The organism is Paenibacillus tengchongensis (assembly GCF_008973665.1).
Taxonomy (GTDB): domain Bacteria; phylum Bacillota; class Bacilli; order Paenibacillales; family Paenibacillaceae; genus Paenibacillus_AQ; species Paenibacillus_AQ tengchongensis.
Map to the genome: position 1 here is coordinate 230,687 of NZ_WACP01000010.1, position 46,628 is coordinate 277,314.

General features: G+C 56.7%; 42 protein-coding genes and 1 pseudogene (1 of these 43 cut by a window edge). 8 read left to right on the forward strand and 35 right to left on the reverse strand.

Annotated elements, in window-relative coordinates; all coding sequences use genetic code 11:
• Nucleotides 1-491, forward strand: partial view of a stalk domain-containing protein gene (locus tag F1381_RS17850; protein WP_187355424.1) — the final stretch only. Its footprint begins 1,156 nt before the window's first position; the window shows 491 of its 1,647 coding nt (coding positions 1,157-1,647); its start codon lies off the left edge, out of view; it ends in the stop codon at nucleotides 489-491.
• A 185-nt stretch (nucleotides 492-676) separates the two neighbouring features.
• Here F1381_RS17850 and nspC read toward each other — a convergent pair whose 3' ends face one another.
• The 8 genes from nspC to F1381_RS17890 form a co-directional block, all read right to left on the reverse strand.
• A complete protein-coding gene (gene nspC, locus F1381_RS17855) occupies nucleotides 677-1,813 on the reverse strand; it encodes a carboxynorspermidine decarboxylase (RefSeq protein ID WP_151736240.1) in 1,137 nt (378 codons plus the stop codon).
• 18 nt (nucleotides 1,814-1,831) lie between these two features.
• Nucleotides 1,832-3,031 carry a saccharopine dehydrogenase family protein gene (locus tag F1381_RS17860; protein ID WP_151736189.1) on the reverse strand — a complete coding sequence of 400 codons (1,200 nt, stop codon included), beginning with the start codon at nucleotides 3,029-3,031 and terminating at the stop codon, nucleotides 1,832-1,834.
• 665 nt (nucleotides 3,032-3,696) lie between these two features.
• Nucleotides 3,697-4,443: an alpha/beta hydrolase gene (locus F1381_RS17865; RefSeq protein WP_151736190.1), complete on the reverse strand. Its 747-nt coding sequence runs from the start codon at nucleotides 4,441-4,443 to the stop codon at nucleotides 3,697-3,699.
• Between the two features lie 47 nt (nucleotides 4,444-4,490).
• Nucleotides 4,491-5,534 carry a FecCD family ABC transporter permease gene (locus F1381_RS17870; RefSeq protein ID WP_151736191.1) on the reverse strand — a complete coding sequence of 348 codons (1,044 nt, stop codon included), beginning with the start codon at nucleotides 5,532-5,534 and terminating at the stop codon, nucleotides 4,491-4,493.
• Nucleotides 5,531-6,538, reverse strand: a complete 1,008-nt coding sequence (locus F1381_RS17875; protein WP_151736192.1) for a FecCD family ABC transporter permease — start codon at nucleotides 6,536-6,538, stop codon at nucleotides 5,531-5,533. The genes F1381_RS17870 and F1381_RS17875 overlap by 4 nt, the downstream gene beginning before the upstream one ends.
• 156 nt (nucleotides 6,539-6,694) lie before the next feature.
• Nucleotides 6,695-8,338: a helix-turn-helix domain-containing protein gene (locus F1381_RS17880; protein ID WP_246188087.1), complete on the reverse strand. Its 1,644-nt coding sequence runs from the start codon at nucleotides 8,336-8,338 to the stop codon at nucleotides 6,695-6,697.
• A 544-nt stretch (nucleotides 8,339-8,882) separates the two neighbouring features.
• Nucleotides 8,883-11,354: an MMPL family transporter gene (locus tag F1381_RS17885; protein ID WP_151736193.1), complete on the reverse strand. Its 2,472-nt coding sequence runs from the start codon at nucleotides 11,352-11,354 to the stop codon at nucleotides 8,883-8,885.
• A 45-nt stretch (nucleotides 11,355-11,399) separates the two neighbouring features.
• Nucleotides 11,400-12,020, reverse strand: a complete 621-nt coding sequence (locus tag F1381_RS17890; RefSeq protein ID WP_246188088.1) for a TetR family transcriptional regulator — start codon at nucleotides 12,018-12,020, stop codon at nucleotides 11,400-11,402.
• 86 nt (nucleotides 12,021-12,106) lie between these two features.
• Between F1381_RS17890 and F1381_RS28590 the strand changes: the two genes are divergently transcribed.
• Entirely contained in the window at nucleotides 12,107-12,334 is a 228-nt protein-coding gene (locus F1381_RS28590) for a hypothetical protein (protein WP_222850455.1), read from the forward strand.
• Nucleotides 12,335-13,145: 811 nt separating this feature from the next.
• Here F1381_RS28590 and F1381_RS17895 read toward each other — a convergent pair.
• Complete coding sequence (locus F1381_RS17895; protein ID WP_151736194.1) at nucleotides 13,146-13,727, reverse strand: ATP-dependent Clp protease proteolytic subunit; 582 nt, start codon at nucleotides 13,725-13,727, stop codon at nucleotides 13,146-13,148.
• A 341-nt stretch (nucleotides 13,728-14,068) separates the two neighbouring features.
• On the opposite strand from F1381_RS17895, the gene F1381_RS17900 reads away from it, so the two are divergent.
• Together F1381_RS17900 and F1381_RS17905 are read left to right on the forward strand one after the other, a co-directional pair.
• The gene (locus F1381_RS17900) at nucleotides 14,069-14,878 is read left to right on the forward strand and encodes an RNA polymerase sigma factor (RefSeq protein WP_187355425.1); all 810 of its coding nucleotides are present in this window, start codon (nucleotides 14,069-14,071) and stop codon (nucleotides 14,876-14,878) included.
• A 69-nt stretch (nucleotides 14,879-14,947) separates the two neighbouring features.
• Nucleotides 14,948-15,838 carry an NAD(P)H-binding protein gene (locus F1381_RS17905; RefSeq protein WP_151736196.1) on the forward strand — a complete coding sequence of 297 codons (891 nt, stop codon included), beginning with the start codon at nucleotides 14,948-14,950 and terminating at the stop codon, nucleotides 15,836-15,838.
• Here the strand turns inward: F1381_RS17905 and F1381_RS17910 are convergent.
• Both F1381_RS17910 and F1381_RS17915 read right to left on the reverse strand, forming a co-directional pair.
• Complete coding sequence (locus F1381_RS17910; RefSeq protein ID WP_222850456.1) at nucleotides 15,821-17,602, reverse strand: methyl-accepting chemotaxis protein; 1,782 nt, start codon at nucleotides 17,600-17,602, stop codon at nucleotides 15,821-15,823. The genes F1381_RS17905 and F1381_RS17910 overlap by 18 nt on opposite strands.
• A gap of 259 nt (nucleotides 17,603-17,861) precedes the next feature.
• A pseudogene (locus F1381_RS17915) lies at nucleotides 17,862-18,134 on the reverse strand (VOC family protein); the annotation flags it as partial.
• 202 nt (nucleotides 18,135-18,336) lie between these two features.
• On the opposite strand from F1381_RS17915, the gene F1381_RS17920 reads away from it, so the two are divergent.
• On the forward strand, nucleotides 18,337-19,350 hold the full coding sequence (locus F1381_RS17920; protein WP_246188089.1) for a zinc dependent phospholipase C family protein: 1,014 nt from the start codon (nucleotides 18,337-18,339) through the stop codon (nucleotides 19,348-19,350).
• A 213-nt stretch (nucleotides 19,351-19,563) separates the two neighbouring features.
• Nucleotides 19,564-20,733 (forward strand): glycosyltransferase family 4 protein, encoded by a 1,170-nt coding sequence (locus F1381_RS17925; RefSeq protein WP_151736199.1) that lies wholly within the window; start codon nucleotides 19,564-19,566, stop codon nucleotides 20,731-20,733.
• Nucleotides 20,734-20,878: 145 nt separating this feature from the next.
• Here F1381_RS17925 and F1381_RS17930 read toward each other — a convergent pair whose 3' ends face one another.
• From F1381_RS17930 to F1381_RS17975, 10 genes are all read right to left on the reverse strand, one after another.
• Nucleotides 20,879-22,252, reverse strand: coding sequence for an ABC transporter substrate-binding protein (locus F1381_RS17930; RefSeq protein WP_425495281.1), 1,374 nt, complete (start codon nucleotides 22,250-22,252; stop codon nucleotides 20,879-20,881).
• A gap of 142 nt (nucleotides 22,253-22,394) precedes the next feature.
• The gene (locus F1381_RS17935) at nucleotides 22,395-23,219 is read right to left on the reverse strand and encodes a carbohydrate ABC transporter permease (RefSeq protein ID WP_151736201.1); all 825 of its coding nucleotides are present in this window, start codon (nucleotides 23,217-23,219) and stop codon (nucleotides 22,395-22,397) included.
• The gene (locus F1381_RS17940) at nucleotides 23,216-24,178 is read right to left on the reverse strand and encodes a carbohydrate ABC transporter permease (RefSeq protein WP_151736202.1); all 963 of its coding nucleotides are present in this window, start codon (nucleotides 24,176-24,178) and stop codon (nucleotides 23,216-23,218) included. The genes F1381_RS17935 and F1381_RS17940 overlap by 4 nt, the downstream gene beginning before the upstream one ends.
• A 193-nt stretch (nucleotides 24,179-24,371) precedes the next feature.
• A complete protein-coding gene (locus F1381_RS17945) occupies nucleotides 24,372-24,551 on the reverse strand; it encodes a hypothetical protein (protein ID WP_187355426.1) in 180 nt (59 codons plus the stop codon).
• 104 nt (nucleotides 24,552-24,655) lie between these two features.
• Entirely contained in the window at nucleotides 24,656-26,491 is a 1,836-nt protein-coding gene (locus F1381_RS17950) for a UbiD family decarboxylase (RefSeq protein WP_151736203.1), read from the reverse strand.
• Nucleotides 26,492-26,808: 317 nt separating this feature from the next.
• On the reverse strand, nucleotides 26,809-28,230 hold the full coding sequence (locus F1381_RS17955) for an FAD/NAD(P)-binding protein (protein ID WP_151736204.1): 1,422 nt from the start codon (nucleotides 28,228-28,230) through the stop codon (nucleotides 26,809-26,811).
• A gap of 236 nt (nucleotides 28,231-28,466) precedes the next feature.
• A complete protein-coding gene (locus tag F1381_RS17960; protein WP_151736205.1) occupies nucleotides 28,467-28,841 on the reverse strand; it encodes a hypothetical protein in 375 nt (124 codons plus the stop codon).
• Between the two features lie 73 nt (nucleotides 28,842-28,914).
• Nucleotides 28,915-29,163: a hypothetical protein gene (locus F1381_RS17965; RefSeq protein WP_151736206.1), complete on the reverse strand. Its 249-nt coding sequence runs from the start codon at nucleotides 29,161-29,163 to the stop codon at nucleotides 28,915-28,917.
• A gap of 130 nt (nucleotides 29,164-29,293) precedes the next feature.
• Nucleotides 29,294-30,025, reverse strand: coding sequence for an alpha/beta fold hydrolase (locus F1381_RS17970; RefSeq protein WP_151736207.1), 732 nt, complete (start codon nucleotides 30,023-30,025; stop codon nucleotides 29,294-29,296).
• A gap of 105 nt (nucleotides 30,026-30,130) precedes the next feature.
• Entirely contained in the window at nucleotides 30,131-30,526 is a 396-nt protein-coding gene (locus F1381_RS17975) for a hypothetical protein (protein ID WP_151736208.1), read from the reverse strand.
• A gap of 165 nt (nucleotides 30,527-30,691) precedes the next feature.
• On the opposite strand from F1381_RS17975, the gene F1381_RS17980 reads away from it, so the two are divergent.
• Nucleotides 30,692-31,948 (forward strand): S8 family peptidase, encoded by a 1,257-nt coding sequence (locus tag F1381_RS17980; protein WP_187355427.1) that lies wholly within the window; start codon nucleotides 30,692-30,694, stop codon nucleotides 31,946-31,948.
• A 61-nt stretch (nucleotides 31,949-32,009) separates the two neighbouring features.
• Here the strand turns inward: F1381_RS17980 and F1381_RS17985 are convergent, their stop codons facing one another.
• From F1381_RS17985 to F1381_RS18005, 5 genes are all read right to left on the reverse strand, one after another.
• Nucleotides 32,010-32,459, reverse strand: coding sequence for a GNAT family N-acetyltransferase (locus F1381_RS17985; protein WP_151736210.1), 450 nt, complete (start codon nucleotides 32,457-32,459; stop codon nucleotides 32,010-32,012).
• 157 nt (nucleotides 32,460-32,616) lie between these two features.
• The gene (locus tag F1381_RS17990) at nucleotides 32,617-33,402 is read right to left on the reverse strand and encodes a nucleotidyltransferase domain-containing protein (protein ID WP_151736211.1); all 786 of its coding nucleotides are present in this window, start codon (nucleotides 33,400-33,402) and stop codon (nucleotides 32,617-32,619) included.
• 277 nt (nucleotides 33,403-33,679) lie between these two features.
• On the reverse strand, nucleotides 33,680-34,618 hold the full coding sequence (locus F1381_RS17995; RefSeq protein ID WP_187355428.1) for an aminoglycoside phosphotransferase family protein: 939 nt from the start codon (nucleotides 34,616-34,618) through the stop codon (nucleotides 33,680-33,682).
• A 107-nt stretch (nucleotides 34,619-34,725) separates the two neighbouring features.
• Nucleotides 34,726-37,599 (reverse strand): excinuclease ABC subunit UvrA, encoded by a 2,874-nt coding sequence (gene uvrA, locus F1381_RS18000; protein WP_151736213.1) that lies wholly within the window; start codon nucleotides 37,597-37,599, stop codon nucleotides 34,726-34,728.
• A 21-nt stretch (nucleotides 37,600-37,620) separates the two neighbouring features.
• Nucleotides 37,621-38,526, reverse strand: a complete 906-nt coding sequence (locus F1381_RS18005) for a nucleotidyltransferase domain-containing protein (RefSeq protein ID WP_151736214.1) — start codon at nucleotides 38,524-38,526, stop codon at nucleotides 37,621-37,623.
• A 118-nt stretch (nucleotides 38,527-38,644) separates the two neighbouring features.
• Between F1381_RS18005 and F1381_RS18010 the strand changes: the two genes are divergently transcribed.
• A complete protein-coding gene (locus F1381_RS18010) occupies nucleotides 38,645-39,538 on the forward strand; it encodes an AraC family transcriptional regulator (protein ID WP_151736215.1) in 894 nt (297 codons plus the stop codon).
• A gap of 89 nt (nucleotides 39,539-39,627) precedes the next feature.
• Here the strand turns inward: F1381_RS18010 and F1381_RS18015 are convergent, their stop codons facing one another.
• The 9 genes from F1381_RS18015 to F1381_RS18055 form a co-directional block, all read right to left on the reverse strand.
• Entirely contained in the window at nucleotides 39,628-40,518 is an 891-nt protein-coding gene (locus F1381_RS18015; protein WP_187355429.1) for a diguanylate cyclase domain-containing protein, read from the reverse strand.
• Nucleotides 40,519-40,612: 94 nt separating this feature from the next.
• The gene (locus tag F1381_RS18020; RefSeq protein WP_151736217.1) at nucleotides 40,613-41,380 is read right to left on the reverse strand and encodes a MerR family transcriptional regulator; all 768 of its coding nucleotides are present in this window, start codon (nucleotides 41,378-41,380) and stop codon (nucleotides 40,613-40,615) included.
• Between the two features lie 500 nt (nucleotides 41,381-41,880).
• Nucleotides 41,881-42,144 (reverse strand): CD3324 family protein, encoded by a 264-nt coding sequence (locus F1381_RS18025; protein WP_151736218.1) that lies wholly within the window; start codon nucleotides 42,142-42,144, stop codon nucleotides 41,881-41,883.
• A gap of 299 nt (nucleotides 42,145-42,443) precedes the next feature.
• On the reverse strand, nucleotides 42,444-42,893 hold the full coding sequence (locus F1381_RS18030; protein ID WP_151736219.1) for a DUF1801 domain-containing protein: 450 nt from the start codon (nucleotides 42,891-42,893) through the stop codon (nucleotides 42,444-42,446).
• A gap of 62 nt (nucleotides 42,894-42,955) precedes the next feature.
• Nucleotides 42,956-43,747 (reverse strand): helix-turn-helix transcriptional regulator, encoded by a 792-nt coding sequence (locus F1381_RS18035; RefSeq protein WP_151736220.1) that lies wholly within the window; start codon nucleotides 43,745-43,747, stop codon nucleotides 42,956-42,958.
• 180 nt (nucleotides 43,748-43,927) lie between these two features.
• A complete protein-coding gene (locus tag F1381_RS18040) occupies nucleotides 43,928-44,320 on the reverse strand; it encodes an iron chaperone (RefSeq protein ID WP_151736221.1) in 393 nt (130 codons plus the stop codon).
• Nucleotides 44,321-44,477: 157 nt separating this feature from the next.
• Complete coding sequence (locus F1381_RS18045) at nucleotides 44,478-45,191, reverse strand: glycosyltransferase family 2 protein (protein ID WP_151736222.1); 714 nt, start codon at nucleotides 45,189-45,191, stop codon at nucleotides 44,478-44,480.
• Nucleotides 45,192-45,354: 163 nt separating this feature from the next.
• Nucleotides 45,355-46,029, reverse strand: coding sequence for a hypothetical protein (locus F1381_RS18050; protein WP_151736223.1), 675 nt, complete (start codon nucleotides 46,027-46,029; stop codon nucleotides 45,355-45,357).
• Nucleotides 46,030-46,454: 425 nt separating this feature from the next.
• On the reverse strand, nucleotides 46,455-46,628 hold a 174-nt coding region (locus F1381_RS18055), incomplete at its 5' end, for a transposase (RefSeq protein ID WP_187355430.1).

A 46,628-nucleotide genomic window follows, 5' to 3' on the forward strand; every position in this document is an offset into this window, starting at 1 on the left:
CGGATGTCAGACATATGATTATGCAGAAGGGGGACGGCAGCCTCTGGGGCTGGGGCGTCAACAAGAACGCCGAGCTGGGGTACGGAGACTATGAGTTTATGCACGCTACACCGGTGCCGGTACAGAAGCCGATCGCCGTCTCGCTGAACGGGGAGAATGTGCCGCTCACGAGCGGGGTTATCACCCGCGGCGGGCAGAACTTCGTACCGCTGCGCTCCTTCTTTGACAAGCTGGGCGCCGAGATCGGCTTCGACGGCACCACAAAGCTGGCCACCGTCAAGCGCACCGATACAAGCCTGCCGGCGCTGTCGATCAGCGTGAACGCCAAGACGGGCGAGACCAGGCTGAACGGCCAGGCCGTGAAGCTGGAGAACACGCCGTTCACCGTGAATGGTGTGCTATACCTGCCGCTGCGCTTCATCAGCGAGAAGCTTGGGGCGACCGTGCAGTGGCTGCCGCAGGAGGAGCGGATCGCGGTCACGATGAAGTAGTCTCGCTGAAATAACCCCATATCTTCACCAGCGGCCCTGTTCTTCGGCCATTACGAAGGACAAGGTACACTTATCACTTTCCAGACGCGCCCACCCTGGGTACAGCTGGCCCAGGGCCTGCCAGGCACAGCAAAGCCCCGCCATCCCATCAGGGGATAGCGGGGCTTCTCTATCAGCTCCGGCTGTTAAGACAGCCGGCCGCTGAAGTCATTGTATTCGAACTCGCGGATGACCTTCAGGCCCTCTTCTTCGTTGTAGGAAGCGATGGCTGGCAGGTTCACGCCGTTGAACATATGATTCTTGACCATGGAGTAATGCGCCATGTCCAGGAAGATCAGCTTATCGCCGTATTTCAGCGGCTCCGGGAAGGAGTAATCGCCGATGATATCTCCGGCGAGGCAGGTCATGCCGCCGAGCCGGTAGGTGTGGGCGAATTCGCCGGGCTGGCCGGAGCCGATGATGTTCGGGCGGTAAGGCATCGCCAGTACGTCCGGCATATGGCATTCGGCCGACGTATCGAGGATGGCGATGTCCATGCCGTTATGCATGGTATCGAGCACCGTCGCTACCAGGTAACCGGTGTTGAGCGCTACCGCTTCGCCCGGCTCCAGGTAAATCTCGACGTTGTACGTTTCCTTCATATGAATAATGCAGGCAATCAGCTTCTCCAGGTCATAGTCGGCACGGGTAATATGATGGCCGCCGCCGAAGTTGAGCCATTTCATACCATGCAGGTACTGGCCGAATTTCTCTTCCACAACCTTCAGCGTACGCTCCAGCGTATCCGAGTTCTGCTCACACATCGTATGGAAGTGCAGACCTTCGATGCCTTCCAGTTCATCCGGACGGAAGTTCGGCAGTGTCACGCCCATACGCGAGAAGTTGTAGCACGGATCGTACAGCGGCACTTCAATCTCGGAATATTCCGGATTGACGCGGATGCCGCAGCTGATGGGCTTGCCGGCATTCTGCACCCGGTCCTTGAACCGGTTCCACTGGTCAAACGAGTTAAACACAATATGGTCCGTGTAGCCAAGCAGCTCGTCGAATTCACGGTCCATGTAGGCCGGCGCATAGACATGCACCTCTTTGCCCATTTCCTCAAAGCCGAGACGCGCTTCGAACAGGGAGCTGGAAGTTACGCCATGCAGGTATTGTCCGACCAGCGGATACAAGGCGTGCATGGAGAACCCTTTTTGCGCGAGCAGAATCTTCGCCCCGCTCTTCTCCTGAACGTAGTTCAGCGTCTCCAGGTTCTTCTTCAGCAGCCGTTCGTCCACCAGATAGGCGGGCGAAGGCAGCTTGCTGATGTCGATATCGATGCCGTTCATGGGCAGGCCCTAGTCGAGCAGCGTTGGCGAGAAATCTTCTTGCCAAGGCAGTCCGTGTTTGTTGAGTGCATCCATGAATGGGTCCGGATCGAATTCTTCGACGTTGTATACGCCCGGCTTCTTCCAGATGCCTTTGATAATCAGCATAGCGCCGATCATTGCAGGAACGCCTGTGGTATAGGAGATGGCCTGGGAGCCGACTTCTCTATAGCATTCCTCATGATCGCATACATTGTAGACATAATAAGTCTTAGGCTGGCCGTCCTTCGTGCCCTGAATGATGCAGCCGATGTTCGTCTTGCCTTTGGTTCTAGGTCCAAGGGAAGCCGGGTCAGGCAGAATCGCCTTCAGGAACTGCAAAGGAATAATCTCCTTGCCTTCGTACATAATCGGCTCGATCGAAGTCATGCCGACATTCTCCAGCACCTTCAGGTGAGTCAGGTAGTTCTGCGAGAAGGTCATCCAGAAGCGGATTTTCTTTACGCCTTTAATATTCTTGGCCAGGGATTCCAGCTCTTCATGATACAGCAGGTAAATGTCCTTCGGACCGATCTCCGGGAGATCGTAGACCTTCTTCTCGGACAGCGGCGCAGTCTCAACCCATTCACCGTTCTCGAAGTAGCGTCCGTTGGCGGTAATTTCGCGGATATTAATCTCAGGATTGAAGTTGGTTGCGAACGGGTAACCATGATCACCGGCGTTGGCGTCAACAATGTCAATCGTGTGGATTTCGTCAAAATAATGCTTCTGCGCATAAGCGGTGAACACACCGGTCACACCTGGGTCAAACCCGCTGCCGAGCAGCGCAGTGATTCCGGCCTTCTCGAATCTTTCCTTGTAAGCCCACTGCCAGGAATATTCAAACTTCGCCGTATCCTGCGGTTCGTAGTTGGCGGTATCCACGTAGTGCACTCCCGTTGCCAGGCAAGCGTCCATAATGGTCAGGTCCTGATATGGGAGAGCGACATTAATCACGACATCCGGCTGGAAGCTCTTGATCAGTTCAATTACCTCGTCCGTATTATCCGCATCGAGCTGAGCAGTAGAAATCTTCGTTTGGCCGCCGGCCAATTTATCTTTCAGAGCCTCGCATTTCGCCAAGGTGCGGCTTGCAATGCAAATCTCTTCAAATACATCCGGGTTCTGGCAGCACTTGTGCACAACAACACTAGCTACACCGCCAGCGCCAATAATTAACGCTTTTCCCAAAATTGATAACCCCCTAAGTTAAGAAATCCGTCGTACAGAACGGGGTCCAGGCAAGACATGCCAATTCCGCCCTGCAAAAATCAACAAGGCTGATTATACAGCCTGCTTCGCAATAAATCAATAAAAACCGACAAAAATTGCTGACGAGACTGTAAAATCTGCAATTTTTCCGCTTCATACTCTTGAACCCACGGAAATGCACTGGAATGCTCCGTTTTCCTCCGCTTTCTCCGAATAGTTTCCGGCGGCTGAGCAGACGGGCAGCAGAAGATTCCGCATTTTTGGACAACTAGACAATTGTAACACAAGCGAAACCGGCTTCCTACTAAATTATTTCACAGAGCACACGGCTGCAAGGCGTTTGCCCGTCTTTCGCCTGAAAGGCTCTGCTACCACCCTTTACCCGTTCAGGCAGATCTCAATCGTTCTCATGTGATTAGGTTGTCCCGTTTCCCCGGCAATCATCAGCTGGAGCACACGCTTTTTTATACATGATGGCTTGCCGGTCTATAGCTTTAGTAAGCAGGGAGGGTGCGGCCGATAGATGAGTGTAAAAGTATAGGTATTTTCTTCCTCCAATTTCAGTTGGAAGTCCAATTCCAGCAATATAAATCAGAAAAAGCCTCCGGCTGCCAAAAACGGCGCCAAAGGCCCTCGATCGTTCGTTATGATGTCGCCTGTCCGAACAGCCACAGCAGCGCCCGCGGAAAATGCAGGCTGAAGAACACCGTATCATGCGTGCCTTCCGGATGGGTCTCAAACAGCAGCTTATCGTCTCCAAACCCTTGCTCCAGCAGCAACGCACGGGCCTTGCGGGTATTGGGGACCATTTCCTTCTGTACATTCGTCTTATAGCAGCCCTCCAGCTCGCCGACATACATGTAGATCCGTCGCTCCCGCTCCGGCAGGATATGGCTGCCCATATATTCGAGAACTCCCTCGTACCAAAAGGATGCGGACAGCAGCCCTTGCCGTCCGAACACCCCCGGATACAGATACCCGGCGTGCAGGGCAACCAGCCCGCCGAGTGAACCGCCGATGATCGCCGTATGCTCCGCACCGGGGAGTGTATCATAGCGCCGGTCTATCGCGGGCTTCAGCGTAAGCGCCAGCTCCTGCACATAATCCGCGCCTCTCCCGCCGAAGCCGGGAGCCCCCGGACGCAGCGGGGGAGCCGGCCAAGGCGTGTATTCATGATTGCGCTCCTGCGGGCATACGCCGACCATGATCAGCTCCGGCAGCCGCTGTGACAGAAACAGATGCTCCAAGTAATTGAAGGTGTCCTTCATCATATCGCCGTCATCCTGCAGGTATACTACCGGATACCGCATGCCTGCCTTTCCATAGGAAGGCGGCGTATAAACGGTAATACTCCGTCCCGATATCTCTTCCCGCTTCATTCTCCCGTTCATCGCCTCTACCTTTCTTCCTTCCCTTATGCTCTGACTACTAAGATGCATTATCTGGCCCGCGTGCGCAGCAGCAGCCAGATGAAGTAAGGCACCCCGATAATGGAGAGCACGATGCCGACAGCCAGCTCGACCGGTGCAAACACCGTTTTGCCGATAAAATCGGCGACGACTACCATCAGCATCCCGATGACGCCGCATAACGGAACGATGTATTTATAGGCGTTCCCGATCAGCCGCCGCGCAATATGCGGCGCGATCAGCCCGACAAAGCCGATGCTGCCGGAGACCGACACGCAGGCGCTGATGAGGCCGACGCAGCAGAGCAGCAGAATCTGCCGCTCCCGGCCCACGTTGACGCCCACTCCTTTGACACTGGTCTCATGCAATTGCAGCAGATCCAGCACGGCGGCGCGCCGCCAGACCAGCGGCGTGAGGATCAGGAGCCACGGGAGCGTGGAGAGTATCTGCTGCCAGGTGGCGTTGTACACGCTGCCGGACAGCCAGACGGTGGCCATCTCGAAGTTCTGCGGGTCCATCTTCAGTGACACATACAGTGTGACCGCACCGAAGCCGGAGCCAAGGGCGATCCCCACCAGAATTAGCTGCTGGGGATGAAATTCACCCTGATGGCGGGCGAACAGGTACAGCAGAACCACGGCGGCCAGGCCGCCCATGAAGCCCAGCAGCGGCATCGACAGCACCTGGACCCAGCCGGGAGCTTCCATCGACCCGGCTGCGAAGAACATAAAGATCACAACGAACGCTCCGGCGGCGGCATGAATGCCAAGGATGCCGGGGTCCGCCAGCGTATTGCGGGTGATGCCCTGGAGTACGGCCCCGGCAATGCCGAGGCCGAAGCCCACCAGCGCGCCTAACACGATGCGCGGCAGCCGGAAATCGAAGATCACCAGATCGTAGTCCTCTACCGGATCGATGCGCAGCAGCGTGCGGACGACATCCTTGGCAGAAATGTCAAAGGTGCCGTTCGTTAAGCTGATGTACATGCCGCATAGCGTCAGGCCGCAGATCACCAGAAACAGCATCCAGAAACGCGGCGCCTTGGACGGCGGCGACAACGGATGTTTATTCATGCCTTACCGCCTCCTCTCGTCTTGACTAAATAGAGGAAGAACGGCACGCCGAAGATCGCGGTGACGACGCCGACCGGCGTCTCGAACGGATAATTGATGAACCGGCTGATCAGGTCGCAGGCCGCAAGGAACAACGCCCCGAAGAAGGCGGCGAACGGAATGATCCTGCGGTAGTCCTGTCCGATCAGAAACCGCGTGATATGCGGGATGATCAGGCCGACGAACGCAATTTTGCCGGCGATGGCGACGGAGATGCCCGTGAGAATGACCACACTCAGCATGGTTAGCCCCTTCACCAGCGGCACCTTCAGCCCGAGACCCGTGGCGGTCTCTTCGCCCAGCGACAGCATCGTCACCGGCCGGGACATCAGCAGGCCCAGCGTGAGTCCGGCGACCGCGAACGGAATCGCCAGCTTAATAATCTCAGGGTCCATCGCATGCAGTCTGGCGTTATACCAGTAACTGATATTCTGTGACACCTGGAAATAGGCCGACAGCGCCTGGGAGACCCCGCCGAGGAATGTGCCGATAATGGTCCCGAGGATCGCCAGCGTCAAGGGCGAGGTGCCTCCGGGGAGCAGCTTAGCTGTTCCAAAGACCAGCACAGCTCCCAGCAGGGAGCCAAGCAGCGAGTACCCGATCATCGACATGGACGAGGCTCCGGGCATGAACACCATGCACAGCGTAACGGCGAACACCGAACCGTCGCTGATGCCCATAATCGAAGGCGACGCCAGGTAGTTGCGGGTCATCCCCTGCATCAGCGCGCCGGACACGGCGAGGAATGCGCCAATCAGGAGTGCTCCCGCCACCCGCGGAATCCGTGAAGTTCTTATGATGATATGGTCGATGTTCTCCGGATCGGGCTGAAAGATGGCATTCCAGACCGTGGAGTATGTAATATCTTTGGAGCCGTACAGTATGGACAAGACGAATACAACAACGATTAGGGCGATTCCCGCCAGCAGCAGGAGCGCCGTTCTGGCTTGCAGGTTGACTTTCATATCCACTGCTTCTTTTCCGGTCTGTTCATGATTACTGCAGCTCCCTTTCTATACCGTCAATGATTGGCTGCTAATCGCCGCAATCAGTGAAAATCATTCTCATTTACGAGTATAGTGAAGGGTAAAGCCCGCTTCCATGGACAAAAGACGGAAGATCTATGGACGATCGGCAGCAAGCAGCTGCAGCGTCTGCCGCAGCATCCGCAGCTGCGCGTAGGCGGAATGCTCCCGCCACGGGTCTGAGCTGAGGAGATGCACCCGGTGCCGCTGCACCGCAGGAATCTGCATCCAGGCGGGATCGTTCTCCAGCCGCGCCCACTCCGCCAGCGTGTCGCTCTCTCTGCGGATCAGCATCAGCAGATGATCGGCGGACAAGGCAGCGAGCTCTGCAGGCGTGACCGGAATATCATAGGTTCCCGAGCCGCTTCGGTATGCCGGTGTTAGCTTCAGCTCCCCGTACAGCAGGCCCGCCATTCCATGGTTGCAGTGCAAGTAAAGCTGGCGGCCCAGCATCCGCACGACGACCACCGCTTCTCCGGCAAGACGGCTGTGCAGCCGTTCCCGGCCCGCGGCGATCTCACGGTCATAGTGCTCCAGCCACTGATCGGCCTGCCAGCGCTCGCCGAGCACTTCGGCCAGACGCATAAACTGCCCCCGCCAGTCCCCGCCGGCCTCGCCGCAGTAATACACAGGAGCCAATTCCTCCAGGGCCGACCGTTCCTCCGCCTCCAGCTCATCGCCGGCGATCAGCAGATCGGCCGGGACCCGGCGGAGCAGCTCGATGTTGGCCTCCCACTCCTGATTGTTGCGGTAGGCGCTGATATGCAGCGGTATGTCGTTGCGGTACTTCCGGTAATAATATTCCGTCCATTTGGGATGCAGCGCGGCAGCATAAGGCATGAGGTTCAGCGGCAGCAGCTGGCCCAGCACCGCCGGCGTATAGGCGACCAGCTTGCGGCTCCGGCGCTTCATATAGACGGCCGGCGCCACGCCGATGGTCTTCTTGAACTTGCGGCTGAAATAGAACTCATCGGCAAAGCCCACCCGGTGGGCGATATCCTTGAGCTTGCTGCCCTGCTCCGCCATCAGCCGCTTGGCTTCCGCAAGCCGCAGCTCGGCAATGTAATCGACTGCGCTTTTGCCGTATTTTTTCTTGAACAGGTCCAGGAAATATTTCGGGCTCAGCCCGGCAGCCTGCGCCATCTCCCGGGTCGTAATAGGCTCCATATAATGCGCTTCTATATATTCCTTAGCCTGATCCAGCGCGGTTCCGGTATTCCGGGGCTGACGGCGGCTGTTTACGTGGATGGCATACAGCAGCTCCTGAAAATCAATCTGCGCCCGGAAGCTGATGCGCTGGCTGTCATCACCCGAGAGCTTAAACACCTCGCCGTAGATTGCCGAAATCTGCTTGGCCGGGAATACGGACAGCAGCGTATCCGGCGGGAACAGTGCCGCATCCTTCACGGGATAATAGCCCCCGCCCTCCTCTCTTGCGGCGAATACCTCAAAATAAAAAATCGACATATCCAGCCCGCTGGCCGGCGCAGCCGTTCCAATCGTCTGCTCCGGCATGCACAGGTACACAGAGCCGGGAGACAGCTCATGCTGCCGGTTGTCCACAATCAACCGGACCTCACCGCCCGCCACCAGAATCAGCGCATAACAGAAGTTAAGCTGCTGCGGCAGCCGTACCCCCTCTTCGCCCTTAAGCACCTGGACCGACAATAACCTGAAGGAGAGCCGTTCCCACTGCTGCAGCCGGCGCTCCGTCTCCATAGCCGTTAGCACTTGTTCCATTACCTGATAACACCACCATCACTGAACTGACCTCTTTTCATCAGTATAATTGATAACGGTTCTCAATGACAATGGCGATATGCGATATGCGATATACGATTTGGTGATATGGCGATATGGCGATATGGCGATATGGTGTCATGGTGTCATGGTGTTATGGTGTTATGCGATATGTTGTATTGGGCACGAATCCGCCCGCCAGCCGATCAATCCTTTTTAGGAGATGCAATTGCTGCGCTTCATACCCTTAACCAGCTGAGCCTTGATTGCGTGTTGCCTAGTTTGATTTTCGCCAACTATTTCCCCTACTTATCTTGTTCAACGAATTCTAAGTGGATAACAGCACACTAATTCGGACGATTTTACAGCAGAACAGCTATAATCCATGATTTAGTTTGCCGATTTCCACTTAGCATACGTAAATCCGTCTAATAGGCGGGATTAGTTTGCGATAATCCACTTAGGTTGGCACCGGAACACGTGAACCAACAAGAGGCCCCGCACAGCCTTAACCGGCTGCCGGGACCTCTCGATTATTATTTGACTATTTAACAGCGCTGTCCTCAGCCTTAAGCTTGGCGATCAGCTTGTCGCCCTCAACGTCCAGGTTCGGGAGCATGCGGTCCAGCCATTTTGGCAGCCACCAGGCTTTGTCCTTGAAGACAGCCATCACAGCCGGTACCAGCGTCATCCGGATCACGAAAGCATCGATCAGAATACCGAAGGCGAGTGCGAAGCCGATCTGCTTGATCATCGCATCAGGTGCAAAGATGAAGCCTGCGAAGACAGATACCATGATCACCGCCGCCGCCAGAACGACACGGCTGGCCAGCTCATAACCGTGAACAACGCTCTCCGTGCCGCGGTGCCCGTGGACGTAGGACTCACGCATGGAGCTGACCAGGAAGACCTGATAGTCCATCGCCAGGCCGTACAGAATGCCGGTTACCAGAATCGGCATAAAGCTGAGCAGCGGGCCGCCGGTATCGAAGCCGAACATGGAATGCAGCCATCCCCACTGGTACACGGCGGTGGTAACGCCGAAGGTGGCCAGAATACTGAGGACGAATCCGATCGTCGCCTTAATCGGCACGATGACAGAACGGAACACCAGCAGCAGAATGATCAACGACAGAACTACGATGATGCCGACATAAAGCGGCAGCGCATCGGCGAGCTTGGAAGACATATCGATATTGATGGCGGTGAACCCGGTCACACCGATCGTAACGCCGCTGGCCTTGGCCAGCTCATAATCAGGTGAGCGGAGATCATGCACCAGATTCTTAGTTTCTGTATCGGTCGGGCCTGTCTTCGGCGTCAAGCTGATAATCGCCATCGTGCCGGTGCTGTTAACCCCCATCGGGGATACCATGGCAACATTATCATGCTGCTGGAGTCCCATAACGAGGGCCCCCAGCGTTTCCATGGTGACGTGGCCGGCAGGATCCGTCGGCTCGGCAACGAGCACCAGCGGACCGTTAAACCCTTCGCCGAAGCCTTCGGTGATGGCGTCATAGCTTTGTCTGGCTGTCGTATCCAGATTGGCCGAGGCACCGGACGGAATGCCCAGCTCCATCTCGGTTGCCGGAATCGCCGCCGTACCGAGTACGATAACGGTGCCGACGATAATCAGCCAGCGGTACTTCACTGTCCCCTTCGCCCAGCGGAGCGAGAAGCCGCCGCGTGAACCGTTTTTGGAGGCAGCTTTGCTCTTGTCGCGGATTTTCTGCGAGACAATTTTCTCTCCGATAAAACCAAGCAGGGCCGGCAGCAGTGTGAGTGCCAAAAGCACATTCACAAACACGCTGGCTGCAGCGACCAGAGCCATGGTCGACAGGAATTCAATACCGATGATCAGCAGACCGCACAGGGCAATAATTACCGTCAAGCCGGCAAAAAAGACGGCGCTGCCGGCTGTGCCGATTGCCCGGCTGGCGGCTTCGCGGGCGCTTAATTTCTCATCGAGAATGAGCCGCCGCTGACGGTTCACGATGAAGAGCGCATAGTCGATGCCGACGGCAAGCCCGATCATAACCGCCAGAATCGGCGTAATATCGGTCAGATTAATAAATTTCGAGATGGCGAACGCACCTCCGACACTAACGGCAACGCCAAGGAGGGCCGTAAGCAGCGGGAGTCCTGCGGCAACGACAGAGCCAAGTGTCATGAAGAGTACGATGGCAGCAACTACGATGCCGACAACCTCCGTCGACCCGATCGCAATTTGGCTGGACAGCGACTCACTCGGAATGGCGGTAATGCCGGTACCGTTCTCTTCGGTGGCAGTGACGGCAGCGATCACCGCATCCGGCACCGACTCAGGCAATGCTGTCAGCTGCTCCGTGAACTGAAACTGGAACAGTGCAGTACCGCCATCTGCGGAGAGCATCACGCCGGTAAGCGGAACGCCGTCTACGACGAGCGGGCCGTATGGGGCTGCTGCTGCAGCTCCGTCTGCGGCACCGGCCTGGGCGCTTGCGTCTGCGCCAGCGGCAGCACCGGCCTGGGCGCTTGCATCTGCGCCGGCGGCAGCTCCGGCCTGGGCGCTTGCGTCTGCGCCAGCGGCAGCGCCGGCCTGGGCGCTCGCATCTGCGCCAGCGGCAGCACCGGCCTGGGCGCTTGCGTCTGCGCCAGCGGCAGCACCTGCCTGGGCGCTTGCGTCTGCGCCGGCTGCGGCAGCCAGCTCGGCAGGGTTAATCACGCTGTCAAGGGAATATACATCGTTTACAGCCTTCTGGATAGCGGGGAGTCTCTCCGGCGTATCCAGACGTTCACCGTCCGGTGCCGTAAATACGACGCTGGCCTGTCCGCCGGAAGCGGCCGGAAGCTCTTCCGCCAATTGATCCAGCACCTTCTGCGCTTCCGTGCCTTCGATTTTCATTTCCGAGCTGGAATGAATGCCGTTGATGCCGAGCATCGCAATGACAACCCCCAGAACAACGATCCAGCCGAAAAGGAAAACCCACGGCTTGTTATAGGCGCTTTTTCCCAATTTGTACAATAATGTTGACATAAGTTGGTTCTCCCTCTCCTTTGTATATGAAGCTAGACAATACTCTTAGAAGCCGTTGCGCAAGTAACTGAAGGTAGAGTTCACATATTGATCGAACGTGATCGCCTGCGGGTCCACACTTTCCGTTTCGCCGGGAAGCAGCACATTCAGGCTGCCGTCGAGAATCGGCACAAATGCCCCGTAGGCTGCCCCGGCCAGAAGATGGGTATAGCCAGTAGGGTACCGGCCGCCCGAGAATTCCTCCAGCACCAGCTGCGCCGAATCCTGCATTCCGCGGAACACGCTGAGAATATACGGCTCCAGTGCAGGGTAGCTTTTGGACAACTGAACCAGCCGGCGCACCTTATGCAGAATTTCTGCGGCCAGCTGCATCTGAAGCAGATGATATAAAATATCCAGCGGCGAGGTGTCCTGGGGCAGCCCGGCAACCAGATCGTCATATTCCTGCCGGTCAGTCTCGGCAGTAACGGCCGCTGTGGCCACCGCTTCTTCTTTGCATGAGAAGTAATTGGCGAATGTCCGCTTGGAATACCCGGCGCGCTGCACGACATCGTCGACGACAAAGCCGTCCATCCCGTGCTCGAGCGCGAGCTCAAATGCAGCCTCCGCCAAGGCATAGGCTGTAGCTTTCCGCTTCTTGTCACGCAAGCCAAGCTTATCGTACAAGACGGGTTCTCCTCCCTTCTTTAACCTGATCACAAGCCTTCCTATCACTCATCCTGAGCCCGATTCAAAAGCCCACTCCGATATTATTGCCCAAAATGCAAAATTGCGCAATGGGCAATATTTTATTAAGCGCTTACACTTTATTTATGTCATCACCAGCCGGAGTCCAAGCATATAAACATAAAAAATCGCTGCCTCACGGCAACGACCAGATTGCTTTGGCTCCGAAACCGGCAACCGTTGCGAACGAAAACCCCGAAGACTTCTACAAACCAATGCTAACGGACCACACCGCCGTTAATTCAGCGAAATAACCGATTCTGCAGGATAAGCGGACTCCGACGGCGTTATTACCGCTAAAGCAGCAAATGTAAGCGGTGCCGGGTTATATAAGTGCACTGGTGTCCGTCAGGAAGTCCAAAATACGTACAGATGAAAAATAGGTATATCTGGGTCCGTCCCTCGTATTTAAGAGATTTTCTCACAAATCCTCACTTATTCGCAGGATTTCATCGCAATGGAATAGCAATGGAATAGTGGAAACGGTTGGTTTGTAGTGGAAGTTGGGCCGCCGGACTGCTAAAGGGCATGCAGGAACAGAAGCAGCGCATAACGTGCTTTAAACAATAGGTATCCTGCACACTCCACTTGGCCCACGGAGGTTCACCCTCCCAGATCTCTACGGGTCCATGCCCTCACATTCCTTCGTTACCCCTGTCCATGTCGTGGAGACCGATAGCGTTTAGTTAACGGGTCAATGCCCTTCCGGACTCAGCACTCGGTTCTCTTATTCATGCCATGTTGTAAAATCCTGCGAACAAGTCAATTCTCGTGATTGGGTTTACGCGGCAACAGGGGCTGCAGATACACTACGGTACGATTCCCCTCGCTGGACCCTACCGATCAGAATTCGAGCCAGCATCCCCCAGTACAAATGCTTGCGGAACATGCTGTCCCCCCCGTTGTCCAAAGCCCGGCTAACCACCCGAGCCTTGGCTTGGGCCATTCAATCCGGGCCCGGCCATCTGATTGATTCCCGGATTATTCTGCATGGGCCCGCCATCCGCTGTGGTTTGCCGGGCTCTTCCGCCTCTAATCTGCCGGGCGCATCTCCTCCGTCCTCATTTACAGGTGCGTGATGACCTTGTCGATGATCCCGTATTCCAGCGCCTCCCCGGCGGTCATGAAATAATCGCGGTCCATATCCTGCGCAACCTTCTCCGGCGGCTGGCCGGTGCGCTCCGCGGTAATCTGTACCACCTTCTCCCGAAGCTTCAGAATCCGCTGCGCGCTGATGGCAATATCACTGGCCTGCCCCTGGGCGCCGCCGTGCGGCTGGTGGATCATAATCTCGCTGTTCGGCAGGGCATACCGTTTGCCTGTAGCCCCGGCGAGCAGCAGCAGCGAAGCGAAGGAAGCAGCCATACCGGTACAGATCGTGTTGACCTGCGGCTTAATCACCTGCATCGTATCATAAATACCGAAGCCTGCAGTTGTAACACCGCCGGGACTGTTAATGAACATCTGAATATCCTTGTCGGGGTCCTCCGCAGCCAGATACAGCAGCTGTGCAATGACGCTGTTCGCCAGCTGATCCTCAATTGCCGCGCCCACAAAGACAATCCGGTCCTTCAGCAGCCGGGAATATATATCGTAAGACCGCTCACCTCTGTCACTCTGATCAACTACATAAGGAATCACATTCATCGCCCTTACCTCCTGCGTATAGTGGTTATTGCACTTGGTAAACGGAAGAAGGAGCAAAAAGGATACGCTGCTGCATGCAAATAAGGCCTCTGCATAAAATAGCGCCTGTGCACAAGCATCTCCATAAAATAACGCCTATTCACAAAAAGCGATCGTACACTTTTGGAAATCTATATAAGTTGAACAAAAGAAGGAGACAGGAGTGCGGAGAGGAAGTTTGGAACTGGAATTCAACTTATCCGGCTATGAAGATTTTCCGGAGCAGCGCGTACCTTTTCCGGCAGCGTATTCGTTTATATAATAAAGGGGAACATCCCGCTGAACGAAAGGAGCACGGCACCATGGAACATGTCAAACGTCCGGGTCCAGGGCTGCGCATAGAAGGGCAGCACACGGATGGGCAGCGCATAGATGAGCAGCGCATAGATGAGCAGCGCATTGATGAGCAGCGCGTGGATGAACAGCGTCTGCGGCTGCTTGCCGCTGCCCTGAACCGCTATTGCCTGTCGCTCACCCGCTCGAACCAGGATGCCGAGGATCTGGCCCAGGACACCTGGGTCAAAGCGCTCGGCTATGAGAAGTTCGCCGTCAACCCGAATCCGGAAGCCCTGCTGCTGCGGATCGCCAGGAATACATGGATTGATCTGGCCCGCCGGAGAATTGCTTTGCGCCGGGTAATGGAACGGAGCGGACCGCCGGTGGAGGAGCAGACGGACCGCCTGCTGACGGAGAGCGAAATGGCCTTCCAGCTGCTGCTGAAGCATCTGACGCCGCTGCAGCGCACCGTCTTCCTGCTGCGCGATGTGCTCGGCTATCCGGCTGCGGAGACGGCAAGGCGGCTGCACACCAGTGAAGGCGCGGTCAAAGCCGCCCTGCACCGGGCCCGGCAGATGCTGGGGGAGGTGCGGGAGGAACTGGCGGAGGAGGGCCCGGCGGCTCCGCAGACAGCGGATCTGCGCGAGCTGCTGAGCGCCTTGGCCAAAGCTTACGAGTCCGGCCAGGTGCCGGTCATGCTGGAGCTGCTGCGCCGGGAACAAGCGGATGGCGTGACGATGGCTGTCGCCGCAGGCACTGTGCAGGCGTTCCATACCTCCGCCCTGCCGTCCGCCGCTTACACCGGTGCACAATCTGTGCTGCGGATGGCAGCTTAACGGCGGAAGGCGCAATTAACCATCCCAGATATACAGTGAGAGACCTCAATCCAAAGGAGTGAACCTATTGTGAGACGAATTCTGGTGCTGGGCGGAACGCGGTTCTTCGGCAAACGGCTGGTGGAGCGGCTGCTCCGGGATGAGAATACGCTAGTGACGATACTGACCAGGGGGCAGGCGCACGACGATTTAGGTGACCGGGTCCACCGGCTCACCGCCGACCGGAGCGATGAGGCACAGCTTGCCGCGGCGGTGCAGGGCAAGGAGTGGGATGTTGTCTATGACAACATTTGCTACTCCCCGGATGAAGCCATGGCCGCGGTACGGATCTTCGCCGGTTCAACCCGGCGCTACATTCTGACCTCAAGCTTATCCGTGTATGATACCAGCCCGCAGGCGCTAGCGGAAGGCGTTTTCGATCCGCTGCAGCTCGTCGTGCGCCCGGGCCTCAGGGAGCAGCTCAGCTACCAGGAGGGCAAACGCCTGGCCGAAGCGGTGCTGCTGCAGCAGACCGAATTCCCGGCGGCGGCAGTCCGGTTTCCCATTGTGCTCGGCACCGACGATTATACGCGGCGGTTGCATTTTCACATTGAGCATATCCTGAACGGCCGGCCGCTCGGCATTCCGAACCTTCAGGCGCAGATTTCCCTGATCCGCTCCGACGAAGCGGCAGAGTTCCTGTACTGGCTCGGCTTCTCCGCCCTCACGGGTCCGGTGAATGCCTGCTCGGACGGGACGCTTACTCTTGCCGGAATCATCTCCTGCATTGAGGAGGCAACCGGGCTCCCGGCGGACATCCGTGCTCAAACGGCGGAAGAGGATATGTCGCCGTTCGGCATTCCTGATTCGTGGTATATGGATACCGAAAAAGCCCGCAAGGCGGGCTTTGCTTTCCTCAAGCTGGCGGAGTGGTTCCCGCAGCTGGTACATGAACTTACCGCTTCACTCCGCCAGCGCTAGCAAGACCGGCTCCTCTTCTTCCGCTCGGCGGCGCTGATCCAGCGGCAGAATCCGGCCTGGCAGGTCGGATTCCTCTCCGCCGATCTTGAACACATCGATTTCGCGGAACAGCCGCTGCGAAATATCGCTGATCTCCGCCGCCTGCCCGGCGATGCCGCCGATGACTGCATCCTGCTGCGTAATGGAGGCATTGACCTCCTCAACGCCGGCCGCCGTCTGCTGGGCCACTGCTGCGACATCATGGATCGATTGCTCCAGCCGGATATTGATCCCGCGCGTCTCTTCCACCTTGGAGTGGATATGGCCGATATGGCCGCCGATCTCCGTGATGGAGCTGTCGATCGCCTCGAAGGAAGCCAGCGTTTCTGTGACCTGGAGGTCCTGCTCTTCGAGGCTTTTCCGGGTTTCCAGCATGCAGTCCTGGAACTCGGCCATGCCTTCAAGCAGTTCATGGATGATGCCGCTGATATGCGAGGAGGATCGTTTCGTCTCTTCAGACAGATGGCGGACCTCATCGGCAATCACCCCGAAGCCTTTGCCGGATGCGCCGGCCCGGGCGGCTTCAATGGCGGCGTTCAATGCCAGGATATGCGTCTGCTTGGAAATCTCCGTGATGGTACCGGTGATGCGTGAAATGTCCTGCGACTGTTCCGTCAGCTTCTCCAGTGCGGAATACACCTGCACGATCGCCGCACGCGAGCTGCGTGAGCGCTCGCGGAGCGCAGTAACCGTCTCGGCCCCCCGGCGGGTGTTGCGGCCCGCGGCTTCGCCGGCAGCGAGCATAACCCCCGTATAGTCGGCGATCCCGCCGACCCCGGCCTTCATTTCATGCAGCAGCCCCGCACTCCGCTCGGTCAGCATGGCCTGCTGGTCCGCGCCGGCGGAGATCTCCTGGACCGCCCGCACAATATCCCGGTTCGTATGGGCCGTTACGGCCGAAGCCTCCCGGAAGGACTTCGAGTAGTCCGCAAGCTCTGCAGCGGCGCTGCGGGTCTGTCCCAGCATGCCGCGCACCCGGGCCGCCATGTGGTCAAAATGCAGGCTGAGCTTCCCCAGCTCGTCATTGTACGGTGAATTGATCTGCTGGCGCAAATCGCCTTCGGCGATGCGCGACACCGCAGCCTGCAGCTTGTTTACCGGCGAGAGGAACGAGGTAACGAGAATCCAGCCCAAGGCCAGCGTGAACAGAAATACGGCGCCCGCAGCGTAAATGACCACCGATACCGTATCCTCCAGCTGCAGGAAGGAGTAGTCCTGCGCCTGCTCTGCATTGTTTTCGGCCGCTTCATACAGCTGTTCATTCGTTGCCAGCATCTCCTGATTCAGCGCCAACGCTTGCGTATGTACCGTATCAATCGTCTCCAGCACCGTCAGCGGGTCGAGGCTGGCATCCTCCATCGTGGCCGTCAGCTCTTCGATGTACCCGGCGTACTGTCCGGCCTGCGCCTGCAGCTGCTGCAATTGTCCGGCTGCCGGGCTGTCCGCCGCAAAGGACACCTTAGCCAGTTCCCCCCCGATCTGCGACTGCTTGTCCACGAGGCCGGCGGCCAGCTCCACGTCACTGGACTCGGCCAGCGCAGTCTCCAGATTGTTGATCTCCTGCAGCAGGCCGCCGAGCGTCGTCACTGCAAGTCTATTTTCCATCTCCGTCTTCTGCCGTTCCATGGATTGCTTCACCTGATTGATCTTCTGTCCCTGAATCAGCGCCACACTCATAACAATAAGCGTAATGGCGGTAAAGCTGGCAATCAATTTCCATTTCATTGACAGATGAAGCCGGTTCTTCTTCAACAGAATTCCCCCCGAGTACGTCCTATCCCGCCTGCTACCTTTCGGATAGGTATAATTTACTAGTCCATTTCATTCTAGTAGCCGGATATTAAATGCTCTCCCAGAGTTTGTATGGGCAATGTAAAGAATATGTTGCGAAAATGTTAACATCCGCCGACAGCCCGGCATCAAAAAAAGCCCCCGTACCCCGTACGGAAGCTTGTCCAGACCTGTACCTATCCATTTTCCGCCTATACATGACTTCCCACAAATGACCGTCGACATCCTGGAGGCTCCAGTTGTACATAAAACCGTGGTCCACCGGATCATTGAAGGGCTGGCCGCCGGCGGCCAGCGTCTTGTTCACCAGCTCGTCCACCTCCGCCCGGCTTGAAGCCGAGATGGCCGTGATGACCTCTGTCTGGGTGGAAGCGTCCACAATCGTTTTGGCGGTAAAGAAGTCAATCGACGTCTGCAACTGCTTGACCGGTAAATTGATAAACAGCTGTCCTGCCTGAAATGCCATGCATTTTAACCACCTTTCGGAAATAAAAGTAGGAAGCAGCAGCCCAGGCTGATTATAGCATAGTTGCCTGCCCGGCACTCCATAAGCTCCAAAGTTGAAATCCGCTCCCGGCGGGAGTACGCTTAAACCAAAGCATTACAAATCCAGTGAACAATCTGTATATTGCGTTGACCTAACAGCGGTATTCTGAAAGTAACTAACCGTGAAAGAGGTGGAGGATGTGCCGGGGATCTGGATGCATTTGGAGTATGGCCGGCTGCTGGCCGGGGAATTCAAGGACCGTTTCTCCTGCCGGGACGGCAGTGGCGGGGAGGGCAAGCTGTACCAGCTTGGCTGTCAGGGTCCGGATTTTCTGCTCTACCACAGCTTTTGGCCGTGGAACAAGGATACGCGGGCAATCCGGCTCGGCGATCAGATGCATGCGGCGCACTGCGGGCCGGTACTGCTGGAGTTCTGGGAGCGGACATTCCGCCTGAACGGGCAGGAACAGCGGGAGGCGCAGCAATATTTCCTCGGATTCCTGACCCACCACCTGCTCGACCGCAATCTTCACCCCTATATTAACTGGAAGGCGGGCTACCGGGACCGGGACCATCAGCGGTTTGAGTTTGTGCTGGATACGGTGTTCATGCATAAGCTCCGGCACTTCGAGACCTGGCGGGAGCCCGCCTGGTCCAGGATCAGCGTCGGCCGGAATCTCCCGCGCAGCGTCCGTCACATCCTGCATGAGACAGTTTCTGCCTGGTATCCTGAGACGGGGCGTCTGCCTGAGAACCTCTGGGATGAAGCCTACCTCGATATGGTGCTGGCCCAGAAATGGCTGTTCGACCCCAGAGGCTGGAAGAAGCGGCTGGTGCCGCAGAGCTGGCGGCATCTCTTTTATCATCCCCCTACTGCCGGGGAAGAACGCCTGGATTACTTGAATGAGACTCATACGCAGTGGCGGCATTCCGCCCTGTATTCCGAGGTGCGGACAGAGAGCGTGACGGATCTGTGGGAACAGGCGCTGGAAGAGGGGCGGATGGTGCTGCAGGCGCTGGCCGGCTGGCTGGGCGGAACAACACTGGCCGAAACGTCCACCGGGCGGGAGCAATTCATTCAACTGCTCGGCGACCGATCCTATGATACCGGCAAGGAGTGCAGCAGCAACCTCAGCAATCAGTATGCCGAGCCAATCTGGGAGAGCGGCAAAGTACCTGAGTCAGCCTCAATGTAAAGGCCCCACTTGGTGGGGTTATTTCATGCCCATTATTGCCGGAAGCGGCGTCTGCCGGGAGCTCCGCAGTAGCGGCTATGCATAAACTGGTTGTAAATTCTGCCGGCGGGCCGCTGCAAAACTGTTGCCCCGCTTAATGCCGCGTTAACTTCGTGCGAACACTCGGCAGCTAAGATGAAAGTGTCGACTTTCAATTACCGGGAGGGGATACTATTGCGTCTGGCTTTGTTTACGGACACCTATCTTCCGCAAACCAACGGGGTCTCGCGGACACTGAAGCGGCTTACCGGCCATCTGGACCGCCGGGGGATCGAGCACATTCTGTTTACGCCGAAGCCCGGGCCTGAAGAGCTCTGTGCCAGTCCGGTCCGTCCGGTTACCAGCATTCCGTTTCTCCTGTATCCCGAATGCCGGCTGGCCCTGCCCAGTCTGTTCTCCATCCAAAGCGAAATGAAGGTCTTCCGTCCCGACCTGGTCCACCTCGCTACTCCATTCAATCTTGGGCTTTGCGGCCTGCATGTTGCCCGGAAGCTCCGCCTGCCGCATGTCGCCTCCTACCATACCCACTTCGACCGTTACCTGGATTACTACCGCCTGAAACGCCTGGTCCCGCTCTACTGGAAATATATGAATTGGTTCCATCAATCCTGCGACGCCATTCTGGCTCCGTCCCGCGAGACTATTGACACCTTGTCCGCCCGCGGCTTCACCGGTCTGCGGCTGTGGTCCAGAGGCATCGACTGCAGCCTGTATTCGCCGGAGAAGCGCAGGGCGGACCTGCGGGAGCGCTACGCCCTGACCGCGCCTCTGGTGCTGCTATATGTCGGAAGGCTCGCCCCGGAGAAGGATGTCGGCACCCTGCTCTCAGCCATACGGCTGCTGCCTCCTTCCGCTGAGGCCGGTATCCACCTGCTGGTGGTGGGAGACGGTCCCCTGCTGCATGAACTGCAGGCCCAGGCGCCGGACAATGTCACCTTCACCGGGGCCAGGCACGGTGAAGAGCTGGCGGAGCTGTACGCCTCCGCCGACCTGTTCGTGTTTCCGTCGAGCACGGAGACGTTCGGCAACGTCGTGCTGGAGGCGATGGCCTCCGGCCTCCCGGTCATCGCCGCAGGCGGCGGGGCCGCGCCGGAGCTGGTCGCCCCCGGCGTGAACGGCCGCCTCTTCGCGCCGCAGGACCCGCAGGCGCTGGCACTGGCGATTATGCAGGCGGCTGCAGACCCTGACGGGCGCGCCGCCATGGGGCGGGAAGGCCGGCGGCTGGCGCTCGGCCGCTCCTGGGAGTCCGTCTTCGACGGGCTCATCGCCGATTATGCGGACGTGATCGAACGCAAAGCGGCCGCCCGCGCGGCCGGACTTCCGGCAGGCGCGCATACGGCTTAGGGCATGTCCGGACGCTAGCCTTATGGGCCGGCTGTTCTTTCCGCGGACGCTTATTTCTCCGGGCAGCTTTATCCGGCATCTCCTTACAGATAGAGAGGACCGGGCATCCGCCCGGTCCTCTCTATCTGTACACCCGATCTGCGTCTTATTTCACGGTTGCATTGTACTGTCCGATTTTGTCCGTAATCTGGGCGGCTGCGTCCTTCAGTGCGGCTTCCGGCGTTTGCTGTCCGTTCAGTGCCGCTTCGATCGCTCCTTCGACAATCTGGCGCGCCTCCGGGAACACGCCCATGACTGCACCCGAGGTTGCCGCCGAAGCACCGGAGGCGTGCAGCTGATCAACCGCTGTCTGGAATTGCGGATATTTCGCCATATTGTCCTTCAGTACCTGCTCATCATAAGCGGCTTTGTTAATCGGGAAGTAGCCGGTGTTGACGCTCCAGTTGGCCTGGACTTCAGGCGATGCCACATACTTAATGAATTCCCAGGCTGCCTGCTGCTGTTCTTCCGGTTTATTGTTCATGATATACAGACTCGCTCCGCCGACGATTACGCCGCCATCCTTGGCGTCCCCCGGCTTCGGCAGGAAGCCGGTTCCTACCTCAAACTTGTCTCCGGCGGCTTCCACCATATTGCGCAGCGAAGCTGTCGAATTCAGCGTCATGGCGATCTGTCCGGCGGCAAAGGCGCTGTCCGTATCATCCGTGTCGCGGCCGAGGTTGGCTGCCACACCTTCGTCGACCATCTTTTTCCACCATTCCAGCGTCTTCACACCGGCTTCCGAAGCCAGCAGTGACTCAGTCGCCGCAGCCTCGCGGCCGTTGCCGTTATTGACGTACTCGGCGTTCTGGTTGGCGAACAGCTGCTCCATGAACCAGCCGTAAATGGCGATCGAAGCCCCGGCCTTGCCGTCCTTGCCGAGCTTTGCAGCCGCTTCCGCAAATTCTTCGAAGGTACGCGGCGGTTTCTCCGGGTCCAGCCCGGCCGCCTTGAAAGCATCTTTATTATAATAAAGAATCGGATTCGAGGTGTTAAACGGCATCGCGTTCAGTTTGTCGTCAATGGTGTAGTACCGGAGAATATTCGGCTCAAGGTCCGACACGTCATAGCCGTCCGCATCGATGAACTGCTGCACCGGCGTAATCAGCCCGGAATCAATCATAAATTTGCTGCCGATTTCGTAGACCTGAATCAGGTCCGGACCGCTGTCCGAGCCGATGGAGGCTTTGAGTTTATTGAGACTCTCATCGTATTTGCCCTGATATACCGCCTCGACCCGGATTGCGCTCTGGCTGGCATTGAAGTCCGACACGATCTGATTGATCGCCTTCTCCCCGGCACCCGACATGGAATGCCACCACGTCAGCTTGACCGGTGCCGCGGCGGCACTCACCGTCCCTTCAGCGCTGCCGGCCGTACCCGCCGCATTCTTGCCTTCATTCGCGGCCTGATTATTGCTGTTAGTGTTGCTTTCCGCATTGTTGCCGCATGCACTCAGCAGCAGCATCAAGCCCAGCATTACGGGCCCCACCACTTGTCCTGCGCGTCTGATTGTCATTGATCCGTTCTCCCCTTTTCCCGTTTGTAGAATGGATAAGCATCTATTGGTATTCATCGCCCGGTCCTTAAGGACATGGACGAATTGCTTTACCGCTGCAAACCTACCCTTTCAGCGCTCCGGCAGCCATCCCGCGCACGAGCTGCTTCAGGCCAAACACCAGCAGCAGCAGCGTCGGCAGCAGCACCAGCGTTATTCCGGCAAAGACCAGATTCCAGGAGGTCGCCTCCTGAAATTCCAGCATCGAGATGCCGATCTGCACCGTGCGCATCGACTTGCTGCTTGTAATGAGCAGCGGCCACAGGTAGGCATTGTACATGTTCAGGAAGGAATACACGGCCAGTGTACCCAGCGCCGGTCTTGCCAACGGCAGCATATGCTGCAGGAAATAGCGGACATGGCCGCAGCCGTCCATCCGCGCCGCCTCGAACAGCTCCAGCGGCACCTGCAGGAAGAACTGGCGCAGCAGAAAGGTGCCGAAGGCCGTCGCCAGAAACGGGACGGTCAGGCCCATGTACGTATCGAGCCAGCCGAGGCTGCGCACTGTCATATAATTGGGGATCATCGTCACTTCCCACGGCACCATCATCGTTGCCATAAACAGACCGAACATCAGGCTTTTGCCCCGGAAGCTCATCCGCGCAAAGGCGTATGCCGCCAGACTGGCCGTTATCAGCTGGCCAAGCATGACGATGGCCGAGACGAGAAACGTATTGCCGATAAAAGTAGCGATCGGAACGGTAGCGAACACCTCGCGGAAGTTATCCAGGCGGAAGCTGTGCGGCACCAGGGACGGAGGGTAGGCGCTGGCTTCCTCCGGCGTCATTACCGCCATGAAGAAGCTGTACAGCACGGGATACAGCACCGGCACGGCTGCTGCAGCCAGAATGACAACCCGCAGGAGCTGCTTTTGGATGCGGATATTCATTGATAATGCACCTTCTTTTCCACCCATTTGAACTGGATCAGCGTCAGCAGCAGAATGACCACAAATAAAAGCAGGGCCTGGGCGCTGCCCATCCCGAAGCGGAAATTGACAAAGGCCTCGCGGTAAATCGAATAAACAAACACATTGGTGCTGTCTATCGGTCCGCCGGCAGTCAGAATGTTGATTTGCCCGAAGGTCTGGAAGGCTCCGATCACCGATACCACCAGTACGAAGAAAAGCGTCGGCGAGAGGAGCGGCAGCGTAATTCGGCGTAAAAGGGTGCTGCCTCCGGCCCCGTCCATCCTCGCGCTCTCGTAAAGCTCTTCCGGGATACCGAGCAGGCCGCTTGACAGCATGATGTAATTGAAGCCGAGGTTCATCCAGACGGTCATCAGCGAAACAGACAGCAGAGCCGTATCAGGATTAATGAGCCAGGCCACGGGCGGCAGTCCGGCCAGCTCCAGCAGGTAATTCAGCATCCCCAGCGTCGGATGGAACAGGAATTTCCAGATGACCGCGGCCGAGCCGACAGCCATCACCACGGGCAGCGAGAAGATCAGCTGAAACACCCGCTTGCCGCGCAGCAGATGACGGGTCAGTACGGCAAGAACCAGCGAGACCAGAATACCGGCGGGCACGGTCAGCAGCGTGAACATGGCCGTCACCTTTATGCCTTTCAGGAATAGCCCGGATGACAGCAAGGCCGCAAAATTGTCGAACCCGATGAAACCGGCAATCCGGCCGGCCGGATCGGTACTGTGCAGACTCAGGTAAACGGATTGGAGCAGGGGATAGAATAGAAATACGCCGAATAATACCAGCGAAGGGGCCAGAAAGAGGTAGGCCAGCAATTGCTCGCGCAGCTTCAGCCGGTGAAGGGACAAGCGGCGGGAGCGCACTGCCGGAACAGTACGGGACTCTGGACGGGATAACGGTATGGCTTGCTCAAGCTCACTCATCGGCGGGACCTCCCACGTAATCATCGATCTGGATTATCTTACCTGGACTACCTCTGCCAGTGTAAACCGCCGATGTCAACGCAACGTCAGGGGAAGGCTAAAGCGGAGTTAAACTATATAAAAATTGTTAAATAAGTATTAATTTAAACAAAAAAAAGGCCTTATTGATTGCTCAACAAGGTCTCCGCACGTATTATTCAGCCGGCTCCAGCCATTCCGGGGCCAATACGCCGTAAGCGTAGGTGTCATGCCATTTCGGCCGGCCGGCCGCGTCTGTCTTAAAGTAACCAGTCTCCCGGAAAAAGCCTTCCCGGCGCAGCTTCAGCCGCTCCAGCAGCCGCCATGATGCCAGATCCGTCCCCTGAAGCACCATGTATTAAATAATTAAAAGCATAAATTGCTGTTTGCTGCCGGGAAGATAGCCCTGTAAGCTTCGCCAAACGGTGTCGTTACAAGCCTCCGTTCATTGCTCACCGCTTAACGCTTCAATGCGCTCAGGCTTCCGCCCGGCGCGAACATCCGCTGTACACGCTCCTCGACTGCCGGGTCGGGAAGCAGCGGCGGGGCCGAATGCGGCTTCATCCGGGCATCGATAATTACGTTGTCGCAGGACCAGTGCTTGTGCTGTATCCGGCTGTTCACCCCGTGAATATCATGCGACGGGTTGCTGCGGGTAAAGGTCGCCCACAGGAAATTGCTCAGGCTGGCACTCAGGAACCTGCTGTCGTCGCACAGCACAATCATCGGGCAGCCGGTAAGCGGACCCTGCTGCGCAATGTCGGCCGCGAGGCGCCCGATTTCCGCTTCGGCTGCAGCATAGTCCGTGAACGCCGGCGCTTGCAGAGCCACCACGCCCGGCATGACCAGCGCCGCCGGTCCGAAGTTCTGCGCATTGTCCAGCGCATCCGGCACTTCCGTACACAGACTCCGCTTCGGCTCGCCGACCGCCGCAAAGATCACCTTGCTGCCGCTGTTGATCCCCGTACCGGAGTAATCCAGCGTATCAATGGTGGTGTTGGTTTGAAAATGGATATCCCGGCGCAGATCGATCCGCTGCAGAACATAAGCCAGGAAGCCGGCGATGTCATGCGTGCTGACCGGCTGATCCTCTTCGGCTGTAATGAACAGATACTTCGCCAGACTGAGCTGGCCTGTTCCGAGAATCCGGTTGGCAATCGTCAGAATCTCAGCGGGCTGCTTCAGCTTCTGGTACGGCGTATAGCGCTCACTGCCGATCGCCAGCAGCAGCGGATGCACACCGGAAGCATCCACGGCATGCACTTCCTTCACACCCGGAACCTCGGATTTCACCGCTCCGCCGGTCAGCTCGTGGATCAGCTCGCCGAAGGCGGTATCCTCCTGCGGCGGCCGTCCGACCACGGTAAAGGGATAGATCGCCCCCCGTTTCGCATAGACCTTATGCACACGCATCACCGGAAACGGGTGAACCAGGCTGTAATAGCCGAGATGATCGCCGAACGGTCCCTCCGGCTTCGTCTCGTCCGGATAGATCTCGCCGGTAATCACAAAATCAGCATCGCTGCTGATGCAATACCCGTCTACATAGCTGTAGCGGAAATGCCGTCCGGCCAGCAAGCCGGCGAAGGTCATCTCGGGCAGCCCTTCCGGGAGCGGCATAACAGCCGACAGCGTGTGCGCCGGCGGTCCGCCGATGAAGACACTCACCTTGAGCGGCTCGCCGCGCTTCACGGCATGGGCCTGGTGGATGCCGATGCCGCGGTGGATCTGATAGTGGACGCCGACCTCCTTGTCCACCTCATACTCATTGCCGCTGAGCTGAATCCGGTACATGCCCAGGTTGGAATTCATGATGCCCGGCTTGTCCGGGTCCTCGGAATACACCTGCGGCAAGGTCACAAAGGCACCGCCGTCCATCGGCCAGCACTTGATCTGCGGCAGCTCGGAGATGCTGATCTCCTCGAAGTCCGCAGGCAGCCCGCCCGTCTTCTTCAGCGGCAGCGCCCTTCTAGCGGCCAGCCCGGTGCCGATATAATTGAACGGCTGCTTGAGCGCCTTCATCGGATTGCTGCGCAGCGCGATGACATCCTGGGAAGAATCCCAGGTATCGCGGAAAATAAACTTGCTGCGCTCCACCGTGCCGAACAGATTCGACACTGCGCGGTATCTCGAGCCTTTTACCTTCTCAAACAGAATAGCGGGCCCCCCGGCCTCATAAACCTTCAAATGTATGGACGCCATCTCCAGGTCAGGGTCAACTTCCTCCCGGATCCGGATCAGATGGCCGTGCTTCTCCAAATCGACAATGCATTCCTCCAAATTGCGGTATCCCATCACCTTGCTCCAATCTGCAGAAGAAATATGAACCTCTTTATTATCAATGAGAGCGGAGCCAAGGTCAACGGCACGCCTGCGGAAGAGGAACCGGGCAGGGGATGCAATATGTCGAAAACGGAACACTGTCAGTCGAAACGGGACACACTGTCAGTGGTTGCCGTGTACAGTTGCCGGATTGATGCAGGTTATGGTGTACGGAAGTAACCCTTCACTCTTCACTCTCCACTATCTACTATCCAGAGCGCACTTCTGCCCCGGCATAATAAAAAGCCCCGCCCGCGATAAACGCCGGGCAGAGCTCCTTCAGTTCTTCCTTAAACCTCGACCGCCGGCCAGCTGCCGGTGAATTCCACCTCCTGATAGGCAAAGAAGGATTGCAGGATGGCCTCCCGGTCATCCGTAAACAGCTGGTCGGCTACTCCGGCCACCAGTTTGGGAATCGCATTGCGCATGCCCGAGATGGCCGAGGCGGACAGCCCGCAGCTGGCCAGCGCGGAGTAGTTGAAGACGAACAGCCCGTGCAGCCGTTTCTGCCCGGCATCGTCCTTGCCTTGCAAGGCAAACCCGGGGGACAGATACGGATGCGCGTCGAGCAGCGCGTTCGCCGTATCCGCCGGGGCGCGGTAGCGGTCGCCCCAGCGGGCGATATCCGCCGCCACCAGCGACAGCTCCGGCCGCAGGCCCGGATCGCTGAGCAGCCCGGTGCTGATGATCAGGAAATCGAAGCCGAACTCCCCCTTCGGCGTCGTGACCACGGCTCCCGCTTCCTGCGTCCGCACCCGCTGCCACGGCGAGCCCAGATGCAGCCGGAAGCCCGGCCAGGCCGCGGCGCGGCTGAACGTATCGTTGGTCGGGGGCTGATTATACCGGAAGAAATGCGAGATCACCGCATATTTGTCTTCGTCGCTTAATGTGTGGAACCGTTCAATCATACCCGAAACCTCCATCTGGCGGATCGGGTTGATGCACGGCAGCTGCTCCCGGCGGACAAAAACATGGGCCTCAGCCACACCTGCGGACAGCGCATGGTTGGCATTGTCGAAGGCGGAGGCGCCGCCGCCGAGGATGGCGACCTTACGCCCCCGCAGCGCGGCGAAATCGATCGCCTCTGCAGTATGCGCGTACAGGTGCTTCGGCACATGATCGGCAACCAGCGCAGGCACATGCCACTCGCCGCCGCCCTGGATGCCGGTTGCCAGCACGACTTTGCGCGCCAGCAATTGCTGCAGGGGAGCACCTTCACCCGCGATGTGCAGCCGGTGGAGCCCCGGCTCCAGCGGTTCAATCTGCTCCAGCGTCACCTCGTTCAGCACCGGCAGCTTCAGTACCTGCCGGTACCACCGCAAATAGCTCATCCAGTCTCTGCGGGGGATTTTACCGAGCGCTTCCCAGCCGGCAGCTCCGTGCTGCGCCTCGTACCAGGCGCGGAAGGTGAGCGACGGTATCCCCAAATCAATCGAAGTCAGATGCTTGGGCGTGCGCAGCGTAACCATCCGGGCATAGGTTTCCCATGGACCCTCCAGTCCTTCTGTATTCTCGTCGATTACCAGAATGTTGGACACCCGCTCGCGCAGCAGGCCAAAAGCGGCCCCGAGGCCGCTCTGCCCGCCGCCGACAATGACCACATCATATACATGGCCGTCGCAGTGCTCCAGCGGCCGCACCCAGTCCGGTCCGCCATAGGCCAGATAGGAAAGATCGGTTTGCACTTGTTCGGTCAAAGCTTCCAGGCTCATCGTTCCTCAGACCTTTCCGGGTAACCCCTGTTTTGTGCTTTCTGACGTTTGTTTTGCCATATTATATCTTGTTGCCGGTGTTTTTTGAACGAACATGGCAGGTTTATTGTCATAATAGCTAAAAATTCATGGTCTGATTGTACGTTTAACCTAATAATTACGGCTGATCGAGGGAAGAACATTGACAAAACTTCTGGATTTTCTTTTTCAGTCAGGCTTGCATGTCAGATAAACTATCAAATCCGAAACAACTCCACAGCGGCTTCCTGTCGGCAAGGGTTAAAGTCCAGCTGCTCGCGGGGAATGCCGTGCCTCATGCCATATTGAATGACTTCAGTCCAATCCTCTGCGTTAACGGTTGTGTAGAATACCTGATTCTGATAGACGACAACAAGCCGCTCCCCGGCAAAAAAATGGTTATACCAGCAGTCCTCCGAAACCGGAATCATATGCTGCTGCAGGCGCTGGATCAGGCGTGCAAGCTCATCCTCGCTTACCGAGACAAGCTTAAATCCCCACCCTCCCTGCTGTTTATGTGCGGCTATAGTGAACTCGGACAACACTGCCGGGTTGTTCAGCGATTCCTCAATAATGATGCCGTAGTAGTTCATTCCAGAACCCCCCTGATACCGTTATGTACAAAAAAAGACACCCGCCCCTTCCTGGTGGATGTCCATCATCTTGTCAGCCTGCGTAGTTGTGCGTGATCACTGCGGCGATCCCGAACACAACGGCAAGCGTCATTGAAATATAGGCGTAACTGCGCTCTTTGTGCCATGAACGGATGGCGTTGGCGCCGTAGAACACCATCATCAGCCCCATCAGCACCGGCAGATTCAGGCCAACAATAAACACCACGATAAATCCGATCATCACACAGCCCCAGACCAGCATGAACCAGAGCGGATAATTTTTAAAAATCGCTTTCAGCATATTTCCCTGCCTCTATTCCTATCATGATTTTGTCTAGTTTCTATACTCTCATAAACGCCCCTGCTCCGGCAATGGGATTTTCGGCCTCATATACCGGCTATTCCTCTTATCCGCCCGGCTGCTGCCGTTGTTAAACTGATATCCGCTTCAGGAAACGGGCCACTTCTGCAATATACTTCTGCTGCTCATCGTCTGGAATCATATGTCCCGAACCCGCAAATTCAATAATTTCGCAGTCACGGACTGCCTCCCTGTACCTCTTTGCCATTTCCGCCGGAAGGTCCGACGAAATCATCGCTGCATGGTCTCTTCCGGCGAACACGGTCACGGGCAGCTGCAACCCAGAGAGCTCCCGTGTAAAATCCACTTCGGCCGCCTCGCGCATCAGACCTTGAATAGCTTCAGGACGCATATAGTTCAGCACAGGCACACCCCTGTAAACCAGTCTGGTCCAGAAATCGGCCGCCTCGGCCGATACGCTCCTGTGCACAGGCGGCTGGTCCACGAGAATCAGCCCCTTCATCTTCTGCCGGTGTCTCAGCGTCCAGCCCAGTGCATACGACGCCCCCCGGGAGAAACCGAGCATGCAGTACCCTTCAAGCTGGAGATGCTCCACAACTGCTGCGATATCGGAAAGATGCTCCTCCAGACCGTAGCCCGACGCCGGAGTAGAGCTAAGCCCGCGTCCCCGCAGGCTTAGAGCGACCGTATGGCCGCTTAATCCGGATAACAAAGGGATCGCCCGCTCCGCCGGCTCCCACAGTCCGCTTATGACGACTAGCGATGGAACCGAAGGCGAGCTTGTCCCTTCCTCTAATACATGCAGGATAACATCGTCATTATGTACAAAATAGTTTTTCATTCATACCCTCCTATGTGGTACTTTGGGGTTCTGCGGTTCACCTGCCGATTATAAAGCAGCGCACGCCGCCAATGCGGCGCGCGCTGCCCCGGCTTTCCCACTGCCTTAGATTCTGACGATAAAGTACTCACGGTTAGCCGGAATGGTGCGGTTGGCTACGGTATTGTTGTTCGCGTCTCTGACTCTGAGCAGATATTCAATCTCGGTCAATGTGCTGATTGTCGGGAAACGGACCACTCCGAAATCGTCAAATTCAGCCGTTACCGGCGACGGTCCCCCGGTCAAGGTAGCTGTCCAGCCGGAAGTGTTCCGCGGATTCCCCCCTTGAGTTGTCACGATGACGATCAGGCGGTCAAGCGTTTGTCTGACTCTCCGTCTTTTGCGTCTGGCTGCGGCTGCCTGCGCTTGCTTCTTCAGCATCAGGGCGCGGCGGGCCATTAACGTTTTTTTGCCTGCGGCTTTTACGGGTTTTGCCGGTTTTGCAGCTCTTGCAGTTCTCATATACTCACCACTTTCTAATAGGATACTCCAGTAAATGCAAGTACGAGCTGCAGGGAAACTATGATTGCCTATCATTCCTGTAATTGTGGTAGTATCCAAGATTCATACCTCGTGTACGCATGCGCCCGGCGCTGCATACAATGCCTGCAAGAGGTGATGCTCAGGATGAAAGAACAGCCCCGGAACAAACCTTATCAGGCCGCTGTGAATATACCCCTGGCCAGGCACGTCCGCAGTGCCCGGAAATCGGGCGGCAGCGCTAAGCCGATACCGGTCATCGTACAATTGAAATACCCTGTGACAGCCTCCAGACTGGACAATGTACACAAACATCTCGGCAGCGGGCATACGCTGCGGATCAAGCGGCGGCTACCGCTTATTAATGCGGTATCGGCAAGCCTGTCGCCGGCCTGTCTGGAGAAGCTGTGCAGCTGCCGCGAGATTGGCAAGGTCTATCTGGACAGCGTCAAGAAGGCTTCGCTTTATATCGCCACTCCTTCCATCGGGGCAACGGCTGTCCGGAACCAAAGCGGCCTGACCGGTAAAGGAATCAACATCGCCGTGCTCGACACCGGCGTGTATCCCCATCCTGACCTGATCCGGCCCGTGAACCGGATCGTCGCCTTCAAGGATCTGATCAATGGCCAGCGCAAGCCCTATGATGATAACGGGCACGGCACCCATATTGCCGGCGACGCCGCCGGGAACGGCTGGGCCAGCAAGGGCAAGTATTGCAGTCCGGCACCGCAGGCGGGTATTGTGGGGGTTAAAGTACTCGATGCAAACGGCGACGGGTTCGACTCCACCATCATCAAGGGCATTGAATGGTGCATCCGGAACCGTAAAAGGCTGAAGCTGCGGATTCTCTCCATGTCCTTTGGCGGGCAAGCCGGAGCCGCCTGCGCCGACGATCCGCTCTGTCAGGCGGTGGAGAAGGCCGTCAGAGCAGGCTTGACCTGCGTCATTGCCGCCGGTAACAGCGGTCCCGCTCCGCGTACCGTCGAGTCGCCCGGCACCAGCCCTTCGGCGATCACGGTCGGGGCGGTGGACGACCGCCGGACCATCCGGCAGAGCGACGACCGGATGACCTGGTATTCCAGCCGCGGACCGGCCCCGGGGGGAAAGAGCAAGCCGGACATTGTAGCTCCCGGAGAGACCATTATCTCACTGCTGGCGCCGCGTTCCGAACTGGCCAGACAATTCCCGTATATGAGGATCGGCAAGCGGTATTTTGTGCTGTCGGGTACCAGCGTCTCTGCACCGGTCGTCTCCGGCGCCGCCGCGCAGCTACTGCAGCGCAACCCGGAGCTGACGCCCCGCGAAGTCAAACAGAAGTTGAAGCGCAATGCTTTCCGGCTTGGTTATAAGCGCAACACGGCCGGCAGCGGAGAGGTTAATGTAAGGTTTTTGCTCAGGAAATAACAATAGCCTTCCCGGACAGATTCAGGCGCGGGGCCGTCCCCGCGCTCTATTTGGCCTAGAGTTACAGCTTTAGCGCCATTTCACTGGAAAGATGCTCAAAGCCCAGCTTTTCATAAAGGCTCTTCCCGTCAGCCGTATAATCCAGATAGATTTTACCGAGTCCTCTGGCTCTGGCTTCCCTGATCAGCTTGCCCAGCACTGCCTGGGACAGACCCTTTCTCCGGTAGGCGGGGAGTGTGTATACATTGAACAGATAGCCGGTCCGCCCGCCGGGATTGCTGAGGGTTGGCAGCACTTCATACATGCTCAATATGGCGCTGGAAACGATGCTCTCCCCGTCCAGAGCCAAACAAGCGATCCACGTATCATCCGCGAGATGTTCTTTTAAATATTGGCGTGTGTTCTCTCTGACTTGGTCAGGTACAGGCTCACCCTTAATCTCCTGCAGAAATTTAAGCCGGTTCTCCAGAATTTGCCCAACGTCCTGGATATTCGCTGCTCGGATTTCCATCTTGTATCCTCCATCCCTGCGGCCCGCTGGAAACTCTCGACAACTCTCCGCACGAAGCCGCTTTATGTTAAATGGTATTATGACGCCTAGAAGCGCTGCACGAAATGAGAAATATCCTTTGCTTAGGCGGTACCTGTCCTACGCTAAAGCAATTTGTCTACAGATCGAGAATGGGCACGTTGCCGTCCACCCAATTCAGCTGGCTGTCGAGCATGAACTGCACCGACCAATGCTTGTCCGAGCTGGACCAGCGGTGAAATTCCATCAGACTTGCATATAGAGCCTCGATGGGCTCAGCCGTTCTTTGTTCGGTGACATCGTTCATCAGCTGCATGAAGCCTTCCGGTTTGCGGGGAGCACGTTCCAGTTCCTGGAGAAACCATTTGTAAGACGGAAAAAGCATTTCGTTAAACGTCAGAAGCAGCCTGCCGGCAAAATAGGCGTAGTTGGTGCGCGAGTAATCCATCAGCAGCAGGTTGTTCCGCTTCAGGCCCTCGTAGTAATACCACTTCCAGGTTTCAAATTGCGCATAGAATCTGGCGATGTTCTCCTCCCGTCTGGCGGACGGATAAGCTGAAGCTGCAGCCACCAGCCCGTCCAATCCTTCAATGCGTGAGTACGTGACCATGGCATCCTTGAAAGCAAACTTCGCCGGCTCGCTTCCCGTTGCAGCCACTTGTCTGATGTAATCTGCGGAGACGCATTTCCCGTCCACATAACCGCCCTCATACGGCGTAGATTCCGTTTCAAAAAATCCCACGTCATAGCTGCGAAGCGCCCGCTCATAATCTGCTTCCGAAAGCACGAGCATAATATCGAGATCGGAAGTTTCGCTTGCATAACCGTGTGCAACCGAGCCGCCGATGATAACGCCGAGGACATCTTCTCTTGCTTGCAGCTTGGCAGTTACGGCTTCAATCGCCTGATGATGATGTTTGTACATTATATACACCCCTTTTAGTTAACAATAGTATAAATTAATTAATAATTATATGAATTTAAGTGCATCATAACACATGCTCCCCGGCTCTGAAAATAGGCCGTTTGCCGCTATGCGGGCAAGCGTATTTGCGCATAAAACACCCCCGCAAAGCGGGGCCTTGCCATAGAATAAAAAAGCCCGCTGTCATTGAGTAACAGCAGGCATCGGGCCAAGATTTCTTCTACACGCCGGCGAATGACGGCTTTATCCAAGCGCTTCCACCGATCTCGCGGGGTTCTCAGCGGAACACGGCTTCATCGCGCCACAGCTGCGCCAGCAGCCTGCGGCCGTAGGCTTCGACGGCGGGCTGCTTATTCCGTCTGCCCCAATAGATGTCGCCCAGCGCCAGCTTGATGCAGCAGATGCGGAGCCGGTGCCGGTGCTCCTGAGGAAATTCCGGACCATACCCCGCAAAGAAAGCCTGTTCCGCGTCCGGATCACCGATGAAATAACGCTCATACAGAATCGAGAAATGGTCGGCATCCACGCCCCACAGCATGTTCTCAAAGTCGATCATGCCCGTCAGTCCGCCCCGGCTGTCAACCAGCCAGTTGCCGGGTGTAGAGTCCCAGCCGATCGGCACCGGCTTCGCGCCGGTAAATACACCGGCATTATCGAGCGCCCAATCAGCCAGTTGCTGCTCCTGCGGCTGCAGCAGCCGGTCCTTCCTGCATCCGGCGGCCAGCTCCTCCAGCGTATGCCGGATATAGATCACCGGATCGGCGTGATGGAACAACTCCAGCGGATTGCCGTCCTTGTCCGGCCGCCCGAACCATTCCCCCGTCGCCGAGTCATGCAGGCGCCTGATCCACTCTCCCGCCTTGCGGTAAGCTTCGTTTCTCACCCCAGCATCCAGGGCCGCTTCCCGCATTATGCGTCCTTCCAGCGCAGTGATCAGAATACCCTGCCAGCCGTCTCCTTCGAAGGTACCGACAAGCTCCGGCACATAAGGCTTCAGCACAGGCATCCAGTGTGTATAGGCATAGACCTCCGGATGCCATCTTTGCCTGCGGCTGAAGGTCTTGGCATAATAGCAGTTACCGCTGCGGAGAGCCTGTACCTTCCATACTCCGGTCCGGGAGCTGCCCGACCGGTAATCCCGGAGAACCTGAAAGGGACCGATCAGCGCCGTTATCGGTTCATAGCACTCTTCTGGAACAATACGTTCTGTTTCCAAGTGGTAACGCCCCGCCTTCCTGCAATATTGCTTGATTCGCACAGCCGGAGCATAGAAGCTGGCTGTCACGGTCCACACGGCCCAACCGTTCCGCTGCTTACCGGCTGTTACAGCTCCAGCACCTCCCGCAAATATTTACCGGTCAGCGACGCCTCCGTCCCGGCCACCTGCTCGGGCGTTCCTTCGGCCACGACATAGCCGCCGGCATTGCCGCCTTCCGGTCCCATGTCGATGATATAGTCGGCGGACTTGATGACATCCAGATGATGCTCGATGACGATGACGGAATGGCCGCTGTCGACCAGCTTGTTCAGCGCCACCAGCAGCTTCGCGATGTCGGCCAGATGCAGGCCCGTGGTCGGCTCATCCAGGATGTAGAGATTGTGCGCTCCCCGCTTGATCTTCGCCAGCTCATAGGCCAGCTTCACCCGCTGCGCTTCGCCGCCCGAGAGGGTGGTGGAGCTTTGGCCAAGGGTCATATATCCGAGTCCCAGCTCGTTCATAATCGCCAGCTTATGCCGCAAATATTTGTTGTCCGCAAAGAACCCGGCCGCCTCCTCCACCGTCATATCCAGCACATCGCCGATACTCTTGCCCCCTAGCCTGATCTCCAGCCCTTCCTCCGAGAAGCGCTTGCCTTTACACACCGGGCAGACGGTCTCGATATCGGCCATGAACTGCAGGCTGGTGACCATCATCCCCTCACCTGCACAATGCTCGCAGCGCGTGCCTCCGGCATGGGTCAGACTGAAGTCAATGGCCTGGTAGCCCCGCTGCACCGCTGCAGGCTGCGCGGCGAACAGCTCACGAATCCGGTCGTAGATGCCGATATAGGTGGCCGGATTCGATTTGCTGTTGCGGCCGATCGGCGTCTGGTCAATGTTAATGACATGATTCAGGAGGTCGGCCCCGAACAGGAAATCGTGCTCGCCGGCCATAATTCGCGCGCCTGTCTTGTCGATCTTAAGCTGCTTGGAGAGGATCTCGTTAATCAGCGAGCTCTTGCCGGAGCCTGATACGCCGGTCACGCAAATCAATACGCCCAGCGGAATATCCAGGTCGACATCCTTGAGATTGTTCTCGCGCGCGCCCTGGATGGAGAGGAAGGTATCCCCGAGCTTGCGGCGCTGCTGCGGCACTGGAATATACGCTTTGCCCGACAGGTACCGGCCGGTCAGCGACAACGGATCGCCGATCAGTGCTTCCGCCGTACCGCTGGCTATAATATTCCCCCCGTGTACGCCGGGCCCCGGACCAATCTCCACGATATAGTCGGCACTCGCAATCGTTTCCAGATCATGCTCGACCACAATGACCGTATTGCCGATGTCCCGCAGCTTCTTCATCGTATCGATCACCCTGCCGGTATCCCGCGGATGCAGCCCGATGCTCGGCTCATCCATAATGTAGAGCATACCCATCAGCTCGCTGCTGATCTGCGTCGACATCTTGATCCGCTGCATCTCTCCGCCCGACATGCTGTCGCTGCGCCGGCCGAGGCTGATATAATGCAGCCCGATCTCAATCAGGAGGGAGATCCGGCCCTGCAGCTCGCGGACGATCGATTCGGCCACCTCGCGGTCCTCCTCAGCGAAGGAGAGCGTGTCCATGAACTCCAGCAGCTCCTGCAGCTGCATCCGGCTGAGCTGGTCAATGTTCCGACCGCCGACCGTCACTTGCAGACGCTGCGGCTTCAGGCGCGCCCCGCGGCATTCCGGGCACACCTTCTCGATCATACAATCCTTAATGAACGTCGGCTCCGCAGCCTCGCCGGAGGCAGATTTGCGGATGTAATGCTTATACCAGTTCTCCAGCTCATGCACGAATCCGCCGAACGGACGGTCGCGCCCGGTGATCCAGTTGCGTTTCCCGGCATCCGGGGGCTGCACCATCGGCACCAGCTCCCCTTGACTGCCGAAGAACAGCAGATTATGAATGTCACTCGGCAGCTCATTGAACGGTGTGTCCAGACTGAAGCCGTATTTCTGCGACAGGCTGTACATGATAACTGAACGGTAGGTATCTTTGCTGGATGGGCTGAATACGGTGTTCTTCAAGGCGCCCCGGTTGATGCTTTTCTCCGGCGCTACGACCAGAAAACGTGGCTCGACGACATAGGACATTCCTACCCCGAGACAGGTATGGCAAGCGCTGCCGGCGGCGTTGAACGAGAAGTGAAACGGCTGCATATCGCAGAGGAAGACATGATGCTCCGGGCAGCCGGACCGCTCATAGAACCCCCGCGGCGCGCCGCCGAGCACCTCCACCTTGATCATAATATCCTCGTCCAGGGCGAGCATTGCGGCCTCAATGGATTTGGCCAGCTGGATGTAGGTATCGGCTTTCAGCGTAAAGCGGTCAATGATGATTTCGACCATATATTGCTGCCGTTCGTCCAGCTCCAGCTCCTCGGACAGAGCAGCGGGGGCGCCGTCGATCAGCAGATGTTTGAAGCCTTTTTTGCGCAATTCGCCAAAGGTGTAGCTGTAGTCTTCGCCGTAGATCTTGTAGACCGGTGCCCGCAGCTCGATGACTGTGCCTTCCGGCAGGGCGGAGACCTGCTCGGCGATCTGGGCCGCCGACAGCTGCCGCAGCGGATGGCTGCACTCCGGGCAATGGCCGGTGCCGGCGGTAGCGAACAGCAGACGCAAATAATCGTGGATATCGGTCACCGTACCCACCGTGGAGCGCGGATTGTGATTACCTTTCTTCTGCTCGATGGCAATGACGGGTGAGAGCCCGCGCACCGCATCAACCTTTGCTTTCTTAATCTGGCTGATCCGGCTTTTGGCGAAATTCGAGATGGAGTCGAGGAACCGCCGCTGGCCTTCACCGTAAAGCACATCGAAGGCCAGCGAGGATTTGCCGGAGCCGGAGACGCCGGTAATTACGGTTAACTTGTCGCGGGGAATCTCCAGCGAGATATTGCGCAAATTATTTTGCCTCGCTCCCGAGATTTCAATGGTTGAACGGATGGTCATATGTATTGCCTCCTTTGCACATTAAGGAATATACAGGTACGCCATTTCCTCCACCGACGGCCTGCTCTTCGGCGTGAGGGCAAGCGGCTGGGACACCCGCTCAATAACTCCCTTGTCGGCTAGGTATTGCAGCGTTCCGGCAATCGGCAGCTGAAAATGCTTCAGGAACTGGGTCACCGTCTTGACCTCCTGATCGGACATAAATTCAAGGACCGGCCGCAGCATCTGCTCCATATGGCGGTCCAGTGTCTCTTCCATCCGGTTAATTGCCTCCCGGATTTCTGCTTCGCTCAAGCGGCGTGACATCGGCTCCTGGTAAAAAGCGGCCAGCAGCTCCGGACTGTGCTCCAGCACCGTCAGCACCGATTCGCGGATCGGCGGCTCGCCGGAAGCGCACAGCTCCATCGCAGCGATCAGGTCGGCTGCCTTCAGCAGGAAATACTGCGCATACAGGGGATTCTTCCGGACGAGCATCCACTTCTGGCATTTGTGCCATACATCGACCAGCTCAGCGCCGATCGTCAGCAGCGTCAGCGAAATATCGCGGCTGCCCAGCTGCTTGAACTCTTCGAAATATTCATAGAGACTGTCGTCCGTGCTATAAACAATCCGTCCTTTGGCAAAATAAGACTGCGGCAGCGAGCCGCCGACCAGCCGCTCCGTTCCCCGCTTGAAGCCGCTGCGTGTGAACAGCTCTGCATTGATCGTAATACCGTCCTCGACGAGACAGTAATAATGCGGAACCTTCGGCTGGTCCCTGACAATCAGCGCCATGTCAATGTCGCTCTTCGCCCACACCTGATCATAAGCCAGGCTGCCGCAGACAATGACGGCGATGATGTTCGGATCGTCCTTGACCTTGTCCACAAAGTCCTCCACTGCGGCTTCATACCGTTCCTGCAGCTCCCGCTTGGCAGTATCGTCCATTTGGTATCCTCCCCTGCCCATAGTATGGAAATCATTGCCGATTTCGGGGCACGTGGTAAGATTATACGGGATATCCAGGTTTTAAACAGGACAAATATTGCGGAAAAGGAAGGGGCCTATGGATCATTATCTGCTGGAAACCATTAAACGCACGACTGATTATATTGAAGACCATCTGCTAGCGGAGGACCTGTGCCTGGATCAGATCGCCCGGCAGGTCAATGTCTCCAAATTCCATCTGCTGCGGATCTGGAAAGGTGCAACCGCTACGGGAATCATGGAGTATGTGCGCCGGCGGCGGATTGCCGAATCCCTGGGAGACCTCCTTAAGCCGGTCAGCGGCATTGCCTGGATTGCCGATAAATACGGCTTCGGCAGCGAGCGCAGCTATAACCGCGTTTTCAAGGAGGAGTTCGGCTGCACGCCGGGCAGATGGCGGAAGACGCCTTCGCCGCTGAACATCCTTGACCGCTTCAACGCTGATTTTATGAGCACGGCCGGAGAAGGGCTTGTCTTTTTCCGCTCCGTCCGCATCCTGCCGGCGTTCTCGCTTGCCGGTCCGGAATACCGGATTGATGCCGGGGATAATCAGCTGAACGGGACGGCGGTCAAATGCGGCGTTGATTTCTTTTTCAATCAGAGACTTGATATCATTGGCCCGGTCCGTAAGAATGTCTACTACGGCTTCACCTCCGTTCCGGAGCCTGAAGACGGGTACTCCTTCTATCAGCCTTCGCTTCAGATCGACCAGACGAGCATCATTCCGTCCTACATGAAGCAGCGGCAAGTCCAGCCCCATAAGTACGGCGTATTTACATACATAGGCACACACCGCCCCGAGGAGCTGTCGCCGCAAGCCCTGGAGAGCATCTGGAACGTTGTCTTTAACCGCTGGATGCCCACTGTGCGGATGGAGCTGCGGGAGAAATTCAGCTTCGAATATCTCGACTATTCCAAATGCAGCAGGCAGTATTGCGAGTGCGATTTCTACTATCCGATTACATGGCTGTAAACAGGAAAATCGCCGGATATAAGCGGAAAACACCACAACCAGGCCCTTAAATACAGAGCATGGCTGTGGTGTACGTGATTAGTAATTAGTTATGCAAATGCTTCCGAATATACAGCATACATCTCATCCTGCCTCGCAGCTTCATTGACAGCATCGATGGAGTTCTCAATCATTCTGCGGATATTGCCGATCCTGCGCTTCTCCGCATACAGGTAGCCGATTCGCCCTCCAATGGCTTCTGCACAACCGAGCGCCCGGTAATCAAGATTTTCCAGACTGTCCAGAATTGCTGCGGCAAGTCTCTCCACGACCGGCTGTGCCGCCTGGATACAGGCCACAAATTCATCCCCGTGCGCCCTGCCGGTGCTCGACTTGCAGCCCGTGCGCTCCAGGCACTGCCGGATCAGCTCATAGCAGGCCAGAATGACTTTATCCCCTGTCTCGAAGCCGTGACGGTCATTGATCGCTTTAAAATGGCGGATGTCAAAACGCAGCAGGGCGATTTCGTCCGCTTCCCCGCTGCCGGAGACAATCTCCAGTGCCGATTCCAGGAACACTTCCATATTCGGCATATTTTTTTTCAGTTCATGTACGCTGTCCTGCTCCATGTCCAGCAGCCCGCTCAAATGCTCCATCCTGAACTCCTCCTGTTCCACCATTTGAATCAGACGGTCGATCAGATATTTCTTTTGCAGCTGTTCATTCATCCCGGCAACGATTTCAATGCGTTTGCGCCTGAGCAGCTTGACCATCTCTGCGCTGGAGACGGGGCTGCTGACGATCTTGCCGATTTCAGCCAGCGGAAACCCGAGATTTTTCAGGATCAGCACCCAGTTCAGCACAGCCCCCTGATGCTCCTCATAGTGCCTGTACCCCGTAACCGGGTCAATGGCCGACGGCTTAAGCACACCTATTTCATCGTAATGGCGCAGCATTTTGGCCGTGACCTGATGACGCGCTGCAAATTCGCTGATCTTCAAACCCCATCTTCCTCCATATGCAAAAAGTGATCCGGCCGGAACAACCTTCAGGTACAGCATAAGCCTTCCTGTTAGGGGAAGGTCAAGACTTATGTTAGCTTTCTTTCCCGGGACCTTCTGCCATAGCATAGGCATCTGCTGCCGCTGCCAGAAAGTAGGCTAGCCCCGTCTGCTGGCTCTCCAGCATATTCCGGTGGAACTCATCGCCCAGGAAGAAGCGGTTCTGTGCTGCAAAGTCTTCTGGCGTAACGGAATGGCCATGGTCGTTCAGAAAGGCCAGATGCTCCCGCAGCAGTCCGGATACGGCATCACTGGCATGGCTCACGCCTTCCCGCAGCAAGCCCGCCATCGCCTCCATGAAGCCCGCTGCTTCCCTGGCGGCTTCATTCAGCCGCGGCACTTCGTCCGCTGTCGGCCCCGACAGTTCATATTGATAGATCTCCCGGAGATGCTCCTTTTGCGGTTGCAGCGCCTCTCTCCAGGCCTCTTCGCTATCTAGTCCTCTGAATAATTCTTCCGGTTTCATAGGTTCTCCTTTCGCCATGCCGGCAAGGGTATTGTGAATCGTTGCGATAATCGTTTCCAGCCGTTCTTTCCGGCGCTGCAGCAGCTGCTGCTGCTCAATGAGCATTCGCTCCCGGTCCGGTTCCTGTGCAAGCAGCCGTGCAATTTGCTCCAGCGGAAAATCCAGCTCCCGGTACAGCAGGATTTGCTGCAGGCGCTCCAGTTCGGATGCGCCATACAGGCGATAACCGGCTTCGCTGACTTCCGCAGGCGGCAGCAGGCCGATGCGGTGATAATAATGCAGGGCTTTGACCGTAATGCCCGCCAGTCCGGCGGCTTCCTTTACGGTATATAACATAGAATCCGTCCTCCTTTCGGTACTAATCGTAAGGCCTCCCCCAAGAGGAGGGTCAATGCTTCATACATAAACCTTCCTAAACTCCTTCGATGCTTCGCGCCTGAGCAGCAGGACACTGCTGCTAACGGACCCGGGAGCCTCTATTCCCCGCAATTCATCTGCCCATTTTACCGGAATAGAGTCATCCGTGTCCGTCAGGTCTGCAGAATCGGAAAATCTGCTGGAATAAGGACTATACGGACCGTTGCCGCCAAGCTTTGGTCAGATCAGCCAGCACACATTATCTGCATGACATTCCGTCCGCCTGCTGCTTGAAGCGCGCATCAGGAACACAAGTCTTGGGGACAAAAACACCGGGCAGCCGCTCTCCATACGGAGAACCGCTGCCCGGCTCGCACTGGCGTGATCCTTATGCAGTTGAACTGTCAACGGTCTGAAATTGCCTCCAGCTGAGTTTCGTGTTGCCGCTGTCTTGCAGAACCCGGCGCCGGAAAACAAGCTCACGAACGTGAGTATACAATCTTCTTGATACTGTCCACAGACAGGCCGAACTGCTCCGACAACCGTTCGATTCCGGTTCCGGTGCGGAACGCCTCGCGGATTGCATGATTGCGCTTCCGGTAATATTCTGCAGCACCGGAATTCTGCCCCCATTTGCGCCGCGCCGTGCGGGTGGGGATATAGATCAGTTCTCCCTGGACATAACGCTGAATTTCCTCCAGCAGGTCTTCCGGAAATACCTCTGTCGCTTTGATATAATCCATAGTCTGGCTCGCTCCTTAAAATAAATTGGATATTTTAAGGGCAAAGCCTGGGAATTAAACCTTTGTTTCAAAAGAGACAGGCGAAAATCAATCTGCTCCATGCAAGCTTCGCCTTGTTTATTCCGCAGGCTTTGCATGGAGCGGGCCAAGTACGAAATCAATAACCCAGTACAATGCCGTTCACCTCCCGGCCGGCGTCCCGAGGGACCCGATAATGGATACTGTTTACTATTCATTGTAACCGGATCAGCCGGGAAAGACTGCGACATTTTTACTGCGGCAGCCCGGGGAACAGCCGCCTACCTGCTGCGTTCGTAACAGGCGATATAATCCTGAACGGTGATTCTTCGGGACAGCTCGGCGATCAGCGGATAGGGGATCGCTGCGGCTTTTTTGAAGCGGATACAGGATTTACCCATGTCCAGCTTGCCGGGAACCTCTTCCGCATACCGGGTCTTGAACCAGTCCAGCAGTTCCGGATTCATGTACAGCCCCATATGATACAGCGCGATGTAATTCTTCTGGGAAGCGATACTGATGAACGGAAGCGGCTGCGCAGGGTTAACATGGTAGCCTGCCGGGTACAGGCTGTGCGGAACAACGAAGGCGATCATGCCGGAGCCAATCGTCTCGGCAAAGCCCTCCGGCAGATTCTCCCGGATGGTTTCTCTCATCTTAGCTACTGCCGCCTTGCGCTCTTGCGGCAGCCCGTCGATATATTGCTCAGGGGTGTTCGCTTCGTATTTCATATAGCCTCCTCTGGAGTAAATGAGCTGCGTTGCAGAATAAAGCGCCGCAACCCTTATCTGGTTTACTTGAAAATAGACAAAATCATATTGACGAAAGGCTTCCACAGCAGCGGATACTCCCGGTTGACGGCCTCCCTGAGCTCATCGCCGTTGACACTGCTGAAAGCTCCGTTCACCACCGCCCAGGTATACGCCCCGCGGACGCTTTCGCCGACGGCAATATGCCCGCTGGCATAACCGCCGATGGCGATACGTGAAGCGACGGCGCAGCCGCCAAATGAATACATTCCGAGGGCTAATCCCCCGACGGCGATAATGCCCACGGCCACTCCTCCGGCCGCCAGTGCTCCGCAGGCCAGTCCGCCTACAGCCAGTAGCAGCCCCAGCGCCAGACCGGCCAGACTGATCAGCCCCAGCGACACCGCTCCGAAGCATAGTCCGCCTATGGCAATGACCCCGACCGGCAGCACACCGATGGCGACCGTACCGACGGCGATAATACCCTTGGCCACATAGATGCCGCGCCCCAGGTGAATGTGCACCAGCGGAAGCCCGAAGCAGGTGGTCTTGCTTTTATATTCATAATGAGGCCGGGACAGGTACACCGCTGTCTTCTCCGGATACTCCGGAGCCTCACCCGATTCCTCACTGCCGGGGCCATCCAGAACCAGATGATCCAGACTGACCCCGAACAACCGGCTCAACGCCAGCATCTTATCCATTTCCGGATAGGTCTGGCCCGACTCCCACTTGGAAACTGCCTGCCGTGAAACGCCGATCACTTCCGCCAGCTTCTCCTGGGACATTCCTTTTTCTCTTCTGTAGCCTTGCAGCTTCTCTGCAAATCCTCTCATCTTCGATCACCTCATGCTAAGCTTACGCACACCGGCCTGTCCGCCGCTACCAAACAGAGCTGACAATTTGTCAACTTCAGGTTGCGGAAGCCGGAATCAGCGTTATCCTAGCATGTAATATCGGGCTGCGCCGTGATTTATAATGGCAGACCAGCCTTTCGGAAAGGGCCAGCATCACAATTATTTCCTTTTCGCCTTCTTTTCTTCCGCCTTGCGCTTGTTCTCTTCCACCCGGAAGGCCGTGATTCTGCGGATCAGATCATAAGGCATCGGCTGATCAAGCGGAAAACGAACGGAGCCTTTGGCGCTTTTAAAAGCAGCAAGTTCCTCTGCAAAGGCTTCAATACCGCTAGGTGCCGGATAAAAGCCGATATGCTTCTTAAACACGGCAAAATGCACCAGATTGCCATGCAAATCAAAGGTCGGCATCTGGTAGCTGATTTTCTCGGCCGCTTCCGGCGCAGCCTCCCGTATGACTGAACAGATCTTCTCCAGTGTATCCTGAACTTCAGCCGGTGCTGCCGCAATATATTCAGCGACCGAATTACATACAGCAGGCTTGTTAGTATCCATTGAAGTCTCCTTTTGTCCTTTTCTTCATATATAGCATATCTACCGCTTAAGAGCCACTGCCGTTTAGGTGCACCGTATTGCCGGGAGGGTCATTGCCCAGGAAATAATGTGGAATATAAAAAAACATTCCCGCTGCCGGGAATGCCGTCACTGCTCCCTAGACCTTACGTGTCGCGATACGCCGGTAATCATCCGTCACCGCAACGTGAATACTTCCTTTGAGATAGAATTTGTCTCCGGCCCTCCAGGTATGGGTTTGTTTATTCGCCCTGCGCATATAGACATAATTGTAGGGGGAAGTGGCATACGCTTTGAAGCCTTTGCGCTCGCACTGGCGGAGAAAGTTGACATCCTCGCCGATGGAACGGTCAGGGAACAGCACCTGCTTTGCCATTTTCCTGCGGAAGAGTATGGTCCCGCCCTGCACGAAGACCACCGGTTTATCCCGTTCGTGCGGCGAGCGGATAATAAGCTGCCGGGAAGCCGACAGGTAGACCAGGCAGGCATGCTTGCCGACAATATCGCTGCCTGTTCGCTTCAGCATCCGGACCTGCTCCCGCAGATAATACGGGGAGTAGAAATCATCGTCGTCAAACTTGGCGATCAGCGGATAGCGTGCCTTGGTGATCCCGCAGTTCAGGCACTGCCCGAGCGACACTTTTTCCGGCACCTTAAACACCTTAATGTCCGGGTAAGCCCCCACCTTACGGACATACTGCTCAAGCTTCATACTATCCTTGTTCAAAATAATGATCAGTTCTTTGTGTTTGTACTTCTGGCTCCGGAAATTGCCGACCAGGTTCTCAAAAAAACGCGGTCGGTTGGTGCATACAATTACGGAAACGCCCTCTGCGCCCGCAGCCTTGTTCACAGCCGTCTCTCCTCTCCTGTCCTCTATTCAGCATATGAGCGGCGGCAAACGGCGGTGCGGGCGGCAAAGCGGGCCGTGTGAGGCAAATGTTCTGCTTTCCCGCCGCAGAGTATACAAAAGACCGCAGCTCATTAAAGAGCTGCGGTCTTTCTCTTGCCTCAGGCTATTCCAGGCCATGCTGTTTGCGGATATTATACAGGCCCTGGATAATCAGCTCGGAGGGATCACGGTTCAGCTGTAAATGGGTCAACAGCATATGCAGGGGAACGGCGCATACATTCGGTCCGTCCGTAATTTCGCGGAATCCTGCCTCAAACACCGGTCCGTGCTCCTCGTTGAGGGCCAGTCCCGCGTGAAGCTCCAGCGGCGCAAATTCCTCGCGGATCGCTTCCAGAAGCTGAGGCACCAGCACGGTGTCCACAATCTTCTTGGCGCCTTCCTCGTTGGCCGGCAGATCCGGCAGCGGCTTGCCGCCCTCTGTCTTCATCAGCTCGTAGAAGAAAGAAGCCATCCAGAGCGAAGGATCATTGCCGGACTGGAATCTGGCAATGAGCTCACGCAGGAAAAAGCCGCAGGAATATAATTCATTGGCCTCATTCCGCACATGATATACAAAAATCGGACCGTAAGCCGCAAGATTTAAAATTTGCGATTCGACGTTCTCAAACTTCATCTTTAACGCCACCGTGCCGTTGTGGTGCACGGCGCGGATCAGTTCATTCCAGTTCTCTTCGGTCATTTTTTCCGAATTGGCTGTTTCCTGTCCGTTGGTTGGTTCATTGGTGGCTGTTTCATTGGATATCTCATTTGTTGTTTCATTGGTCGTCTCATTAGTCATGATTAAATTCACCCCGCCTCCTATCATACCACCCTAACGCTCTCAGGTAAAAATGTATATTTATAGTGTCCCGCAGTTTTGGCAATAAAACGGCAAATTTGTGAGCTTATTCGGCACTAAGGTCGGAAATCCTGGTTATTCCTGATAGCCACTGGACCTCTGTCAAGAAAGTGGACGGTTAAGCTGCGGTTTTACTTGCAGAATTGCTGCCTCTCATAAAGGGTAGCCAAGGCTGCCCGGAGGCTTGGCATCAGCCTGGTCAGACCCCTGTGAATCAAGCCGCAATGACCCGAAACGCCGAGCAGCGGTCCTTCAGTAATTGAAGGACCGCTGCTCGGTCAGATTGTCGAGAAACCCAGGTCATTCAAAGACCCTGGGTTTCTTTTGTGTTCCAAAGTTGGCCTACGAGTTGGAAAACGAGGGGGTTATCCCCGTTTTTCCTGGCGATCCAGGTGGATCGCCATCTTCTTCATGTTCTGCACGGCTGCCGTCATCAGTGTTTGTTCCCTGACGTTCGGCAGTCCGCGCAACCGGCAATAGCGAAACCCATGGAGCTCTTTAGCATCCGCGAAGCTTCGCTCAATCGTTTCTTTTCGTTT

Excerpts from the sequence above, each read along its gene's own strand:
- F1381_RS17990 (WP_151736211.1), bottom strand. The coding sequence starts at position 33,402 with ATGTACAAACATCATCATCAGGCGATTGAAGCCGTAACTGCCAAGCTG.
- F1381_RS18035 (WP_151736220.1), bottom strand. The coding sequence starts at position 43,747 with ATGAGAGGATTTGCAGAGAAGCTGCAAGGCTACAGAAGAGAAAAAGGA.
- F1381_RS17865 (WP_151736190.1), bottom strand. The coding sequence starts at position 4,443 with ATGAACGGGAGAATGAAGCGGGAAGAGATATCGGGACGGAGTATTACC.
- F1381_RS17970 (WP_151736207.1), bottom strand. The coding sequence starts at position 30,025 with ATGAAAAACTATTTTGTACATAATGACGATGTTATCCTGCATGTATTA.
- F1381_RS17900 (WP_187355425.1), top strand. The coding sequence starts at position 14,069 with ATGGAACATGTCAAACGTCCGGGTCCAGGGCTGCGCATAGAAGGGCAG.
- F1381_RS17910 (WP_222850456.1), bottom strand. The coding sequence starts at position 17,602 with ATGAAATGGAAATTGATTGCCAGCTTTACCGCCATTACGCTTATTGTT.
- F1381_RS17885 (WP_151736193.1), bottom strand. The coding sequence starts at position 11,354 with ATGTCAACATTATTGTACAAATTGGGAAAAAGCGCCTATAACAAGCCG.
- F1381_RS17960 (WP_151736205.1), bottom strand. The coding sequence starts at position 28,841 with ATGAACTACTACGGCATCATTATTGAGGAATCGCTGAACAACCCGGCA.
- F1381_RS18010 (WP_151736215.1), top strand. The coding sequence starts at position 38,645 with ATGGATCATTATCTGCTGGAAACCATTAAACGCACGACTGATTATATT.
- F1381_RS17985 (WP_151736210.1), bottom strand. The coding sequence starts at position 32,459 with ATGGAAATCCGAGCAGCGAATATCCAGGACGTTGGGCAAATTCTGGAG.
- F1381_RS18020 (WP_151736217.1), bottom strand. The coding sequence starts at position 41,380 with ATGTTATATACCGTAAAGGAAGCCGCCGGACTGGCGGGCATTACGGTC.
- F1381_RS18050 (WP_151736223.1), bottom strand. The coding sequence starts at position 46,029 with ATGACTAATGAGACGACCAATGAAACAACAAATGAGATATCCAATGAA.
- uvrA (WP_151736213.1), bottom strand. The coding sequence starts at position 37,599 with ATGACCATCCGTTCAACCATTGAAATCTCGGGAGCGAGGCAAAATAAT.
- F1381_RS18025 (WP_151736218.1), bottom strand. The coding sequence starts at position 42,144 with ATGGATTATATCAAAGCGACAGAGGTATTTCCGGAAGACCTGCTGGAG.
- F1381_RS18030 (WP_151736219.1), bottom strand. The coding sequence starts at position 42,893 with ATGAAATACGAAGCGAACACCCCTGAGCAATATATCGACGGGCTGCCG.
- F1381_RS17875 (WP_151736192.1), bottom strand. The coding sequence starts at position 6,538 with ATGAAAGTCAACCTGCAAGCCAGAACGGCGCTCCTGCTGCTGGCGGGA.
- F1381_RS17975 (WP_151736208.1), bottom strand. The coding sequence starts at position 30,526 with ATGAGAACTGCAAGAGCTGCAAAACCGGCAAAACCCGTAAAAGCCGCA.
- F1381_RS17965 (WP_151736206.1), bottom strand. The coding sequence starts at position 29,163 with ATGCTGAAAGCGATTTTTAAAAATTATCCGCTCTGGTTCATGCTGGTC.
- F1381_RS17930 (WP_425495281.1), bottom strand. The coding sequence starts at position 22,252 with ATGCTGGGCTTGATGCTGCTGCTGAGTGCATGCGGCAACAATGCGGAA.
- F1381_RS17945 (WP_187355426.1), bottom strand. The coding sequence starts at position 24,551 with ATGGTGCTTCAGGGGACGGATCTGGCATCATGGCGGCTGCTGGAGCGG.
- F1381_RS17870 (WP_151736191.1), bottom strand. The coding sequence starts at position 5,534 with ATGAATAAACATCCGTTGTCGCCGCCGTCCAAGGCGCCGCGTTTCTGG.
- F1381_RS17940 (WP_151736202.1), bottom strand. The coding sequence starts at position 24,178 with ATGAGTGAGCTTGAGCAAGCCATACCGTTATCCCGTCCAGAGTCCCGT.
- F1381_RS17955 (WP_151736204.1), bottom strand. The coding sequence starts at position 28,230 with ATGAGCCTGGAAGCTTTGACCGAACAAGTGCAAACCGATCTTTCCTAT.
- F1381_RS17950 (WP_151736203.1), bottom strand. The coding sequence starts at position 26,491 with ATGGGATACCGCAATTTGGAGGAATGCATTGTCGATTTGGAGAAGCAC.
- F1381_RS18005 (WP_151736214.1), bottom strand. The coding sequence starts at position 38,526 with ATGGACGATACTGCCAAGCGGGAGCTGCAGGAACGGTATGAAGCCGCA.
- F1381_RS17880 (WP_246188087.1), bottom strand. The coding sequence starts at position 8,338 with ATGGAACAAGTGCTAACGGCTATGGAGACGGAGCGCCGGCTGCAGCAG.
- F1381_RS18040 (WP_151736221.1), bottom strand. The coding sequence starts at position 44,320 with ATGGATACTAACAAGCCTGCTGTATGTAATTCGGTCGCTGAATATATT.
- F1381_RS17895 (WP_151736194.1), bottom strand. The coding sequence starts at position 13,727 with ATGAATGTGATTCCTTATGTAGTTGATCAGAGTGACAGAGGTGAGCGG.
- F1381_RS17980 (WP_187355427.1), top strand. The coding sequence starts at position 30,692 with ATGAAAGAACAGCCCCGGAACAAACCTTATCAGGCCGCTGTGAATATA.
- F1381_RS17935 (WP_151736201.1), bottom strand. The coding sequence starts at position 23,219 with ATGAATATCCGCATCCAAAAGCAGCTCCTGCGGGTTGTCATTCTGGCT.